Genomic DNA, 56,792 nt, shown 5'->3' with positions numbered 1-56,792 from the left:
GCAGCACCGCGAATCCCACGGGAAGGATCAGGCCGTTGAAGGCTCCGGCAAAGATCAGCAGGGTTGCTGGCGCCTGGCCCAGGAACATGTAGATGATGCCGCAGACCACGATGAAGGCCACGGTGATCAGGTTGCGGGTGCGCTCCGGGGTGGTGCGCTTTGTGATGAAGGAAACCGAGGTGTAGGCGGCACCGATCACGCTGGTCAGTGCTGCGGCCCAGAGGATGACGCCGAAGGCACGGATGCCGATCGGGCCAGCTGCGTGGCCGAAGGCCTCAGCCGCCTTGTTGTCACTGGTCAATGCGACGCCACCGGCCACAACGCCCAAGATCGCGAGGAAGAGCAGCACGCGCATGACGCCGGTGACGATAATCGCCAGGGTGGAGGTATTGGAGATCGCCTTGACGTGTTCCACGCCCGAGGTGCCCGAATCGATCATGCGGTGGGCGCCGGCGTAGGTGATGTAGCCGCCAACGGTGCCGCCGATCAGGGTGGTGATGATCAGGAAGTCGATCTTCTCGGGGAGCACCACGTTGCGGATAGCGTCGCCCACCGGAGGGGCCGCCACGATTGCCACGTACAGCATCAGCAGGATCATCACGGCGCCGAGCATCACCACAATGCGGTCCAGAGCCATGCCTGCCTTCTTGGACAGGAAGATCAAGATGGCAACGACCGCGGAGATGGCGCCACCGATCTTTGCATCAACGCCAAGCATGGCGTTCAGGCCCAGGCCGGTACCGGCGATGTTGCCGATGTTGAAGACCATGCCGCCGATGAAGACCAGCGCGGCCAGGAACCAGCCGATGCCCGGCAGGACCTTGTTGCCCAGTTCCTGGGCACGCATGCCGGAAACGCCGATGACGCGCCAAACATTCAGCTGGACGGCGATGTCCACCAGGATGGAGACGACAATGGCGAAGGCGAAGGCCGCGCCAATTTGGACCGTGAACTCTGTGGTCTGGGTGATGAAGCCCGGGCCGATGGCGCTGGTGGCCATCAGGAACATGGCACCGAGCAGCGCTGTGCGCCGTGCCTTGCTGGTTTGAGATGTTGACTCAGGAAGTGCCATGCTGACGTTCCAATGCGATAGTGGTGACAACCGTCACAAGGTCAATATGATGCAGATGACTTTACAGGTTGTTCAACAACTTTGGCAACAGGTTGTTGAACAATTTACCTGCCGGACACAATACGTGGTGCAACTTCGATGAGTGCAGATTCATCGGCGACGGTTGGTACCAGAATTAAAACCCTGCTTCACCAGCACAAAATAGCGCAATAGCTCGTAGCCGTCCCGAGCTTGCCGCGGTTAGACGCCAACGACAGATTCTTTTATTTCGTAGTGCTCCGTTTCGGAAAATACAGATTCGGCCGCGTTGCGCGGGCTTCCCAATCCCCTCGCATCAACGGCTGGCGCAACTTGCACGTGGATTAGTTTTCAACTGAAGCCGGACGTCTATCGGCACCATTGGAAACTCACGAAGGCGAGGATTGCGGCGAGGCCATGGTTCGACAACCATACTGATGACTCCGCCGCTATTCGGCTAGGCCAACGGCCTGAACCCAAGTCGTCGATAGAGTTCCAACGCAGCGCCAGAGGTTCCATCGCCAATCCTTAGACTCAACGTGTCATCACCTCGCTTCTTGCACGCGGCCATGGCAGCGACAATCAAGGCGTTGCCCAGTCCATGTCCCTGATGCTGTGGATCAACGAAGAGGTCGATGATGAATGGCCCCAACAGGTCTTCATCCCAAATCGATTCTTCGACAACAAAAATCGCCCCAATCGGCTTTCCTTGGTGCAGCGCGACGAAAGAAGCATCTTCGACGAGTTGGCCGAACTCGTGGGCAAAGGTTTCCTCCATCTCGGTTTGCGCTTCGGCAAGTGTTGCAGCCGCAATGCCCGGCGGGTATGCCGCGAAGTACGCAGCAGCTAGGGCTACCGAGGAAGATGATTTGGCATTGCAGATTTCCGCGTACGAAGACACTGCAGGAGTGAGATCTGATTGATGAAGGTCAACTTGTAGAACGTCCGAGGGCATGGCAAATCCATTCGTTAGGTTTTCTGAAATAGTTGAGAGAAAACTTTATGAACGGAACATGCCTCGAATCTACCAGTGCAAAATCCATAGGTCCACGCCCTGCAGCAATGCTTTGGCCGCTGGATCTGGTTGACTGTGAGGGTGTTATCCAGCAGCGAGCACGAGGAGCCACCACAGCCAATGTATATCCGGTACCAAGCGGGCGTTCCGAATCATCGAGGAATATTCCCCGGTGTCTTCGGACTTGCCAATATCCTCGCCCGCGAGGGCAAATTGAGCGATGCTGAATGGGCTGCTTGGAGGTCTGGAAATGACTGGTTCAATGCTGCATATCCGGATCCGGCGGCATCGAATCCGGATGTCTACAATCCTCAGGTGAATCCCAGCGCAGCAGCTTGGTTCAAGGACACCGCAACACACCTGTTGGAACGCGTCGAGCCGTACTTGGAACTTCTTGCACGGCATGGTGTGGAAGTTGTGCGACTTGCCAGTGTTGATCCGGGGAGAATCATCTACGAAGACACAGTGCAGATCGTCGTTGTTCCGCACGAATCCCCAAGCTGACAACTGCTCAACGTCGATAGCAATTCATCGGTGAGCTGTGAGCCGGTCCCGCCCGCCTTGCGTCCTTATCGGGCGTCCCGGAATTTCTACAGCGAGGCAAAACTCCAGCAGGGGAACTGTGGGAAACATCTTAGGTTGCTGGAATCGTTGCATTTGCAGGCCTGCGAAGCCAAACTGTCGTGAATCCCTCGGCCATGTCTTCTTCGAAATCGAACATGAAGCCACGCCGTCCGTAGAACTGCCGGGCAGCAGAGTTTCCTTTCACGAATTCAATCCTCACGTCTTGAGCCGGGCCGATGGCAGCTAGGGCGGCGTCCATAAGGGCACTGCCAATTCCGCGGCCGTGGGCTTCCGGCAGGACATAGATTTTCCAGATGACCGGTTCCCCCTCAAACAGCCCCAACGTCAGTGTGCCGACGGCTTTCCCATCCTGAGAAGCGATGAATGTCGTGTCATCCGTAATGGATGCGCTTACCGAGCCACGAGACCACCAAGTATTGAGGTTGTCCATGACGAAATCGGGACTGGTGAAGCTGAGGTACGTTGCAGGCCATGTCATTAGCCCAATTGACCGAATGTCATCTACATCATCAAGGTTCGCAGTTCGAATCGAAAGGTTTTCCATGCTCCCGAATCTACCGTAGTAACGCGAGAATGTTGGGTGGCTCAGTGATAATGAAACGATTAGCTGACCTGGTACGTGTTCGAAAGTCTGAATCTTCATGAGTTTTAGGTTCCCCGATGCCCGGCCTGCAAAAGACCTGCCACCCCCACGCAGTCTGGCAACGGATACTACAGGGCACTACCGTTTCTCATCCCCTACTCGGAGGAGCAATGCTTGCTAATGAGTGCGGCGAAGCGGCGCTTGTCCACGTTATCCGGGACCGCGAAGCCAGTACGCTTCTTAGAGATCGCGCCGCGGGCCACGTCGGTCAGGTTCTCTACGTCCTCGCGGTTGGGAACCCATCCCTCGTGCCAAGCTGAGGCTAGCGCCTGACGAATGGCACTACGCTGGTTGGCGTCGAGCTGCGTAAACAGTTCCGGCCAGCGTTCCTCGATATCAAACTTCTCGGCCAAGGTTGGCTCCTTCCATGAAAGTTGCCCTACTCAATTTTACCGAGTCGCCCGAGAACGATCCATCGATAGTCACCGTTGGTTTCGGTATCGGGGATAAAGTTCAGGCAGTCTCGCCCTGGCGCGCCACCTGCATTCCATGCCATCACCAAGGAGAGTCGGTTCGATACAACTGTTGTCCCATAATGCAGGACTAGAGTTGTTAGACAAGTAGTCAATATAGCTGTATAAGCAAGTTTCCTTGCAGACTGAAACGTAACAACGGGGACGCGGCTGTTCAGAACGACAGGGAAACACAACAAAAGCATGGTGCTGGGCATAGGCGAAGGCAGACCGATTCCGGCGGCTCCCGATGCGGCGGTCCGTGCCCCAGCCGTGCATATATCCGTCAAGCACCGCGGGCCGTGCAGCCAGCGCGGCAAGCGCTGGCTGCACGGCCCGAAACGGCGTGGCTAGTTCCTAGTGGAAGAAGTGGCGTGCACCGGTGAAGTACATGGTGATGCCAGCTTCATTCGCGGCCGCGATGACTTCCTCATCGCGCACCGAGCCGCCTGGCTGCACGACAGCCTTGACGCCGGCGTCGATCAGGATCTGCAGTCCATCGGCGAACGGGAAGAATGCATCCGAAGCGGCCACTGCTCCCTGCGCGCGCTGCTCGGAAGCACCGGTGGCGTTTTCGGCACCGCCGGCGGCATCTGCGCCGGACTCGACCTTCACGCCCAAGGTGTTGGCGCGCTCCACTGCCAGCTTGCAGGAGTCGATGCGGTTGACCTGGCCCATGCCGATGCCCACGGCGGCACCGTCCTTGGCCAGCAGGATCGCATTGGACTTCGCGGCGCGCACGGCGCTCCAGGCGAATTCCAGATCTGCCAAGGTCGCGGCGTCAGCTGCCTCGCCGGCGGCCAGGGTCCAGTTCGCCGGGTTGTCGCCCTCGGCGTCGATCTTGTCGCCGGCCTGGACCAGCATGCCGCCGGAGACCTGGCGGAATTCGTTCTTGTTGCGGCCATAGCCATCTGGCAGGGCCAGCAGGCGGATGTTCTTCTTGGCCGAGAGGATCTGCACTGCTTCCTCTTCGAAATCTGGGGCAATGACAACCTCGGTGAAGATGCCCTTGACGGTTTCAGCCATTTCCTTGGTGACCGTGCGGTTGGCGGCGATCACGCCGCCGAATGCGGATACCGGGTCGGTGGCGTGCGCCTTGCGGTGCGCGTCGGCAATCGGGTCTGCAGCGTCATCCGAGGCCACTGCCACACCGCAAGGGTTGGCGTGCTTGATGACGGCAACTGCTGGCTTCTCGAAGTCGTAGGCGGCGCGCAGTGCGGCATCCGCGTCCACGTAGTTGTTGTAGCTCATTGGCTTGCCGTGCAGCTGGTCGGCCTGGGCGATGCCGGCCGGGGCGGCCTCATCCACGTAGAGCGCTGCCTGCTGGTGCGGGTTCTCGCCGTAGCGCAGCACCTCGGCGCGCTGCAGGGCCACGCCTGCATAGGCTGGCCAATCGATGACGCCGTCGCCGTCCTCGTCGAGGAACTGGCTGGCGGTCCACGAAGCGACCGCGGTGTCGTAGGCTGCAGTGTGCGCGTAGGCCTTGGCGGCCAGGCGCTGGCGGGTCTTCAGATCGAAGCCGCCATCGGAGGCAGCGGAGATGACCTGCGGGTAGAACGCCGGGTCAACCACGATGGAGACGGCGGCGTGGTTCTTCGCTGCCGAGCGGACCATGGCTGGGCCGCCGATGTCGATCTGCTCGACCACTTCGTCCTGGGAGGCGCCGGAGGCGACGGTCTGCACGAATGGGTACAGGTTCACCACGACCAGGTCGATCTGCTCGATGTCCATCGAGGAAAGGGTGTCCATGTGCTCGGCGACGCGGCGGTCGGCGAGGATGCCGCCGTGGATGCGCGGGTGCAAGGTCTTGACGCGTCCGTCGAGCATTTCAGGGGAACCGGTCACTTGCTCGACCTCGGTCACGGGAATTCCAGCGGCGGCGATCTTCTTGGCCGTGGAACCGGTGGATACCAGTTGCACGCCTGCTGCATGCAAACCAGCGGCCAGCTCCTCCAAGCCGGTCTTGTCGTAGACGGAAATCAGCGCGCGACGGATAGCGACTTTGTCCAGCACGGTCTTACTCACGAAATTTTTCTCCCGGCGGTGAGAATGAATGGGGCGGGCAGCGCAGAGGCCACCGCCAACATTCTAACCAACGAAGGCACCGGAATTTCAGTTCGTGTCAAGCCCCTTCGGATAGTGCGGAAAGCTGCGGGAAATACGTGGAAAGCTGCTTGTCAGTCAGGCAAAGCTGCAGGAGCTTCTCAGCATGCTCCTCATCTGCGACATAGGCCACCAGATCAACCTTGGTCCGTTCGTTCAACTCTTCGCGCAAGGAACGGGCCACCGCAACCAGCGTGTGGTAGTAGCGCTTGATGGTCGGTTCCCAGCCTTCGCGTGCGGCCAGCCCTGTCATCGCATCGGACCACAGGGTAGCCGCCGGGTCTTCGCATAAATCAATGGATGACCAGTGCCAATCGCTGGGCTCCCACTTATCCGAGTAGAAGCTCTCCGCGTCGTCTTCTTCCAGATCCGCTTCCAGGGAGGCCAGGACGTCATCGAGGTCTTCCCCGTCGGAGTCCTCGTCATCTTCCGGCTCGTCGTCCTCGTCCTCGGAATCCGAGATCAGCAGCGAATCTTCTTCCAATGTGACGGTTTCGGGTTCAAGGCTTCCATCGCCTTCGGCATCGGGACGGTCTTCGTAGTCGGCAGGCTCATCGGTGTCCTCGCCGCGTTCCACCAGTTGCTCGCGGGACTCGGTGAGGCGGTCGCGTTCCAGGGCCTGCACCGAGTTCAGGGCCAGCAAGGGCATGGCGATGGTTTCGCTTTCCTCGGTGCTGACGCCATGCAGGGCAATGGCATAGAAGTCTTGGTCCGGGTGTCCAGCTATCACTTCCGCTGCGTGTCGAAGGGCAGTCACCCGTATAGCCTCTTCGAGAGCGGTCCAATCTACTCCCATGTCCGAAGATTACTCCCTTGCCGTCGCTTGCAACAGGCCTTGACGTGGCGCGAGAAGAAGCGTAGAGAGCTACACCTGCGCTCCGGTTTTCGGCTATGCTTCACGCGGTACACACCAATTCCGCTCGCACACCGAAAGGTGCACCACTGTGTCTTCCGCACCCCCGCCCTCTGGCACGACCATCGTGCAAGAGCTGCCATTCAAATGGAAGGTGCAGGGCACCATTTTCATTATCGGCGGCCTCGGCTTCATGTTCGATGCTTGGGACGTCACCCTCAACGGCGCGTTGATTCCACTGGTCGCCGAGGAGTGGGGGCTGGATCGTCCCACCGCGGCCCTGCTGGGCACCTCCAACCTGGTGGGCATGGCCGTAGGCGCGTTCCTCTGGGGCGGGATCGCCGACAGGTACGGTCGCAAGAACGCGTTCAGCCTGACGCTGCTGATGTTCTCGCTGTTCACCGTCCTCGGCGCGCTGTCGCCGAGCTTCGGCTTCTTCGTCGCCTTCCGCTTCCTGGCCGGTGTCGGCCTGGGCGGCTGCATCCCGGTGGATTATGCGCTGGTTGGCGAATTCACGCCGGCGAAGCTGCGCGGACGTGTGCTCACCGCCATGGATGGCTGGTGGCCGGTGGGCGCGGCGCTGTCCTTCTTCGTCTCCGGCTGGGTGATGGCTACCGCGGATAATTGGCGGCTGATCCTGGCAGTCATGATCCTGCCGGCGTTCATGGTGTATCTGGTGCGCCGCTCCATGCCCGAGTCCCCGCTGTTCCTGGCGGCCAAGGGCCGGGATGCGGAAGCCCGTGCGGTCATCGACCAGCTGGTGGAACGCACCGGGGCAACCAAGCGCGACTACGTGATCGAGCCGGTGGAGCTGGAGAAGGCTCCACGCTGGTGGGAGCAGGTGGCCTCGTTGTGGCGGTATTCATGGAAGATCACCGCCACCAGCTGGCTGCTGTTCATGACCATTCTGCTGGTCTACTACCTGGCATTGACCTGGTTGCCGTCGATCCTCACCGAAGCCGGAATGGCCCAGTCCGCGTCCTTCTTCGCCACCGCGGTGATGGCGCTGATGGGCCTGGCAGGCGTCGTGCTGGCCGCCTGGCTGGTGGAGCGGGTGGGCCGCAAATGGCTGCTGGCGATCTCTGCCCCGCTCTCCGGCCTCGTGCTGGTCATCGTCGCGCAGAACCTCGACGTCCCGGCGGCCGCGATTGGCTGGGTGCTGGTGTTCGGCGTCATTGTCCAGGTGGCCATTCCGGTGCTGTATGCCTACGTTTCGGAGCTGTACCCCACCGAGCTGCGGGCCAGCGGCTTCGGCTGGGCCTCGACCATGTCGCGCTTTGCCGCCGGTTTCGGCCCGCTGATTTTCGCGGCACTGTGGCCCGTGGTGGGGCTGGGCTGGCTGTTTTCCGGCGCGACCGCGCTGGTGCTGCTGGCCATCCTGTTCATGGCACGCTTCGCACCGGAAACCCGCGGACTGCAGCTGGACTGAATCTCTCCCCCAATAGCGAATGCCGGCACCATGGGTGCCGGCATTTTCTAGTTCTGCGCAGGTTGCGGGCGCAAGCCGTCACGCATGATCTGCACGATGCGCTCTTCCAGGCCGGGCTGGCTGTTGCTGAAGGCCCGCGGCAGCGGACGGGTCATGGACCCGACGGCGGCAATCAGTTCCAGCCCGGAGATGTCGGCGCGAACCAGCTGGGCGTTCTTGGCCAGTTCCAAGGCGGAGTTCAGGGTCTTGGATGCCTCGGTTTGGGCTTCGAGGATGCGTGGGCTGACCTTCTTGGGCAGCTGCAGCCCCAGTGCTTCGCTCAACGCCCCGAGATTCTGCTCGATCAGCGTGCCCAGCAGGACATCCCAGCCCTCTGCCTCATTCGCGTCAAGCCGCTCGATCGCCTGCTGCGAGGCGCTGCGGATATCCTCCAGCATGACGAGGGTGACTTCCTCAACCAATGCCAGCCGATCAGCGAAGTTCCGGTAGAGTGTGCCGATGCCGACACCGCTTGCCTCCGCAATGGTTTCCATTGCAATCTGGGCGCCGTGTTCGGCAAATAATTCACGAGCAACTCGAAGGATGTTCTCACGTCGCCGAAGAGCATCTGAACGCATGAGCGGATTCCGTTCTGGGGGAACTTCCAGGTCGCGGCTTGCCACCTGTCGAATTTACGATATCGGACGGGCAGTGCTGAGACGAAGCGGAAATCATCATTCCAGATAGAAATGTTTCTTCCGCACCGGAAGCCATTCCGCGTTTGCGCGAAACCGTGCTATCCCTAGGATCCAGGACCGCTAGGCCAAGGAAGCAGAGGATATGCGTTTTCAACTCATCAGGCATGGGCAAACCCCGTCGAATGTTGCCGGGAAGCTCGATACTGCTTTCCCCGGTGCCAGTCTCACCCCGCTGGGCCATCGCCAGGCTCGCGCCCTGCCCCGGGTATTGGGCAACGGGCAGCTGCAGTCGATCTACGCCTCGACGCTGAACCGCACGCAGCTCACAGCCCAGCCGCTGAGCGAGTCAATTGCAGAACCGGTGCACATCATGGACGGCCTTGAAGAAATCTCGGCGGGCGAGCTGGAAATGCTGGCAGATGAGGCATCGCGATCCGCCTATGCCACGTGCCTGCGTTCCTGGATGCACGGCGATTGGGAGCAGAACATGCCCGGCGGGCCGAACGGCTACGACTTCATCGAGCGCTATTCCAAAGCCTTGGAATCCATCGCGCAAGCGCAGGACTACTCTGGAACCGCAGCGGTTTTCAGCCATGGTGCGGCCATTCGCGTCTTCAGCGCCTGGGCCACCAAGATGTCCCCCGATGCGGCATCGCAGCTGGTCATCGAGAACACCGGCGGCTCCCTGCTGGAGCTGGGCGTCGGCGGGCAGTGGTCGCTGGCTCGCTGGGATACCGAACCGCTGGGCGGCGATTTCGTCCGCGATGCCCTCGACCAGGATGTCACCGGCGGCGAGGACGACGCGGCCTGAGCCCTGCCTTCTTCTGGCGAACGCGAGTTGGACCAGCTCAGCACCTGATATTTCGGTAGTCTGGCTAGGGAGCTCATTTTCTGCGGAGCGCACAAACGGAAGGCCCTGATGCACGACGACATTTCCCTGACTATCGGACGCGTCCGCCGCGTTCTGACCGAGCGTATCCTTCCAGCGATATATTCGGAAACCCTGCCGCTGGATCTGTCATGGCATGAGCTGCCCGGCGAGCCGGTCACCCCGGCCGAGGGCCTGGCACTGGACTACCAGCCGACCTCCGTCGGCACGCCCTGGGGCGCGGCGTGGGGCACCACGTGGTTCCACCTGCAGGGCCGGGTGCCGTCGCAGTGGGCGGGACGCCGCGTCGAAGCGGTGATTGATCTGGGCTTTGACGTCAACATGACCGGCTTCCAATGCGAGGGACTGGTGTACCGCCCGGATGGCATCACCATCAAGGCGGTCAACCCGCGCAACCAGTGGGTGCCAATCACTGCGTGCGCCGAAGGCGATGAGGCCATCGACCTGTATCTGGAAGCCGCCTCCAATCCGGTGCTGCTCGACTACCACCCGTTCCTGCCCACCGAGCAGGGCGATATCCTCACCTCCTCCTCGCGCCGCCTGTACACCACCCGCCGGATGGACCTGGCGGTCTTCGAGCCCGTGGTGCATGAGCTCTCCCTGGATCTGGAAGTGCTGCTGGATTTGCAGGAGCAGCTTGGGCAAACGCCGCGCAAGATGCAGATCCTGCAGGCCATGGACAACGCCCTGGACGTGCTGGATCTGCAGCGCATCGCGCAGACCGCGCAGGCCGCCCGCGATGAGCTGGCCGAGGTCCTGGCCGCCCCGGCGGAACACAGCGCCCACCAGATTTCGGCCATCGGCCACTCGCACATCGACTCGGCCTGGCTGTGGCCGCTGCGCGAAACCATCCGCAAGGTCTCGCGCACCTGCTCCTCGATGGTGGAGCTGCTGGGCGACGAGGAAGAATTCCTCTACGGCATGTCCAGCGCCCAGCAGTACAAGTGGCTCAAGACCCACCGCCCGGAAGTCTGGGAGCGGGTCAAGCAGGCGGTAGCCGACGGGCGTTTCCTGCCGCTGGGCGGCATGTGGGTGGAATCGGACACCGTGATGCCCTCGGGCGAATCGCTGGTCCGCCAGTTCCTCTACGGCCAGAATTTCTTCCGCAAGGAATTCGGCATTACCTCGAAGGGCGTCTGGCTGCCGGACTCCTTCGGCTACTCCCCCGCCCTGCCGCAGCTGATGCGCCGTGCCGGCTTCGAATGGTTCTTCACCCAGAAGATCTCCTGGAACCAGCAGAACAAGTTCCCGCACCACACCTTCGACTGGGAAGGCATCGACGGCTCGCGCATGTTCAGCCACTTCCCGTCGATGGACACCTACAATTCGCAGCTTTCCGGCGAGGAGGTCGCCAAGGCATCGCGCCAGTTCCGCGAAGCGCGGGTCACGAACAATTCCATCGCGCCGGTGGGCTGGGGCGATGGCGGCGGCGGCACCACCCGCGAAATGACCGGCAAGGCCAAGCGCCTGGCCAACCTGGAAGGCAGCGCGAAGGTGGCCTGGGAACACCCCAACGACTTCTTCGACCGGGCCAAGGCCGAACTGCCCAACCCTCCGGTCTGGGTGGGCGAGCTCTACCTGGAATTGCACCGCGCCACGCTGACCAGCCAGCACCAGACCAAGCAGGGCAACCGGCGCACCGAGCAGCTGCTGGTCGAAGCCGAGCTGTGGGCCGCCACCGCTGCGCTCTGCACCGGAGCCGACTATCCCTATGAACTGCTTGACGAACTGTGGGAGACGGTGCTGCTGCACCAGTTCCACGACATCTTGCCCGGCACCTCGATTGCGTGGGTGCACCGAGAGGTCGTGGCCCGCTATGCGCAGGTGATCGAGCAGGCCGAAGCACTGATCCGCACCGCCCAGCAGCAGCTGGCCGGCGAAGGTTCCACCCCGATTGCGTTCAACGGCGCCGCGTTCACCCGCAATTCCTTGGCCTTCGGACAGGCCAAGCCGGTGCAGCCTGCTGCCGCGTCCCAGGTCAGGGCAACCGCCGTGGACGGCGGCTATGCCCTGGAGAACTCGCTGGTTCGTGTGGCGATCAATGCCCAGGGCCTGCTGACCTCCGCCGTGGATCTGGCCACCGGCCGCGAAACGATCGCCGCAGGCCAGGAAGCGAACCTGCTGCAATTGCACCAGGACTTCCCGAACATGTGGGATGCCTGGGACGTGGACAAGTACTACCGCAACCAGGTCACCGACTTGCGCGAGCTCGACAGCCTTGAGCTGTCTTCGCGCGAGGACGGCAGCCAGGTCGTCACGATTGCCCGCGGCTTCTCGCAGTCCACGCTGGTGCAGGAACTGTCGCTGGCTCCCGGCTCGCGGACCCTGCAGATCTCGCAGAGCACCGATTGGCATGAGGCCGAGAAGTTCCTGAAGGTCTCCTTCCCGCTGGATATCCGTGCGGAGCACGCAATTGCCGAAACGCAGTTCGGCTACCACAAGCGCGTGACCCACGTGAATACCAGCTGGGAAGCGGCGAAGTTCGAAACTTCCATGCACCGCTTCGTGCTGGCCGAGGAGCCCGGCTTCGGCGCGGCGCTGGTCAATGATTCCATCTACGGTTTCGATGTCACCCGTGATGCCAAGGACGCGGAGGTCACCACGACCATGCGGCTTTCGCTGCTGCGTGCCCCGCGCTTCCCCGACCCGGAAACCGACCAGGGCGTGCAGACCCACCGCTACGGCTTGGTGATCGGCGCAGACGTGGCCACGGCAACTGCGGCCGGCGCGTTGCTGAACAGCGAAGAGCGTGTCATCGACGGCGCGCAAGGCGTGGACCCGCTGGTTACGATATCCGGCGAGGGATTGGTGGTCTCCAGCGTGAAGCTGGCGGCTGACCGCTCCGGCGATCTGGTGGTGCGCGTCTACGAATCCCTGGGACGCCGTGCCAGCGGCAGCTTGCGGGTCAATGCGCAGATCTCGCAGGCATCCACCGTGAGCCTGCTGGAAGACGAACTGGACAGGCAGTGCATCGAACTGGCCGATGGCGCAGTGCCACTGAAGCTGGGCGCGTTCGAAGTACGCACCCTGCGCTTCACTGTGGCCAAGTAGCCGCAGGAGCCACAGGCCGGGCCGGCACGCTGCGTCGCGTGCCGGCCCGGCTGGTTTCCCGACGATGATTGCCAGGGATTATTGGATCATTGCTTATTGGATCATCGTCCCGTCGGGAGCCACCGCGAACCAGACCCCGCCGACGCCTTGCCCGGCAGTATCCCCGGGCTTGGCATCCTGGGCAAAGGTGTACAGGGGCATGCCGTTGAGCGTCAGATGCTTTTCGCCGTCGGGGCTTTCTATGGTGCCGACTTCGCCGGTGACACCCTCCAGGACCGGCTCATCGCTCGTGGTCGTGGCGATCGGCCACTTGGCCAGGCAATCGCCGGTGCACGCGCTGCTCGTCGTGCCTTTCTCATCTTTGGTGAAGTAGTACAGGGTCATGCCCTGCGAATCCACCACAACATCTCCCAAACCGGTGGAGGCAACACCCAAGTCAGCGCCGGACCCGCTTTCGCTTGGCGCTTCGCTGGCGCTGTCTACCCCGCCGCCATAACCGCCACCATAACCGTCCCCGCCGCCATTGCCGGAACCGGTGCCGCCGCTGCATCCCGCCAGCAGCAACGCCGCGGAGCACAGGACTGCCATTGCAACCGCAAACGGCTTACTGTTCTTCTTGCCCATGGTCATTCCTCTCGTCATGCAGGCTCAGCCGCATTCTCGGGCAGCGTGCTTGCCACGCCTTCACCCACTAAGACGTAGTGAATCGTGATCTGGTTCACCCGCCAGGGAAGTTCTTATGCATACTTGGGGCATGGGTGAACTATTTGCCGCTGCGCTGCGTCTAGGGAAGTGAAGCCTTGGATCATAGGAAGCCGAACCAGAAGAAGGTGCCCTTGGATGCGCAGATAGTCTCCGATATCTACCGGGAGCATGGCGATGCCCTGCGGCGTTTCGCGCTGCGGGTGGCCCGCAGCCAGGAGGAAGCCGACGACGTGGTGCAGGAAACGGTGCTGCGGGTCTGGAGAGCCTCGCCGGAGGTGACCGGTTCGCTGCGCAGCTACCTCTTTGCCACGGCGCGCAATGTCATCATCGACAGGCATCGCCGAGCCGCCGCGAGGATCTCGGCAATCCCGCTGGGAGAAGTCGACCCCGAGTCCAGGGATTCGACCGCCGGCATCGCCGAGGCGCTGGACCGGATCTTGATGGAGGAAGCACTGATGCGCTTGAGCCTTGAGCATCGGCAGGTGGTCGTCCATCTGCATTACTTCGGTTCCACTGTGGCCCAAACGGCCGTGGAACTGCAGATCCCGGAGGGTACCGTGAAGTCCCGCGCCTACTATGCCCTGCGCTCGTTGCGCGGGATCCTGGCCGAAATGGGAGTGGAGAAGTGAACGAGCATATCGACCTCGGGGCCTACTTGCTCGGCGGGTTGGCACCGGCAGAACATGCGGCATTCGAAGCGCACCTGGCCGGGTGCCAGCAATGCCAGCAGGAGGCCAAGCAGTTCGGCGCCATCGGTCCGCGGCTGCGCGCCCTGGACGAGGCCACCGCCCATGCCCTGCTCATGGAGCGGCCCGCGCAGCAGACTGCGGAGCAAACCGCCGAGCACGGGCAGGCACCACCGGAGCGAACACTGGATGGCCTGCGGGCGCGGCGGCGGCGCCGGAGGATCGTGAAGGGCGCCGGCTTGGCAGCGGCCGTGGCAGCATCGGTGGCGCTGGGGCTCGGGCTCTCTCCGGTGCTGTTCCCCGCGCAGGCGCCGGCAACGGATGCCAGCTACGAGGTGCGCGGCGGCACCGGCGCGCAGGTGGATCTGGGACTGAAGGCCAAGGCCTGGGGCACCGAAGTCCATTTCGACGGCCGCGACCTGCCCACCGATGGCCAGCTTTCGCTGTGGGTGCTGGATGCGGCGGGAAGCGCCGAGCAGGCCGGAGCCTGGCTGGCCACAACAACCGGCACGACGCAGATGACCGGCGCCGTGCCGGTGATGCTGAACGACATTTCAGTGATCCAGCTGCGCGATGCCGGCTCGGCGGTGCTCGCCGAGGTGCCGCTGGGCCGACAGGGTGCGTCCTAGCCCCGGCGCAGCACGCGCGGCTTCCTACCACGGCGAGGGCTGGTAGTCCTTGAGGAAGCAGCCGTACAGGTCGATGCCGCGTTCGCCATCGACGATGGGCTGGTAGACGCGGGCGGCGCCGTCGATCAGATCCAGCGGGGCGTGCCAGCCTTCGGCGACCATGCGCACCTTGGCATCGTGCGGGCGCTCGTCGGTGATCCACCCGGTGTCCACCGCGGTCATCAGGATCCGGTCGGTGGCGAGCATTTCCTCGGCGCTGGTGCGGGTGAGCATATTCAGCGAGGCCTTGGCCATGTTGGTGTGCGGGTGCCCGGCGCCCTTGTAGCGGCGGGAGAACTGGCCTTCCATGGCCGAGACGTTCACGATGTACTTGCGCCGCGCCTCGGAGGCGGCCAGCGCGGGGCGCAGCCGGGAGGCCAGCAGGAAGGGCGCGGTGACATTGCACAGCTGCACTTCCAGCATTTCCAGGGCATCCACATCCCCGAGGATCTGGGTCCAGGAATTCTCCGTGACCACATCCGGCACCAGTCCCCCGGCATCGATGGCGGTGCCCGCGGCAATGCGCTCCAGGGAGGCGGAACCGGCGGTCATCGCCAGGTCCGCGAGCTGCTGCGCGTCGTACCCGCCCAGCGTGCTCGGGGCCAGCAGCGCGGAATCCTCCAGCCGGAAGGCGCTGGCCAGCGCCCGCGGGTGCTCGGCCGGCGGGTTCGCCTCGCCCCACAGCTGAGGTCCGCCCTGCCCGAAGGCCAGTTCACCGGCCAGCGGCTGCAGCTCTGATTCGATCAGGTGCTGGTAGGAGTTCGCGGTGCGGCGCACGGTCTGCGCGGCATTGTTGATCAGGATGTCCAGCGGGCCCTCGGCCGCAATGCGGTCAGCCAGCGAGATCACCTGGGCGGGGTCGCGCAGGTCGATGCCCACGATGCGCAGCCGGTGCATCCAGTCCGCGCTGTCCTCCAATGCGGCGAAGCGCCGGGCAGCGTCCTTGGGGAAGCGCGTGGTGATGGTGGTGTGGGCGCCGTCGCGCAGCAGGCGCAGGGCGATATGCATGCCGATCTTCGCCCGGCCGCCGGTGAGCAGCGCGCGCTTGCCGGACAGGTCGGCGCGGGCATCGCGGCGTTCGCGCCCGGCGGCGGCGCAGTCAGGGCAGAGATAGTGGTGGAAGGCATCCACCGTGGTGTAGCGCTGCTTGCAAATGTAGCAGCCGCGCGGCTTGCGGAATTGCCCGGCACTCTGCCCCTGGGTCGGGGTGCTCAGATCCAGGCCCAGGGTCTCGTCGTCCAGCCGCTGCGGCGAGCCGGTGGCGGTCCGCTCGATCAGCGCGCGGTCAGCGGCGCTGATCTCGGCGCGCTTCTGGGATTTGCGGTAGCGCTTGGCAGCCTTGAACATGTTGCTGGTCGCGCGGCGCACGGCGATATGCCGTTCATCCGCGGAGTCCAGCGTGTGCACCACCGAGAGCACCTTCAGCGCAGTCGCCAGTTCCTCGTCGGTGAACAGTTCGGTTTCGGTTGCCTGCCCGGGCGGCGGTGTCAGTTCATTCATCTCGCCACCAATTTTACGTGGTGGGTCGCCGGCTAGTTTTCTTGGGCCAGATCCGCCAGGGTGGCGATGAGCAGGCGGCGCTCGACTACCTTGATGCGCTCGTGCAGGGATTCTTCGGTGTCGGTATCCTCGATGGCCACGGCTTCCTGGCGCAGGATCGGACCGGTGTCCACCCCGGCATCCGCAATGTGCACGGTGCAGCCGGTGACCTTCACACCGTAGGCCAGGGCGTCGCGCACGCCGTGGGCGCCCGGGAAGGACGGCAGCAGGGCCGGGTGGGTGTTGATGTAGGTGCCGTCGAAGGCATTGATGAACTCTTCGCCGACGATGCGCATGAATCCGGAGGACACCACATAGTCCGGGGCGTAGGACAGGCACTTTTCGGTCAGCGCATGGTTCCAGTCGCCGCGGTCCGCATAGTCCTTGAAGTTCACCACGAAGGTCTCGATGCCGGCGGCAGCCGAGCGTTCCACCCCGTAGGTGCCGTGCTTGTCTGCGCCGACGGCAGCGATCTCGACGTTCTCCAGTTCGCCGCTGGCGACGGCATCGATGACTGCCTGGAGATTAGAACCGGTACCTGAAACCAAAACCACAATGCGCATGGGTTCAATTCTACGGTTCGCTTCTTGCCTCCCTTGAACCCGGACGCAATGTTGCACTGCGTTTCCTCTGCTGCCGCCATATTCGATGCCCGCGTGCTGTACCGGCCATAGACTGGCCTTAACAGCGCAGTTCGATGTGGAGGTCTTGATGAGCCAGATAGTTCCCGACGGCAAGGACTGGACAATTGTCTTGGATACGGTGTGCGAGCAGTGCGGCTATGACGTGCGCGGCATCTCGCCGGGCGATGCCATTGAGCAGCTGCCTGGACACGTGGAGCGCTACATCTCGGTACTCTCACGTCCCGATGCTGCCATCCGCACCAACCCTGCGCGCTGGAGCGCGCAGGAGTACGTGGCGCACGTCGCCGAAATGCTTGAGGTGATGACCGGGCGCTTCACCCTGATGCTGGAACGCGATGAACCGGAGTTCCCCAACTGGGACCAGGACCAGGCGGCCGAGGCGGGAAACTACAACGCGCTGGGAGCCGGTCAGGTCGCCGAGCTGCTGCGGAAGAATGCCGCGGGCTACGCCGCGATACTGAAGAGCCTGGATCCGGCGCAGTATTCCCGCCGCGGCCTGCGCTCGAACGGCGCCGCGTTTACCGTGGAAACGCTGAACCAGTATGCCTGGCATGATCTCGTGCATCACCTGTGGGATCTGGGTGTGGAAATCAGCTAACTGTGCCCGATACGGACCCAGCAGGTCAATGGAATGGGTTGTGGCCTTTGGCTAGACTTCTTGGCGTATGCGCGAAAACAGGTCTACGTAAGGAGCCAGGCGTCCATGCCAAAGGCATATTTCGGAAAAGTTTCTGCACTGGCAATCACCGGGCTGCTCACCCTGACGGCATGTTCGGCCGGGACTCCCCAGAGCGAACCAAGCGATGTTCCGGTCCCTTCGGCCGAGGAATACCTGCCGCTGCTGGCGCAAACGCAGGACGATGACGACAAGCTTCCCGAGGGCTTCGAGGATACCGAATCCTACGACCCGCAAACCCGCCACCTGCTGGCCACCTCGGACCTCGGCCGGCATTATGTCGCGGTCGGCAACGAAGGCCAACTGTGCATGGTGGCCATTCCCGAGCCGGTGGAAGAGGACGGCGACTACGAGATCGCCGGAACCACCTGCCCGACGATGGATTACGTGGTGGAGAACGGGGTTCCGCTCAAGGTCAACGGCGGCGAGAACAGCCTGGAAATCGTCACCTACCTGATGCCTGCCGGCATCAGCGGCGAGACGGTTCAGAACGCCGTCTCCGAAATGCGCGCCTCGCACCCTGAGCTTGCCGCCGAGGATATCCAGGTAGTCACCGAAAACGACTCCGTGCTGCTGGTGATGGAAGAATCAACCGCCGCGACGCTGGGACAGATCACCATCAACCGCCCCGAGGGCGACCCGCTGGTGCTGGCCAGCCTGACCTAGCCTTCGAGCACCGGGTCGGTTTCGAAGAGCGGGGCAATCAGGTAGCCGATGGCGGTGCCCAAGCCGATTTGCAGTGCCAGGGCGCCGGCGGTGGCCCACATGTTCGGGCCGATCTCGACCAGCCGGCCGATGGCCAGGGAACCGGAGGAGAGCCAGGAACCGGCAAGGCTCAGCAGCCCGGTCACGACCCCGGTGAAGACCGCCAAGCATGCGGTCGAGGCCCCCAGCGACAAGGCATTGAAGGGAATCCTGCGGGCAAACCAGTCTTCGAGGTGGTTCTCGCCCACGCGCAGGAAGTACCAGCCGGCCACGATGCCTGCGGCCACCGGGATCAGCAGGAACAGCCATTGGTGCGCCATGTCCCCGGAGGGCAGGGACGCGAGCATTGGAATCGACGGCAGCGGGCCCACCGTGGTTTCCAGGGTGGACAGGGTGCTGCCGGTGCCGATGCTGAACCCGCCGCCGCTGATCCACGACAAGACCCAGAACACCGCATTCGGGATGAAGGACAGCTGCACCAGGGTCAGCGCTGCCGAGCCGATCGGTCCCGGGCGCAGCTCCTGGGACACGTTGGCGACATCGGTCCAGTGCACACCGAGGTTGATGGTCAGCAGCAACCCGGAGATTCCCACGGCGGCCACATAGCCGAGGAATCCGGCGACGATCACATGCCAGACATAGGATCCGGCCCAGCGGCGATGCGGCGAGACCCGCTGGATATAGGCGGCCGTGTCAACACCGAACAGGCGGGCCCAGGAGCCGGCTTCTCGGCGCGCGCCGATAATCAGGCCCAGCAGGGCGATGATCAGCGGGATGAAGGCGGCGGCAAGGATATTGACCCGCGCATAGGAATTATTGGCAAGGAAACCGATGCCGGTGCCGATGGCCCCGTAGGCCAGGAAGGCTCCGGCCAACCCCTGCCAGAGCTGGTCGGTGTAGGATGCGCGGGCGATGCGCCGCCCGGCACGCAGGCAGAACAGGAAGGGCACCAGCGACAGCCCCAGGGGGATCAGCGTGAGCCATCCGATCACAGAGCTGGGGTCCGCTTCGGGACCGAGATTCAGGATCTCCACCGGCACGCCGTGGACGAGCAGCCAGATGAGGCCGCCGAACTGCAGGATCGTCTCGAAGGAGTCTTCCAGAAAGCCCCCGCTGAAATAGACGGCGACCAGCGGCAACGTGATCAGGGCAAGGCAAAAGACCACGGATTGCAGTATCTCGAAGACCCCCTGCAACGCCAGGGGCATTGGCCAGCCGTTGCGCAGGCGCAACATCACTGCCTTCATGGGTTTCTTTTCGCGGCTCATCATCTTCAATGTTGCCACCATTGGCGCCGACCGGCCTCGATCGACGCGCAATGATGAGCTGAAGGGTTGCCTAGAACGCCCGGGCTAGTAGCTGTCCGGTGTGGCGCCCTGCGCTTCGGAGGAGAAGCTTGCAGCCAGCGCTTCGGTGGAGCGGGCCAGCAACGCCACATCGGCGCCCACGCCGACAAAGTCCGCGCCGGCAGCCATGTATTCGCGGGCGCTCTTCTGGTCGAAGGCGTTCACCCCGGCATACTTGCCCGCCGCCTTGGCCGCGTTGATCGACTTGAGCACCGCGGCGACCACGTCCGGGTGGCTCTGCTGGCCGATCACTCCCATGGAGGCGGCCAGGTCCGATGGGCCGATGAAGATGCCGTCGACACCTTCGGTGGCGACGATGTCCTCGACGTTGCGCACCGCTTCATCCGCTTCGATCTGCACCATGATGGTGATGGTCTCGTCGGCACGGGCCAGGTAGTCGGGGATGCGGTTCCAGCGGGCCGAGCGGGCCAGCGCGGAACCGACGCCGCGCACGCCCTTGGGCGGGTACTGGCAGGCGGCCACGGCAGCCGCGGCCTGCTCGGCGTCGTTGACCATCGGGATGATCAGCGACTGCACGCCCAGGTCCAGGAACTGCTTGATTGTCACCGGGTCGTTGACCGCAGGGCGGACCACCGGCACTACCGGGTAGCTGCGCACCGCTTGCAGCTGGGCGAGGATGTTCTGCAGGTCGTTGGGCGAATGCTCGCCGTCGATGAACAGCCAATCGAAGCCTGCGCCTGCGCAGATCTCGGCGACCAGCGGGGAGGCCGAGCACACCCAGATGCCGGCCAGCGAGTGGTCGGCGTCCTTGAGCGCGTCCTTCAGCGACGGATCCGGCTCTACTCGAAATGGCATGTCACAGTTCCCAACGGTCCGTAGTCGGCAAAGACGGTGTCCCCGGCGTTGACCCACATGGGGCGGGTGAAGGAACCGGCAAGGATGATTTCCCCGGCCTTGAGCTTGTCGCCGTGCGGGGCGATCTTGTTGGCCAGCCAGTACACGCCAGCGGCGGGGTGGTTCAGCACACCGGCTGCGACGCCGGTTTCCTCGACGGTCTGGTTCTTGAACAAGATGCCGGAGACCCAGCGCAGATCGATGCTCTCGGGCTTGACCGGGTTGCCGCCGATCACCATGGCGCCCATGGCCGCGTTGTCGCTGATGGTGTCCACAATCGTGCGGCCTTCCATCTCCACGCGGGCATCGAGGATTTCCAGGGCCGGGATGACGTATTCGGTAGCGTCGAGCACATCGAAGATGTTCGCCCGCGGGCCTTCGATATCCTTCTTGAGCTTGAAGGCCAGTTCCATTTCCACGCGGGCGCCGGTGAAGTCTTCCCACTTCAGCTTTGCGCCGGAATCGTAGACCATATCGTCGAAAATGATCCCGTAGTCAGGCTCGGTAATGCCGGTAGCCATCTGCATGGCACGGGAAGTCAGGCCGATCTTGCGGCCTACCAGCACACGGCCGGCCGCTTCGGACCGCTGGCGCCACAGGTTCTGGACGCGGTAGGAATCCTCTACCGTCATTTCTGGGTAACGCGCGGTCAGGCGCGGCACGGGAGTCCGCGTCTCGCCGGCCTGGACCAGCTCATCGGCAATGGCCGTGATTGTTTCCTCGGATAGCATCGACGGCTACACCTTTCACTACTCTTCAAACCTCGTTCAGCTGCCATCATCTCGAAGAAATGACTTAGCTCACGGTTCTTGATCGTACCGAGGTTCGGTATTGATGGCACATCGTACTAACATATTGCTTCGCTTTCACGGCAATTCGAATGGATGCAGGACAACGGGGCCAGAATGATGGAAGCAGGCCGGCTCAGGAACCGGATTTGAGGTTCGCCAGCAGCGCTTCGAACGGCAATGAGGTGAGCTCGTCATCGGGATCGGCGAATTCGCTGACCGATGGGGCGATGGAACGGGTGTCGCCCAAATCCGCGTCCGCGGATAGTTCGCCTTCGCTCAGCGACAGTGCCAGGACGACTTCCCGCGCAACCCGGCGAGCGCGATCGGCCAGCGTGCCGGACAGTCCCTGCCCGCCGAAATCCTCGGAGGCCGCGAAGACTGTGGTCGGCATGATCTGCGCCCGCAGGTAGGAGAAGATCGGGCGCATGGCGTAGTCAATCGCGAGCTGGTGGCGCTGGGTTCCCGCGGTGGCGGCGAGCACGACCGGCTTTCCGCTCAGCGATTTGGGGTCCAGGATATCGAGGAAGGACTTGAACAGGCCGGAGACCGAGGCGGTGAAGACCGGGGTCGCTGCCACGAGCACGTCGGCACCCACTACCGCATCGATGGCCTTCTGCAGGCCCGGGGCGGCGAAACCGGTGAGCATGTTGTTCGTGATCTCACCAGCATGCTCACGCAGTTCGATATTGGCCACGTCGGCCTGCACCCCAGCAGCAGCCAGCTGGGTGGCGATATTCTGTCCGATTTGCCCACCGAGCAGCGAGGAGCTTGATGGGGTTCCCAGTCCACCGCTGATGACGACTACTGACTTGCTCACGGTTCCTGCCTTTCACGATTTATATGCGTATGCATGTATCAACGGCGGGGGCGCCCGAGGTATTCCCATTTGCCGAGAAACATTTTGGCTCGTAGCGGGAGTCGTCTTTTTCAGTATTGTGACGATCGCAATGTTATTGATAACATCAGCGTATGAGCACCCCGCAGCCCCAGACCGAGAACCAGCGCGAAATCGAAGAAGGCGTCCGCACCGACTTCAAGAACACGATGTCCTACGGCAGCTACCTCGACCTTGACCGCATCCTGTCCGCGCAGCATCCGGTGAGCGTTCCCGAGCACCACGATGAAATGCTCTTCATCATCCAGCACCAGACCAGCGAACTGTGGCTCAAGCTCATGCTCCACGAGCTCATCGAGGCTCGCCGCCTGCTGGGCGTCGACGACTTCGGCAAGGCGCTGAAATGCCTGGCCCGGGTCAAGCACATCCAGAAGACCCTGACCGAGCAGTGGTCGGTGCTGGCAACCCTCACGCCGCGCGAGTACGCGCAGTTCCGCGATTTCCTCGGCTCGTCTTCCGGCTTCCAGTCCTTCCAGTACCGTGCCGTCGAATTCATCCTGGGCAATAAGCATGAAGGCATGCTCAAGGTCCACGAGGCAGATCCCAAGGCGCACGAGCTGCTGTCCAAGTTGCTGCATGAGCCAAGCCTCTACGACGTCTTCCTGGCCGCCTTGGCCCGCCATGGCTACAGCATCCCCGAAGAAGTGCTGTCCCGCGATGTCACCAAGCCGTGGGCGTTCCAGGAGGCACTGGTTCCGGTATTCAAGGACATCTACGAGTCCGAGGACACCCGCTGGGGCTTCTACCAGGCCTGCGAGGACCTGGTGGATGTCGAGGACAACTTCCAGGCATGGCGCTTCCGGCACATGCGCGTCGTCCAGCGCACCATTGGCTTCAAGCGCGGCACCGGCGGTTCTTCGGGAGTCGACTTCCTCAAGCGCGCCCTGGATCTGACCTTCTTCCCGGAACTGTTCGCGGTGCGTACCGAAATTGGCAAGTAGCACCTCGCTTACCGCGCTGAGCCTCGATGATTTCGAGGCGCGAAGCGGAAGCGCGACATCGATAATCCGGACGATCACCGGCCTGTATATCAGGCACGAGAAAATACCAGTGGCGCGAACCCGCATCGTGGAGCTGGCACAGGCCGCCGGGATTTCGGCTCCTGCGGCGCAGACCGCCATCTCCCGGCTGATCGACCGCGGAGTGCTGGAAGCCGGGCAGCTATCCACCTTGGGCGTGCCGAGCGCGGCGCAGCAGATGTTCGAGCGCGGCACCCGGAGAATCTTCACGCCACGGCAGATGTCGGACGCTGATCTCTGGTGCCTGGTCGCCTACTCGCTGCCGGAGAGCCTGCGCTCCGTGCGCCATCAGTTACGCAAGCATTTCCTGCAGCTTGGCGGAGGCATGCTGGGATCCGGGTTATGGATTTTCCCCGAGTACCTGCGCGAGGAAGCCACGGCAGTGCTCATGGCTTTGGGCGCCAGGCAGCACGCAACGCTGTTCACTGCGCAGCAGCCGCACTTCCCCGGCACGCCGCGGCAGGCCGCCAGTGCGTGGTGGGATCTTGAGCGCCTGGCCGCGCTGCATCAGGCATTCCTGGAGAACACCAATTCCCTCGATGCCAGCGACAACACTCCATCCAGCGCCTATCGGGGATATGTGGCAATGGTCGATTCATGGCGCACGCTCCCCTACCTCGACCCCGGTTTGCCCGGATCCATGCTGCCCGCGCACTGGCCTGGCGATGACAGCCGGAAACGCTTCTTGACGCTGTCCTCGGCTTTCAAGGAACCGGCCCTGCACTTCGCCCGCTCGCTGCTGGCTTCCTAGCTCCAGGCTGGTTTGCTTTCTCCGTACGGCGCCGGCGGATGGGGATAATCCATTGCATGGCCTGCAAAGCTGAAGGGCGGTGGAACATATTCAAGCATCCCGTAAGAACTGTCCATCTGCCGCAGCTGCACGCCACTGCCGAAATCAGCAGGGCATTCGCGCCCTTCATCTAAGGCGAACAGGGCATGAGCCGTCCGAGCCAAGGAGAATCGCACCGCCCCGGTTCGCCCTTGGGCGCTGCGGGCGCCAGCCAGGGCAATGATTGCAGCAGCCAGCCCGTAGCCGGTGGCATGATCCAAGGCTTGCACCGGCAAAGCGCCGGGAGTCCTGCCGTCGCCGCTATAGGCTTGCGCAATGCCGGTGGCGGCTTGCACGACGCTGTCGAACCCGCGCCGCTGGGCCCAGGACCCGGAATAGCCCCACGCACCCAGTTCAGCGATCATCAGCCGCGGATAGCGCTGGGCTAATTCATCCCGGCCAAGCCCCGCCGCGGCCAAGGCTCCGGGGCGATAGCCCAGGATGACGGCATCGGCATCCTGCAGCAGTTCATGGATCTTTGCCCGCCCCGCTGCGCTCTTCGCATCGAGCACCGTGCTGCGCTTGCCGAACCCGGTATCGACATGTTGCCAAGGCAGTTCCGGAAGCCGCGGACCGTCCACGCGCAAGACCTGGGCACCGAAGGCCGCGAGGGTTCTGGTGGCGGTGGGTCCGGCGATCACCCGTGTGAGATCCAGGACTTTCAACCCTTGAAGGGGCAATCCCGCACGCGGATCATATTTCCAGAACAGTGCCGAAGCGAGCGGACGCATGCTGAACTGTGCCCAGTGCCCGTTGCCTGCCACCTTGCCCTCGGCGGAGCTGAGCCACTGCTGCCGGGATCGCACCCGCGCGGCAACGCCGCCGGCCGCCACGATGCGCTCCTGGGCGTCATGTGCCGGCAGGCCTGCCAGCGCATCGGCTATGCCGCTACCCGAGGACATCCCTAATGCAGATTTGAGCGCACTCTCATGATGAGGGTAATTCGCGTGCGTCCTGATCCAGCCATCGGCTGTTCGGTAGAAGCCCGAGTGCGGGGCAAAACCCTGCGTACTCTCCCCCGCGATCCGCAGGTGGGCAGAGGACGCAAAAGCAGCTGCGATGTCCGCCGTCGCTGATGCCACCCGCAGTGGCGGAGTAGAAAGCGCATTGAGTGCAGAGCAGACCAACCCGACGGATCGTGCCGCGAGCTGCTCCACATCCAGAGGACCACCCCACCAGGCTATGGGCCCGGAAACGGGCCAGTTGCCTGCTGTCTCAAGCAACTGATGCTCGTGGAACCCAGAGCCCAGGACGTGCTCCATGGACGCGCGTTCTTCTTCGGAATGCAGCATGCTGCTCAGCCTATACCTGCAAGACCACCGTTCCGCTGCCGGCCGCTTCAATACAGAAAACCCGCAGCGCGTAGAAGTACGCGCTGCGGGTTTTCGTGAGCTCAGCGAAATTAGTTCGCTGGAACGTTCAGGGTCTGTCCAACCATGATGTAGTCGGGGTTGGACAGCTGGTCGTCATTCAAGACGAACAGGCCACGCCAGTCCTTGACGCCAAGCTTGTCGGCAATCTTGGACAGGGTGTCGCCCGACTTGACGGTGTAGTCCTTGCCCGAGTCGGTCACGTCAATGTTGAACACTGGTGCCTTCGGAGCTGGAGCAGCGTGCTTTGGAGCTGCCTGCTGCTTAGGAGCCTGCTTCTGGGTCGGAGCCGCCTGCTGCTTAGGAGCTGCCTGCTGCTTAGGAGCTGCCTGCTGCTTAGGAGCGGCCTGCTGCTTAGGAGCCTGCTTCTGCGGAGTCGAGGAACCCGAAGGGGAACCGCTGATGCCCAGCTTTGCAGTACATGCTGGCCATGCGCCCCAACCCTGCGATGCCTGGACCTTGGTTGCAATGCGGATCTGCTCGGCCTTCGAAGCCTGGTGCGGCATGCCCGAGCCGCCGAACGCCTTCCAGGTGGACAGCGAGAACTGCAGGCCACCGTAGTAGCCGTTGCCGGTGTTGATCGACCAGTTGCCACCGGACTCGCACTGGGCCAGCTTGTCCCAGGTGCTTGCGGCGTTTGCTGGTGCGGTTGCGGCAACGATTGCGGTGCCGGCAACTGCTACGGCGGCCAGCGAGGCTCCACCGCGACGGATCAAGTTCTTAGTCTTCTGCTGGATCATGATTCTCCAGTTGCTCTTCCCGCGCTCAGGTCTTCCTAGACCATCCTCGTGCACCGCTCAGCGTCGCATTTCGACTTTGATTAAATACTGCCCTGGCGAGCGGTTTGGAAGTCCCGGCAGTACCTGTTTCCCCATAACACTGCGAGTGTTATCGAAACGTTATGAAAGACCATAACGCACCAACCCACCACCCGCGCAACTCAGGAAACGGCCAGAAACCCCGTAAATACAGGTCAATTGGTCAGAAAAAAATTTAAAATCTGGCCGCGAAATCGCTCCGAACCCCTGATCAAGCGACGAAAATGTTACTCGGATGAAGTGGATATTTATCAGGACACTGTGATATAGCTTGCAATCCACTCACGGGTGGTTTCCAGCACCCTTCAAGGCTGCTTTTCCGCATCGACGAAGCTGCACAATCTGGATCCGCTACGCAGCATGCACGGCATTCGGAACGAGGCAATTTCTCCCCGGCAGATCCCCTCGGCTCTCAACGCCCTCAAGATCTCAGCGTGCAATAAACACACCACGCAGTTCCAGCAACGTGTCAACTAAATTGCCCTTAGGTAATGTGATTCAAGAAGCCGGAACTGTAGGTTTGATTTCATCAGTCAGACAGGGGAACTCGATGCCACTGGGAAACAGCATGACGAAAGAACGGTTCAAGGAGTCCTTGAGCTGCTATCCCCGTGCCCTGCGGGAATTCTTCCGCAATGACGGGCTGGATATAGCGGCGTCTCTGTCCTACTTCATGGTCCTTGCCATGTTCCCCGGCCTCTTGGCCTTGATCTCGCTGCTGTCCTTGGCCGGTGCCAGCGAAAGCGGCACCAAATGGATCATGGAGCTGCTGGAACAAAGTCTCGCGCCGAACGGTGAATCGGCAAGCGGCGACTCGCAGCAGCTGCTCGACACCGCCGAACAGCTGCTCGCAGGCTTGGCATCCCAGGCCAGCGGAACATTCTGGGCAATCCTCGTCGGTTCACTCGGCGCCTTGTGGAGTACCTCTGGCTATGTCACGGCATTCAGCCGCGCATTGAACCGGCTTTACGATGCACCGGAAGGCCGCCCGCAGTGGAAGCGCCGCCCGCAAATGTTCCTGATCACCGTGCTGATCATGCTCGTTGCCGTCGTAACCTTGGTGCTCCTGCTGACTTCGGGCTCCGTCGCCCGGGCAATCGGCAACATCATCGGCATGGGCGACAGCTTCGTGCTCATGCTAAATATCGCAAAGCCGCCATTGATGCTCATCATGCTGCTGCTGGTTCTGGCCTTGCTCTACTACTTCACCCCCAACGTCAAGCCGACGAAATTCCGCTGGTTCTCGCCCGGCACCCTGACCGCTCTGGTAATCCTGGGGCTCTCGGTCTTCGGCTTCGGCATCTACGTTTCGCAGTTCGCCAGCTACTCCGCCACCTATGGAACCATTGGCGGCGTGATCATCCTGGTCCTTGCTTGCTGGATCAGCAATATCGCTTTGCTCCTCGGGGCCTTGGTGGATATCGAATTCATCCGCCTCCGCCAGCTGCGTACCGGCATGCCGGCCGTTGATGATGTGCTGCTTCCGCTGCGCGATGACACTTTGATAGCGAAGCAGGAACTGGCCTCGTACAAGGACCTGGTCCAGGCCCAGGAGATCCGGATCAAGCACGGTGGCGACCCGCTGGAGGATATGGAAGCGGATCCGTCAACCAGTCCGAAACGCAAGATGAAGCTGCTGCCCATGGGGCTGGTTGCCGCGGCCGCCTGGACCGCTGGCCGAATGAAAGCCAAACGCGATTTGCGCCGGGACTCATAGCAGTCCCGTTAAGCTTAACAGCGCCCACCAGAGGCCACCGGATCCCAGAATCGCGATCGCCAATAACCACAAGGAAGGAAAGGTTCGCGTCGCCGCAGCGATCAAGTACGCATCGGACTGGGCAATATCCTTGCGCCTCCACAGGTGCACCGCAAGAAGCTTCACGAAGTCCTTCAAGCCCGCCAGCAGCAGGAACCCGGCAATCAGCAATGCCAGATACAGGTAGGCATCGACCGGCGCAAAGAAGACCACTCCCAATGCCACTGCTGCGCTAATCGTGCACACGACAAAGGCCGGCCAATTGCGGACGAAGACCAGCGCCAGCAGGAACAGCAACGCATAGATTCCCAGGGCCCGCCCGGCATAGCCCGCAGATATCCCCCACAGCATCAACGCTGAAACCCAAATGGGTGCGGGGTACCCGAAGATCCCGGCAATGATGACGGAGAACTTGCCCCGGCCGATGCTGCGCACTTCCCCGGAATGGTCCCAGCCCAACCGCAAGCCAGCCACGTACCTGCCGGTGAACAAGGCCGCTACGATATGGCCGAGCTCATGGATCAGCGTGGAGTACAGCCCGGTGATACGCCATACCGGACGCGGTACTACCAAGACCAGGATCAGGAACGCCAGGATCAGCCACTGCCACTGGTTCAAGGCCACGTCCACCGGCTGCGCGAGCCGGTCCCAAGCCTGGGCAATATCTAGATTCATTCCTGCTCCTTCGTGGCATCCAACATGACTCATTCTTGCAAGCCCGGCCTGCTACCGGCTGTCCGGCGAGCGCATTTCCCGGCTTTCTGGGAAACATCACAGGTGGCAGGCATAGTCTGCATAGCGAAACACTTTGCTATATCCCTTGGAGGAGTCTCATGTCCCGCATCGCTTCAACTGCCTTGGCCACCACCGGTTTGCTGGGCGGCTACGCTACCGGCCGCGCCACGAAGAAGCGTCCGCTGGCCGCGGTAGTGCTCGGTGCCGCCGGCGTTGGCGCGTTCCTGCTGTGGAAGAAGGACGCCGGAACCGGCAAGGCGGTGGCCCTGGCCAGCGCGTACCTCGGCGGCTTCGGTGCGTCCCATCCGCTGGCCAAGAAAATCGGCGCGTGGCCAGCAGTGAACACGGTGACTGCCGGCGTGGCCCTGCTCTCGCTGGTGCTCGGCGGTTCCAAGAAGAAGGCAGAGGAGCTCTCCTAAACGGGAACAGTGAATCTGTCGGGGTCTGGTGCTACGTTGACTAGGTAAGAATCGAGTCAGCGAAAGGGCCAGGCCCCGTGTTCTTCCTGGATGATCAGTTCATCTTCTCAGCGAGCGACCTGTCGGTCTCAGTTGACTGCAATTACCAGTCCCTGTACCTGCTGGATGTGAAGCTCGGCCTGCGTCCCAAGCCGGATATGGCACGGGATGAGATGCTCGAACGCACGGCGGTGCTTGGCGACGCCCATGAGCAGAACGTCCTCAAGGAGCTGATCGCGACCTACGGCGACTACGACCCGCAGACGGGGACCGGCGTCAAGCAGTTCGCCGACCGTCCGCAGATGACCCCGGCAGGCCTGCGGGCCGCCCACGAAGCGACCATGGATGTGCTTCGCAACGGTGCCGATGTCATTTTCCAGGCCACCTTCTTCGACGGGGCTTTCCTTGGTTTTGCCGACTTCCTGGTCCGCCAGCCGGATGGCACCTGGGCCGTCTGGGATACCAAGCTCGCCCGCCATGCCAGGGTCAGCGCGCTGCTGCAGATCGCGGCCTACGCCGACCAGATGCTGGCAGAGGACATCCCTGTATCCACCTCGGCAACACTGGTCCTCGGCGACGGGACCCACTCGGTGCACCGCGTTGACGAGGTGCTGCCGGTCTTCCGGGCCCAACGCGAACGCTTCCTGGCCATGGTGCACAAGCACCGTGCGAAGAACCAGCCGGTCGAGTGGAATTCCGACGAACTGCGCCTGTGCGGCCGGTGCGACTACTGCGAAGAGCAGGCCCAGGCATCGCGCGACCTGCTGCTGGTTGCCGGGATGTCCATGGTGCAGCGTGAAAAGCTGCGCGCCCGCGGCATTACGACCATTGACCAGCTCGCCGGGCTCGACGCCGAGCCGCGCACCGCGCTGCAGCGCGTCACCGACCAGGCCAAGATGCAGCTGGGCCTGGCCACCGCGGATGGCAGCGCCCACGGCGTGTCCTACCGGGTGAAGAACGCCGGCCCGATCTCTTCCCTGCCGCGCCCCGACCAGGGCGATATCTTCTTCGATTTCGAGGGCGACCCGCTCTACCAGGACCCGTCCGATGGTTCCTGGGGGTTGGAATACCTCTTCGGCGTTGTCGAATACGACACCGGCGCGCCGGTATTCAAGCCGTTCTGGGCGCATAGCCGCGCCGAGGAACGCCAAGCGTTCCTGGACTTCATCGCCTATGTCGAGGAGCGCCGCCAGCGCTACCCGCAGATGAAGGTCTACCACTACGCGCCCTACGAGAAGACTGCGCTGCGCAAGCTCTCCCAGGTGCACATCGCCGGCGAGGACGAAGTCGACCAGTGGCTGCGCGAGAATCTGCTCGTCGATCTCTATGAGACCGTGCGCAATGCCCTGGTGGTGTCCACCCGCTCCTACTCCATCAAGAAGCTTGAACCGCTCTACATGGGCGAGCACCTGCGCTCCGGCGATGTCACCGATGCCGGCGCGTCGGTGGTCGCCTACGCCCAGTACATGCTGGCGCGGGACACGGAGAACGAGGATGCAGCTGCGTCCATCCTGGCCTCCATTGCCGACTACAACGAGTACGACTGCCTGTCCACGCTGCGCCTGCGGGATTGGCTGCTCACGCTCATCGACCAGGCGCCCGGCACGCTTCAGGACACGCCCGAGCCTCCCGCGGCTGGCGAGGAGTACGAGCCCACCCCCGAGGAGCTGAGGCTGCAGGACTACCTGGCGCAGCTGCCCCACGGCCAGGCGCTGAGCGATGATGACCGGGCGATCGCCATGGTCGCCGCCGCGACCGGGTACAACCGCCGCGAGAAGAAGCAATTCTGGTGGGAGCACTTCGATCGGCTGTCCGCGCCGATGGATGACTGGAGCGATGTCCGCGGGGTCTTCATTGTGAACTCGGCGGAAGTGCTCGAGGACTGGCATAAGGCCACAGAGCGGGCGCGCACCTACACGCGGGTGACGAAATTGCAGGGAACGCTGGCCGAAGGCTCGCTGCTCTCCCCCGGCTCTTCGGTGTTCGCCATGTTCGATGCCCCGTTGCCTGAGGGCATGGCAGTGGACGACTCCGTGCGCGGCGGCGCATTCAATGCCACGGTGGTCGAGCTCGGAGAAGGCTGGATCACCATTGCGGAGAAATCCAGCGGCAAGATTCCTGCCTACGGTGCACTTCCCTGCGCCCTGGCACCCGACAAGCCGTTGGCGACCGTGAGCATCGATGCGGCGCTCACCGAGATCGCCCAGCAGGTTGGCGCCACCGTGCCGGTGCTCCCGCAACGGCCGGGCATCGACATCCTGCGGCGGATTCCGCCACGCCTGAAGACCCTGTCGGCGCCGGTTGAACCGGAACTGGTCGACGGCCAGGCCCAGGTCTATCCTGCCGTGGTCCAAACGCTGAAGGACCTGGACAATTCCTATCTAGCGGTGCAGGGTCCCCCGGGCACCGGCAAGACCTTCGTCGCTTCGCATGTGATCCGTGAACTCATCGACTACGGATGGAAGATCGGGGTGGTGGCCCAATCCCATGCGGTGGTCGAGAATGTGCTGCGCAAGGCCGTGGAAGCCGGGGTGGATCCCGAGGTGGTGGCCAAGGAAGTCAAGCACAAGGATCCGGTGCCTTGGACCGGCACGTCCAAGGAATCCGTGGCCGAGGTGCTGGATGCACCCGGCGGCGCGCTCATTGGAGGCACCGCATGGACGCTGACCGGTTCGAAGGTTCCTGCCGGGAGCCTGGACTTGCTGGTGATCGATGAGGCCGGGCAGTTCTCCTTGGCCAATACGCTGGCCGTCTCCCGCGCGGCCCGCAATTTGCTGCTGCTCGGCGATCCGCAGCAGCTGCCGCAGGTCACCCAGGGCACCCATCCGCAGCCGGTGGATGAATCGGCGCTGGGCTGGCTCTCCGGTGGCGAACCGGTGCTGCCCGCCGAGTTGGGCTACTTCCTGGCGGCCTCATGGCGGATGCACCCGGCATTGTGCGCCAAGGTGTCGGCGTTGAGCTATGACCACCAGCTGTTCTCGGCGGATGCCGCCGGGCTGCGGGTGCTGGAAGGCACCGAAGCCGGGGTTGAGACGGTGTTCGTTGAGCACCGGGGCAATACCGTCAGCAGCGTGGAAGAAGCGGAGGCCATTGTCCGCTTGGTGCGCGAGCATCTGGGCATGCTGTGGAGCCCGGGCTCCGGCAAGCCGGCCCGCCCGCTGGCCGCCGACGACATCCTGGTGGTGGCCGCCTACAACGCGCAGGTGAATCTGGTGCGCGAGGTTCTGGAAGCCGAGGGGCTGCCGGATGTCAGGGTGGGAACGGTCGACAAGTTCCAAGGCCAGGAAGCCCCGGTGGTGCTGGTGACCATGGCGTGTTCCAGCGCCGCCGATGCATCGCGTGGCATCGAGTTCCTGCTCAACCGCAATCGCATCAATGTGGCGATTTCCCGCGGCCAGTGGAAGGCTGTCATCGTGCGCAGCGAACGGCTCACCGATTACCTGCCGTCCAACCCGTCGACGCTCTCCCAGCTCGGTGCGTTCATGGCCTTGTAGCCTGGGTGCGGATTGGTCCGGTCACTTGCGGGCCGGATCGATCACGTCCTGAACATCGAAGAAGCTGTCCAGAACTGGACGGTCGCCGCGTTCTTCCTTGGCGAACTGCAACCCGTCCACGTTGATGCGCATCTGCCGCTGGTATTCATCTCCTTGCTGCATCCATGCGCGGATGGTTCCGTCAACGCCGTAGAAGTAGTCGAAGCCCTGCTCCTTGAAGAACTCGTAGCGGGCACCTGAGTAGCGTTGGGTCCGGGCAATATCCGATCCGAATGGATAGATGAAGTGGCCGGTCTTTCCCACGATCGGTTCCACCTCGTTCTTCCACAGCTTCATGTCGCGCTTGAGCCGGCCCATGCTGTCGGTCCCGGTGGCAATGTGCCCCCACGAATGCGATGCGAACACCCAACCGCTGTCCTTCATCGCCTCGGCGATCTTCGTGGCCATCTTCTGGTCGGCTTCCAGCGTCGTGCTTTCCGGGTACTGGCTGGCCGAGGTGCGGTAGCCGAAGGCTCCGTTGTATCCGGTCATCGCGATGAGGCCGCGGGCATTGCGGTAGCTGAAGTCGGGATGCTCGGCGATGAAGTCATCGACCATGGTGGTGACGTCGTATGCGCCAACGTGTGTTTCGCCTTCCGCATCCACGTATTCGTTGCGTACCTTGCCGTCCTTGTCCAGCACCAGCTTGCTGGCGAAGCCATCGCCATCCATGTATTCGTAATAGCTCAGGTCGTCAACGGACAGCACCAGTGGCTTCTTATCCTTGGGAAGCATGATGTCCCGGTACTTCATCTGCCCCTGCTTATCGGGCGAAGCGAAGTCTTCAGGGTTGACCAGCACATAGTCGCGCTCATGCAGTTCTTCGAGAATGGCCGCGAATTCCTTCTGGGTCACCATGTAGTTGGCGTAGCCCTGTGAGCTGTTTCCGCCGTCAAAGGCCCGGTCCGGATCGACTATCAGCGAGTGGAAAAACAGGTGGGGTATCTGGTCCGGCTCGTCCCACGCCGAAACTTGGCTCTTCTCATCTTCCAGTCCGCCAACCATCTGGTTCAGCTCTTCGGCGCTGTCCTCCTTGGCGAGCTTGATCGCCGCGTCATAGTCGTATCCGTCAGCCAGCCGGTTGATCTCGGCCTTGACGCCGTCCACGCGTGCTTTTTCCTGCTCGGCCTTTTCGATGGCAGCGGGATCCGTGGACGGTGCTGAGGGCGGTTGCGCCGTGCTGCACGCGGCAAGGCCCAGCACCAGCCCGAGCGAAATCACAATGCGTAGGTTCTTCATTGGCTGCGACCTCCATGACCTCCACCGCGCCTGCAGGGCCGGAAGAAAACTAGTTGTCATCTGCTAATTTCGACCCTACACAGGTAGTGCTGGGGGTAAAACCCTTTCGCGATGAAATGTCGAAGCAGAACGTTGCCTATCATCCAGCTTTTAGGGAGCTCACATTTTGGAAGGAGTCCAATGATTTAGAATTGATTGGTTAGGCATTTCAAAGATCAAGGAAGTACATGCAGCCCTCGCACCGCGCGAATAGTTTGTGGCTTCAGTCCCAGCAGTTCAAAAGCTCGGCAGCGTATCGGCTTCTGACCGCCCAGCCGTGGGCTGTGGCATTCATCCGTGCAGAGTTCACCGCAGATCGTTCCCGTATCGCATTGGAGCTTTTCCATGCCTCGCTGGATTCCTTCCTGAAGCAGGCACGCAAAAGCGATGACCAGATCCCTGCGTCCTATTCGGCCCAGGATTTCGCCGAGACCTGGGTCAAGCAGGGGATCCTGGCTCGTCCGCTGATTGACGGGCGCTTCGTCTATGAACCCAGCGCGCAGACCTTGCGCACCTTGCGCTTCTTGGCGGATTTCTCCACCGACGATTCGCATTTGAACTCCTCGCGCCTGAACACTTTGCTCTCGTCCCTGGAGTCGCTGGCCCACGAGACGGATCCGGATCCCGAAGCGCGTATCCGTGCCCTCGAATCCCAGATCGCGCTGCGCCAAGCCCAAATCGACCAGCTGCGCAGCGGGGACGATCCGGCGGTGCTCTCCCGCACGACCGCGTTGTCGGCCACCCGTTCAGTGCTCGATCTGGCCTCCAGCCTGCCTGCGGATTTCCGGCGCATGCGCGATGGCGTCCAGGACATGCTCCACTCGCTGCGCGAAGGCATTCTGGACGCGTCCACTGCCAAGGGCGTCGCCGTGGGCCAGGTGCTGGAAGCCGATCGCCAATTGCGCTCCACCGCCGAAGGCGAAACCTTCAGCGGATTCACCGAGTTTTTGAATTCCCCCGAAGCGCAGCAGCGGTTCCGCGCGGCACTGGCCGAGGTCCTGGAACGCGACTTCGTCGATGATCTGGAAACCCCCGAACGCCAGATCCTCACCAACCTGTTGCGTGAACTGCGCCGCCAGGCGGCTGAAGTCCATGCCTCCTACGGCAAGCTCTCCGAGTCCCTGCACGCCTTCGTCCAGTCCGAGGACTACAGGCAGGCCGAGCTGCTGCGCCAGGCAGTGCGCGAAGCCGAACTGGCGATCAGCAAGTCCACGAGCCTGAAGCCGCGCAGCGGCCTGGCCCCCATGGAGCTGTTCGCCCCGCAGTTCGTCACCCTTGCCGGGCTTGGAATCTATGACCCCTCCGAGCATGTGGCTCCGCCGCCGCTGGCCCAGGCGCCGGAATTCAGCGAAGCCGACATTGTGCGCAACCCGTCGACACCCCAGGCCGACATGCAGTTGCTGCGTGAATCCATCACCCGGCAGCTGGGCCAGTCCGGTTCCGGTTCGGTTCGACTCAATGACGTCTTTGAATCATTGGATGCCGAGCAGCGGCACCTGAATACGATTCGCGCCCTGGTGGAGATCGGGCGCACCAATGGCGAGCCGCTGAACGAGAGCGACCTGCTCAGCATTGAATTCCAGCAACTCGATGGTTCTCAGCGAACCGCTATCCTGCCCGCGTTGAGCTTTACGAAGGAGCCGCTATGACCACGAGCGATTCATACGCCGCACCGATCACCGACCCGCTGTTCGACGGCGATACCGGAAAGTTCACGCTGCCGCTGCGCCAGCTGCTGGTCCGGCTGCTGCGAGGCCCCTACCTGGACGGATCCACCGATCCTTCGGCGTGGCAGCTGCTACTGGACCAGCAGCAGGGCATCAGCGATTACTTCTCCGAGATTTTCCTGGCCTTGCGGCTGGACATGGATCGCAAGATCGCCATGCTGGCCCCGGTCCAGATCGAACAGGTCCACACCTCCCCGATCGCTCCGCGCCGTCCGCTGAAGCGCGATGAAACCCTGCTGGCCCTGCGCCTGCGGCTGCTGCTGGAGCAGCATTCGGGCAGCGGCAGCGATGCGGTGATTTCGCGGGCAGGCATGCACGAGATCCTGGCCGAGCACCGCCAGGCATCGGACCGTGACGACAAGCGCTTTGCCGAATCCTGCGATGCCGCTATCACCCGCCTGCAGTCCTTGCGCCTGCTCACCGGCACCGAGCTGGAGAACGAGTTCCGCATTTCCCCGGCACTGGCGATGGCCTTGCCGATCGCTAATATCCAGGACATCCCGCGCTACATTGCGGCCATCGACGCCAATGACCCGGCGTTCAGCCTGGGCGCCGATGACACTGATGACCTCGCAGAGCAGACCCCCGAGTTGGTGCAGGAGTAACCGATGAGCATTGAAATGACTCTCCCGCTAGGCGGGGCGCTCAACCCAGGCCAGCATCGCCTGAGCCGAGTACAGATCGTCAACTGGGGCACCTTCCACGGCTTGCATGATCTGGCGGTGGACCGTGCCGGCACGCTGGTCACCGGCCATCCGGGCGTAGGCAAATCCACCCTGTTCGATGCGATGGGCCACGTCTTCTTCGCCACTCCCCGGCTGAACGAATCGGCCAATGATGCGGCCACCCGCGAGGACCGCCGCACCACGTTCTCCTATATGCGCGGGCGCAAGTTCAAGACCAGTGCCGGCACCGTCTACCAGCGTCCGGGCGCGACGTGGAGCGCCATTGTGCTCAGCTACGACGACGGCATGGGCAACACCGTGACCGCCGGCGCCGTCTTCGACCTGCCCGACGCCGGTCTGGAAGGCCAGGTCTCCAAGCACTACCTGTTGTGCGAGGGCAAGGTCGATATCGCGGAGCTGGAAAACCACGGACCGCGCCGCTTCACTGTGTCCTCGCTGTCCAAGGCTCTGGCACCCAGCGAAGCCTTCGATACGCACAAGGCGTTCATCGAGCGCCTGCGCCGCCGGCTCGGAGTGGAAAGCGACAAGGCTTTCGCTCTGCTGCGCACCTTGCAGAACGGCAAGGGCCTGGCCAAGGGCGTCAACCAGTTCTTCCGCCATGAGGTGCTGGAAGAACCAGCCACGCTGAAGGCCGCCGCCGCGGCGGTGGAGGACTTCGCCCACCTGCGCGGCATCTACCGCCAGCTGGATACCGCCCGCGCCCAGCGCGACGTGCTGGCGCAGGTGCCCGAGCAGGACCAGGCCTACCGCGACTTGGCCGGGCAGATTGCCAGCACCCGGCAATTGCTCGAAAGCGACGTGAACACCCTGGAAGCCCAGGTCCGCCAACTGGTGCTGCGCAATGACCTGGCCTCCCATAAATCCGAGCTGTCCAAGCTCAAGGCCGACGAGGCCGAGCTTCGCCAGCGCAAGGATCAGCTCGATGACCAGCTGGCGTCGCTGGAAGCCGCCCACGATTCCGCCGGCTCCGCTTCCCTGATGCTGCTGGAGCGCGAAGCCGATGTGGCCCGCAAGGCGCTGAGCGAGAAGGAAGGCCTCATCCGCACCCTGCAGCAGCAGGCGGCGGATGCCGGATTGTCCTTTGAATTCTCCGCCACCGGCCTGGATGAGCTGCGTGCCAATGCCGCGCGCACCCTGCAGCAGCTCAGCTCGATTACCCATGATGCCCAGACCGTCGAGTACGAGGCCATGGCCACCCTGGTCAACCTGCGCAAGCGCGCAGAAACCCTGGCCGAGCAGATCCGCTCCTACCAGCGCCGGGCCAGCAATATCGACGACCGGTCGATCGCCGCCCGCCGCGCCATCGCCTCGGCCTGCTCGCTCAAGGAAGAACAGCTTCCCTTCGCCGGCGAGCTCATGGATGTCTCGGCCGATGCCGGCAGCTGGCGCTTGGCCGCTGAAAAGTCCCTGCATTCGCTGGCCCGCACCCTGCTGGTTCCGGGCGAGCTGCTCGCCCAGGTCACCCACGCCATCGACCGGCTCGACGGCTTGGGCCGCGTACGCTGGAGCGATATCTCGCAGCAGCCGCGCACCGCGCAGGCCGGCCCGGCGGATCTGGTCACCAAGCTGGACTTCGCGCCGGGCGACGCCGGGGCCTGGCTGAAAGCCAAGATCACCGCCGACTATCCATTGGCCTGCGTCGAGAACGATGCTGCCATGCATGTGCACCCCAAGGCGATCACCCCGGCCGGCACGATCAAGTCCGGCACCGGAACCTTTGAGCGCGACACCCGCACCCTGCCGGCGTCCGAGTACCTGCTGGGCTTCACCAACGAGTCGAAGATCGCCGAGCTGCAGTCCAAGGCGGCGCGGCTGGACGAGAAGATCATCAAGGCCCAGCAGGCTGCCGACGAGCGCAGCGCGGCGAAGAACAAGGTCGTGGCCAAGGCCCAGCTGCTGCAGGCGCTGATTGCCGACGAGCGGACTTTCGGCCAGCTCGATGCCTCCGAAGCGCTGGAGGCATTGCGCCGCAGCGAGCAGAAGCTCGGCGACGCACTGGCGCTGTCCGGGGACTCCTCCCGGGTCCGCCAGCAGATTGAAACGGCGAAGGCCGAAGCCGAAACGCTGGTCGGCGACCTCGCGCTGGTCCGCTCGCGCATTGCAGATCTTGAGCTGCAGGTGCAGCGCGCGCAGCAGATCCTCTCTGCCAGCGAAGAGCTGGATTCCGGATGGGAAGACAGCATTCCCCCGGCCCTGCGCCAGCATCAGCTGCTGGGCCCGGTACTGCAGCAGGTTGCCGCCGGCGACTGCCCTGCCAGCGAGGACATCAGCGAAGCCTTTGCCGAGGTCAAGCTCCAGTTGGGCAGCCAGGTCAATTCCCTGCAGTCGCGGCGCCAGGAAATCGGTGGCGCATTGAGCGAAACCTTCCGTCGTTTCGCCCGCGAGTTCGGCACCTCCCACGCGCAAACCCACGGCACCACCGCTGAAGCCGCAGAGCACTACGCGCAGCTGCACGACCAGATTGTGGCCGATGGCCTGCCTCACCATGAGGCGCAGTTCCGCGAATACTTCGCGAACCGTTCCTACGAACGCTTCAGCGACCTGTTGCAGCTGCTGGATGAAGAGCGCCGGATGATCTCCGAGCGCATCAAGCCGCTGAACCAGATCCTCTCCGAGGTGGCCTTCGAGCATGGCTCGGCGCTCCGCCTGGAAGTGGCCAATGCGATTCCGGTGGAGGCCGGAACCTTCCGCAAGGAATTGAAGGACGCGTTGCAGGAGGCCTACACCACCAAGGACGAAAGCACCCTGGCCAGCTCGTACCAGGCGCTGGAGGCACTGGTCACCGCGCTCAGCGACCCAGCCATGACCGCCTGGCGCTCCACCGTGCTCGATGTCCGCCAGCATGTGATGATCAGCTGCAACGAGCACAAGCCCAACGGAGAAATCGAAACCGGCCTGGAACCGGGCACGCTCTCCGGCGGCGAAGGCCAGCGCTTCACTTCCTTCATCATGGGTGCCGCATTGGCCTACCAGCTGGGCTTCGCCTCGGCCGGGTTCACTTCCTATGGCACGGTGATGATTGACGAGGCCTTCATCCAGGCCAACTCCGAATATGCGGCGGCAGGCATACGCGCGTTGCAGGAGTTCGGCTTCCATCTGGTGCTCGCGGCCCCTGAAGACAAGATCGATTTGAGCCGCCATCTGGGATCCATCACGGACATCATCAAGCATCCGGGATCCAACATTTCGGGCTTCGTGACTACCGGCCGTTCCCCGGCCATGGCCACCACGATTACCCTGCGCAGCTAGCCATCACGGCAAAAAGCACTCGGTCCAGAACTCGCCGTGCGGGTTCTGGACCGAGTGCTTTATTGCGTTGGACGCTAGTGCATGCTGCGCTGCACGCGTTCAGGAATCATGAGCACCCGTGGGGTCAGCTCTTGGGGTGCGAAGCCAGGATCGATGCATTCCTTCCAGTACTCCAGATGCACCTTGTCGACTTCATGGGCAGAATCCTGCACCTCGATGCCGCCCTCGCCTTGGATGCTGTACCAGTACAGGTAGTCGACGCCATCCAGGGTCTCGCTGAAGATCGTTTCCACGTACATCTTCTCGCCCTCAAGGGTGTCCAGCACCGCGGGCATATGGCTGTTCAGGAATTCCAGCCATTCATTGACCTGCGCAGTTTTGCCTGGCAGGACGCGGAATCTGGTGAGTTCGACGTTCATGCTGACAGCCTACCGGACTCAGCCGAAGCCCAAAATAGACGGTGGCACTGGATGCTAGTGCTTCCAGTGCCACCGCAGCTTGGCTGGTTGCCGGCTACTCGGTAGCCAGGCCTTCAACCGGCGACAGCTTTGCTGCCCGGCGGCCCGGAGTCACCGAGGCCAACAGGGCTGCCACAATGCTGATCAGCAGGACCACCGCCAGCTGCCACCATGGGATCTCGTAGGTCATCGCACCCATGGAGGAGAGCGCCGAGCGGGCTCCGAGCAGGCCGTAGGCAACGCCCAGCACCAGGCCGAGCAAGGCCGCGACACCGCCGATGAGCACCGCTTCGGTGGCCAGCATGCTGCGCAGCTGCTTCTTCTTCAGGCCCAGGGCCCGCAGCAGGGAATTCTCCCTGGTGCGCTCCAGCACCGAGAGGCTGAGCGTATTGGCGACGCCAATCAGCGCGATCAGCACCGCTACCGCCAGCAGCGCCGAGACGATTGCCAGCAGGACGTCGATGACTTGGGAGAACATGGACTTCATGACCACGCCGCCAGAGATCATCGATGAGTCCACACCGGTGATATCCGCGATTTCGCTGACCAGGTCATTGATCTTCGAGCTGGCCAACTGCTCATCGGTCTTCACCAGGATCCCGGAGAAGGCTTGCGATTCATCGATTCCGAGCTTGCTGAAGGTCTGCTTGCTCACGATGTTCCCATCCACCGTGGCAGTTGAGGACTTGATTTGAAGCGTCTGGCCGCCGATGCTCAGCGAGGCGTCCTCGGTGGGCCACTGCGTGAATACGATCTGCCCATCTTTTGGAACGATGCCCTCGGCCAGCGCCACGTCGGCAAATGACTGCGGGTCAACGGCCATCAGCTGCACCTCGTAGGGTTCCTCCGTGCTGAATTCCGCTGTAGCAGAGCCGAAGTCGTACGTGGCGGTGGCGTCGACGCCTTCCAGTTCCCCGATCTGCTCGGCGAAGTCCTGGGCCTCGGCTTCCTGCAGGCCGGTGCCCGGCAACGCGACCATCACATCCACCGGGAATTCCCCGGCGATGGAGTTGTTCAAGCTGGCCTTGGCGGTCTGCCCGCCAACCATGATCATCGACACCAGGGTGACGCCGATCAGCAGCGCCGTAGCAGTGGCCGTGGTGCGCCCGGGGTTGCGCACGGCGTTCAGCGCGGCCAGCTTGCCGGCCGTCGAGTTGCCTGCGACGGCCTTGCCGATCCCCGCCACGCTGGAGGGGACGAAGAGCGAGGCGAGCATCAGGATGCCCGGGAAGGACACCAGTCCGCCGAGGAAGGCGATGATCAGGTCCCCTTCAAGCGCGCCGTAGGCCAGTCCCGCGGCTCCGGCCAGTGCCAGCAGGGCGCCGATGACGATGCGCACCTTGCCGGCCCGGTTCTTCACGCTGGCCGCATCGAAGGGGCGCAGCGCTGCCAGCGGCGCCAGCCGCATGGCACGGCGTGCCGGCAGGCTGGCGGAGATCACCGTCATCAGGATGCCGACGATGATCGGGATGATGATCCCGGCGGGGTTCAGCGCCAAGGTGGCATAGGACATCGACGGCACCAGTGCATGCAGCACCTCGATCAGCCCGGCCATCAGGGTGATGGCCAGCAGGACGCCGATCATCGAGGCGGCGATGCCGATGAGCAGGGCCTCGACGAGGACCGAGCTGCGGATCTGCTTGCGCTTGGCGCCCAGGATGCGCAGCAACGCCAGTTCGCGGGTGCGCTGGGCGATCACCACGGAGAAGGTGTTGACCACGACGAGCCCGGTGACCACCAGGGCGATCAGCGCGAAGACCACGAGCACGACGGTGAGCTGGTCGGTGCCTCCGGTCATCTGCGCGACATCGTGGATGACCTTCTCGTCCGCGGTGAGGACGGCGATGTCCTTCATCTGCTGGCTGGCGAAGTGCTCCTGCAGCTGGGTTTCCAGCGCGGGCAACGGACCCTGGGCGTTGATCACAATTTCCCCGAAGTCCTCCTGCCCATCGGCGAACTGGATCCAAGACTTCTCGCTGAGCCCGCCCAGGGCGGTGGCCGCCACCTGCGGGTTGGTGCTGGAGCGCTGGATGCCGACAATCTTCATGTTCTCGGTCTTGCCCTGCTCATTGCCCAGCGCCACGACATCGCCGATGGAGATGCCCATGTCCTCGGCGTGGGCCTCATCGACGATCATCTCGTTGCCGCTCAGCGGCGGGCGCCCTTCGAGCAGTTCCAGGCCGCCAAGCCGCTGGTTGGGATCCACCGGCTGCAGGGCCACGGTGTAGCCGTTGTCCGAGGTGTGCATCTGCCCGTAGGCGTAGCCCACGCCGTAGGCGGTGGAGACCCCGGGCAGGTCGCGGATCGCTGCGATGTCCTTCATGTCCAGCCGGGTCGGTTCATCGGCATCGCCCAGCAAATCCCAGTCCGGGTAGGCGACCAGGTCTGCATTCTTGTACGCATCGCCCAGGGAGTTGCGCAAGGTGGCCTGGGTGGAGGAATTCACCGCAAGGGTTGCGGCGAGGAAGGCGGTGCCGATGGCCACCGCCAGGATGACGGCGATATACCGCCGTGCATAGGTCTTGATATTCGAAAGCGCTACGTGCAGCATTGCCTACTCCGCCAGGGAGGCCAGGGCCTCGGTTACGGCAGCCACGGTGGGCTCCTGGATGGATCCGACAATCGTGCCGTCCTTCATCAGCAGCACATTGTCCGCGTAGGAAGCGGCTACCGGGTCGTGGGTGACCATGATGATGGTCTGGCCCATCTCGCGGGTGGAGGTGCGCATCAAGGAGAGCACTTCGGCGCCGGTGCGCGAATCGAGGTTGCCGGTTGGCTCATCGCCGAAGACGACTTCCGGCCGGGTGAGCAGCGCCCGGGCTACCGCCACGCGCTGCTGCTGGCCGCCGGAGAGCTCATGCGGCTTGTGGTTCAGCCGGTCGCGCAGGCCCAGGGACTGGATGACGGTGTTGAACCAGTCGCGGTCGTGCTTCTTGCCGGCCAGCGACAGCGGCAGCAGGATGTTGTCCTTGGCGCTGATGGTGGGCACCAGGTTGAAGGACTGGAAGACGAAGCCGATCTGCTCGCGGCGCATCTCGGTCAGCTGGTCATCGCTCAGTTCCAGCAGGTTCTTCCCGCCAATGACGATTTCGCCGGAATCGGCGGTATCCAGGCCAGCCAGGCAGTGCATCAGCGTGGATTTGCCGGAGCCCGAAGGGCCCATGATGGCGGTGAAGCGGGATCGTTCGAAGGAAACGGTGACGTCGCGCAGGGCTTCGACCCTGGTGCTGTCGTGCCCGTAGGTCTTGGTCAGGCCGCGGGCAGCGACCGCGTTCTCGGTTTTCGGCATAGTCTCGGAAGTCATATTAGAAAGACTACAAATCACCTAGCCATACCGGCATCAACCGCCAGGATCCAGTTCAGCGGGGCCACGTCATACCAGGGGATGAGCGAAGCCGCGGATCGCCTCCACCCGGTGCTGTCCGCCTAGCAACCGTGCTCGCGTTCGCTGAGCTGGTGCGAGGCCGGCTCGATCTGGAAGGTCGAGTGCTCAATGCTCACGGTGAAGTGGTCGGCCACGCATTGCTGCAGCTCGCGCAGCAACCCGCCGGCCGCGCCGGCGCTGAACACCGAGTCCTCGACCACCACATGGGCGGTGAGCACCGGGAGGTTGGAGGCAATCTGGCTGGCGTGCAAATCGTGCACCGCGATGACTCCGGGCAATGCTTCCAAATGCTCCCTGACCGCGATCAAATCCAAGCCCTTCGGCGTGGATTCGAGCAGGATGTGGGTGGTCTCCCCCAGCAGCTTCATGGCCCGTGGAACAATCAGGGCGCTGATCACCAGGGCCGCCACGGAGTCCGCCCGCATCCACCCGGTGAAGGTGATCACCAGTGCGGCAATGATGACGGCGACCGAGCCCAATGCGTCGTTGACCACTTCCAGGAAGGCCGCGCGCATGTTGAGGTTGTTGTTGCGACCCGCGGAAATGATCCACATGGAGATGACGTTGCCGGCCAGGCCGATGATGCCGAAGGCCAGCAGCCCGGCCGGCTGCACTTCTGCCGGGGCGAAGAGCCGGCGGACCGCGTCGACCGCGGCATAGATGCCCACCGCCAGCAGCAAGGCCGATTGGAAGGTAGCCGAGAGCACTTCGGCGCGGCGGAATCCCCAGGTGCGCTTCGTCGTGGGCTTGCGCATGATCAGGTTGGCGGCGGTCAGCGCGAGCAGGAGCCCCAGGGTATCGGTGAGCATATGCGCCGCGTCAACCAGCAAGGCCAGGGAATTGGTGAGGATCGCGCCAACCACTTCGGCGACGAGGATCGTCGCGGTGATGGCGAAGGCCCACGCCAGACGGGTCCGGTTGGCTCCTGAATGGTCATGCGAGTGGCCGTGGGAGTGGTCGTGTCCCATGCTCAGTCCTCCCTCCGGTCCGTGCCGTGGGCTTCGTGCCACTGGTGGTGGGCCGCGTCCTGCGGCAGCAGTGCCGACGCGGCGGCGGCCAGGGCATCAAGCGCTTCTTGCTGGCCCAGCGAGTAGATGCTGGCCCGCCCCTGGCTTCTGACGCGGACCAGGCCGGTGTCCTTCAGGCAGGACAGGTGCGCGCTGACCGTGCTTTGGGCCAGGCCCAGATGCTCGGTCAGTTCCCTGACCTTGTGCTCCCCGGTCCGCAGGTGGTCAAGGATCAGCAGCCTCGTCGGGTCGGCGAGCGCATGGAAGAGCGCCGCGAACTGGAGCTTGCCGTTGCGGACTTCCACTGCATCGATATCTGACTCTATTATCGCCATATAACGATGATAGGCCAGGTGGCCGCGAAACGAAACGTTGCATGGCACTGCGAGAATCCGGATGGATGGGAAGATGAAAATATGACTGAAGATCTCATCGTTGGCGAGGACGGGTTGGCGCGCCCTCGCTGGGCCGCTTCGAATGGCATGCTCCGCGCGTACTACGATGCCGAATGGGGCATGCCGATCACTACCGAAGCCGGCCTTTTCGAGCGGCTCAGCCTTGAATGCTTCCAGTCGGGCCTGTCCTGGGCCATTATCCTTTCCAAGCGCGAGGCATTCCGCCAGGCCTTCGAGTACTTCGATCCCGAGAAAGTCGCCCTGTTCACCGAGGATGACTTCAATCGGCTGATGGAGGATGCAGGGATCGTGCGCAATCGGCTCAAGATCCGCGCAACAATCGCCAACGCCGAAGCGACCCTGATGCTTCGAGAAGAGGGCGGCCTGTCCGATTTCATCTGGTCATTCAAGCCGGAGCAGACGCCGGCTCCGCGCACCTTCACCGAGATCCCCACGCAAAGCCCGGAGTCCAAGGAGCTGGCCAAGGCGCTGAAGAAGCGGGGCTTCAAGTTCGTCGGCCCGACCACCATGTACGCCCTGATGGAAGCCATCGGCATGGTGGACACCCACCTGATCGGCTCGCACCGCCGCGGCACCTCCGGCATCTGGGCCTGAACAAATGGAACTGCGCCTGCCTGCAACGGGAACTCTGGATGCCAGCCACGCGCTGGCGGTGCTGGCATTGCATTCGCTGCCAGCCCAGGAGCGGCTGGACCCCGCCGCGGCCCAGGTCCAGCGCATCCTGCAGGTGCAGGGACACCTGGTAGAAATTTCCCTGAGGCTGGATGCCTTCGGCGTATCGCTCACCCATGACGCCCCGCCGGAATCCGTTGCCCGGCTGACCGGGATCATCAACCATTGGCTGGGGCTGCAGCAGGACACCAGTGCGGCCTATGCGGCGCTTGGTGCCCTGCCGGGCTACCAGCCGCTGGCCATGGCCTTCCCCCACCTGCGGCTGATCAGCTACCCGGATCCTTTCGAGGCCCTGGCGACCACTGTCATCGGGCAGCAGGTGTCCCTGGCGGCGGCACGGACCTTGGGTGGACGCTACGTCGATGCGTTGGGCCAGCCGCACAACTCAGGCCTTCAGGCCTTCCCCTCGGCTGCCGCAACGGCCGCCTGCACGCCTGCAGAATTGCAGCAGATCATACGCTGCCCGCTTTCGCGGGCGGTGACACTGCAATCGGTGGCCGAATGGTTCGAGCTCAGCGGGCAATTCCTGCTTGGCGACGCACCGGCATTCCTGGATCAGCTCCAAGCGCTGCGCGGGGTGGGCCCATGGACGCGCAATTACATGGCGCTGCGCGGATTGCGGGATCCGGAGATTTTCCTCGATTCGGATCTGGTCGTCCGCCGAGCCCTGGGGAAGCTTCGCGATGGCGGTGCGGTCGTCGCACCCCCGCCGCGGGGCGCTGGCTATCTGGCGACCCTACTGCTGTGGTCTTTTGATGCAGCAAATCCCTAGGGACGAGAAAGGGAGCTTATCAAGGTGTGCAATCTTGATAAGCTCCCTTTTCGACGAATCGGCTGACTGAGCAAGTCCTCCGATTCTCCGTTCCCCTAATTCAAGCCGGCTACGCCCCTCACTGCTCCGAGGTGAGCAGCCCCGGCATGCAGTGAGCTAGCCGATAAATATCGGTCAAGCTTGACGCTTCTCCCGACCACACACGGGAGAAGCTCTGGAATAAGCATAACCTAAGAACCGGCAATAACGTCAATACCTATTTGCGTAATTTTTCAAATAGTTTCTTAGGTCGATCTAACTTCGGCGAATCAGGTGACAGACTCAGGCTAATCGGCGAAAATCTTGCCGATGTCCGTGCGCTTCTCGGCCTGGAACGCGTCTTCGGCGCGGCCGTAGGCCCAGTAGGCGGATAGCGACATGTCGCGGCGGTCCACTCCATGCTCGTCATAGAAGAAGTGGCGCAGCTTCTTCATCACTTCGCGCTCACCGTGGGCGAAGACCTGCACGCGGCCCTCGGGCCACGGGATCTCGCGGATCACCGACTCGAGAATGGTGCTTTCAGGGGTGAACTGCCCATTGCGGTGGATCCAGCGGATCTCCATGCCGGCCGGAGCCTGCAGCTGCATTTCATCGGCCTCATCGGCGACCTCGATGACCACCAGGCCCTTCATCTGCGGGGACATGGATTCCAGGGATGCGGCGATGGCGGGGATGGCGGTTTCGTCTCCGGCGAAGAAGTGGAAATCGAATTCTTCCTTGGGGACGAACATGCCGCCCGGGCCCGAGAAGCAGATGGACGAGCCGATCTGCGCATCTCGCGCCCACGGGCCTGCCAGGCCCTCATCGCCGTGGACCACGAAGTCGACCTCGATGGTGCCCGCCTCCATGTCACTGCGGCGCACGGTGTAGGTGCGGCGAACCGGCATGTCCTCGGGAGCCAGCTGCTCGCGCAGCGCCTCCATGTCGTAGGGCAGCTCGAGTCCCAGCTCGGGCTTGGCGAACAGGAATTTCACGTAGCGATCAGTGACCGGCTTGTCGACGAAATTTGAGATGCCTGGGCCACCAAGGGTGAGCCGCACCAGATGCGGTGCGATGCTCTCACGCTTGAGGACCTGCAGGAGGACCTGAGGGCGCGCGGGGCGACCTCCAGTTTGCGGGCGACCACCAGCGGGCTGGGACACAACATCACTTCCTGTCTTAATAAGGGTAGATAGATCAATCCTAATTGACAGGAGCCCAAGTGCTCACTTCGGGAAGGTCGAGGGCCCTTCATATGCGCTGAGCCCTGCCCGTTCCTCGGGGCTCAGGCGCTGCACGCGCGAGGTCGCCGGGTCGAAATAGGCCAGGGTCGTGGCCGCTTTGACGCACAGGTGGTCTTCCACCGGGTCGCGGAATTCGTAGCAGATGTCGAAGCTCGCAGGCTTGATATTGGCAACCCAGAGGTCCACGTTGACCGGCACGTTGCGGTATTCCAGCGGACGGGAGTAGCGCACCCGATGCTCGACAACGAGGATCTGGGTTCCGACCGGCACCGCCGAGAAGATGTCGGCCTGCGGCTGGGCGCCTGGCGCCCCGGTGCCGCCGGGCACGCCGAAGCCGGCGATGCGCGCTTCTTCCATCAGCCGGATCAGGTTGACGTTATTGACATGGCCGTAGGCATCCATGTCGCCCCAGCGCATCGGCACCTGCACCCGCAGGGTGGTTCCATCCATGGCTAATCTTCCTTCAACAGGTTCGTGCTGTCGTTGCCCGCGATTCCCAGCTTGGCCAGTTCCCGCAGGATGCGTGCTCCGTCCGGCTCGTAGACCCAGCGCACCCCGGGAGTGGTCCGGCGCAGTTCATGCGAGCGCCCGCCGGCCAGCACCGCTTCGGAAGGGGTCAGTTGGCGGATCACGATCGCCCGGACCAGTTCCGGGTAGCGGCGCGCGAACTCCGCATAGATGGCCGGATCATGCTGGCCGTCATCGCCAACGAGCACCCACGAAATATGCGGGAATTCCTCGGCCAGCCGACGCAGCTGGTCGACCTTGTGCTGCATTCCGCTGCGGAACCAGGAACGGTCGGTCGGTCCCCAATCGGTCAGCAGCAGCGGCCCCTTGGGGAACAGGTTGCGCGACATGAAGCGCTGCAGGGTCTGCGCGACATTCCATGCGCCGGTGGACAGGTAGATGGTCGGAGATCCCGGATGCTCATGCAACACCGTCTGGAGCATTACCGCCATCCCTGGGGTCGCCACGCGGGCGTGCTCGGAGAGCACGAAGGAGTTCCAGGCCGCCAGCAGCGGTCGTGGCAGCGCGGTGACCACGACCGTGTCATCCACGTCGCTGATCACGCCAAACTTCTGCGCCTGGTCGATCACGAGAATCTTTGCCTGCGCGTCATCGCCGTCATGGGCCTGGAGGCGGATCTCGTTCCAGCCGGCAGGCAGGTCGACCATCAGCTTCACATCGATGACACCGCCGCGATCGGCCTGCACCTCGAAGCGATGGTCGCCCACGTCGATGCTGACCTTGCCGCCGGGGAGGATCGGGGAGATGAAGTTGCGGAAGCCGCGAATGCCATCGGCAATCACCTGGGCCTTGTGCTGCCCGTCCTCGAAGGCGCCCGGTTTGGCCAGCACCACGCGGGCGAAGACGCGGATCCAGCCACCGCTCGGTCCGGTGGAGCCATATCCCACATAGGGCAGGATGACCGCTTGATGGCCATTGGCCAGGGCGCGCCGCGCACGCCACCGATGCACTCCGTCTTCAATTCGCGACGCTACATGCCGTGCATCGCCATCAGCCGAAATATGACTCATGGCTCCAGTCTTTCATGCCGACGCCCACGCAAAGGAAAACGAGAACTTGTGTCTCAGGCCCTTGCGCTTTTCTACAAAGAGTAGAAAACTGGTGCTATGAAATTCGAACACGAAATGAACAGTCCGGTCCTGGTCTTGGATGAGGACCAATCGTGGCAGCTGCTCTCGCACACCTCCCACGGACGCGTGGCGACCTCGGTTGCAGGGTTGATCGATATCGTCCCGGTGAACTACGGGGTGCACAACGGCAAATTGTTCCTGCGCACTGCGCCCGGAAACAAGCTGGCGGCCATGTCGATCAATGAAAAGATTGCCTTCGAAGCCGACGGCATCCTTTCCGATGAGGCGTGGTCGGTGGTCGTGCACGGCAGCGCCGAGGTGCTGGAGCATGAAGCGGATATCAAGGAGGCGCGCGAAAGCGGCGTCTCTCCATGGATCCCGACCCAGAAGGATTTCTGGATCCGGGTCAATGTCGATTCCATCTCCGGACGGCATTTCCAGCTCGGTGAGCAGCCAGAGGTCGCTGAATAGCTCCCCTGGAGAACCGCACGGAAAACGCCGCTGCCCACCCGATGCTGATCGGGCAGGCAGCGGCGTTTCCAGCCTGGGCCGTGCTCAGGAGTAAGGGTAGAACCCTTCCCCGCTCTTGCGCCCGAGCTTGCCGGCTGCAACTTTTTCGGTGATCAGCGGGTGCGGCTGATCGGCCGCATCGCCGGTTTCGGCGTAGGTCGCTTGGGCAATGAAATCGATGACGTCCAGGCCCACCATGTCCATCAGCTCGAACGGACCCATGGGGTGGCCCAGCGCGGTTTTCGCGGTGGTGTCGATGTCCTCGATGCTGGCGATTCCAGCGTGCGCCAAGTTCAGCGCCTCGGCGTTGATCGCGCCCATCATGCGGTTGGCGATGAACCCGGGGATCTCCTTGTTCACCAGCACCGGGTTCTTTCCGAGCCGGTTGGCCACCTCGGTGACGGCCTCGATGGTGGCGTCGCTGGTCTGCGCATTGCGAACCACCTCGACGCATTTCATCACCAATGCCGGATTGAAGAAGTGCATATTGCACACCTGCTCCGGACGGCCGCTGGCCTCGGCCACCTTCGAGGACGGCAGCGTCGAGGAGTTCGTTGCAAGGATGGCGTGGGCCGGTGCATGCTCGCCGAGCTTCGCGAAGATCTGCTCCTTGATATCCAAGCGCTCTACCGCGGCCTCGATGACCAGGTCCGCCGTGGTCGCGCCCTGGACCAGATCGGTGTCCTGGCTCAGGCGTCCCAGCGCCGCATCGGCTGTGGCCTGATCCAGCTTGCCCTTGGCCACGCGCCCGGCAGCCCAGGATTCCAGTTCGGCACGGGCGGCGTCCAGCGCGTCGGCAGAGATGTCCTGCAGCACTGTGCTGTATCCGCCCAACGCGCAGCTCATCGCAATCTGCCGGCCCATGGTGCCGGCGCCAATCACCAAAATACGTTCAATCGTCATTGATCATTACTCTCTTTGCAGTCCCGCCCGGCACCCTTCAGCCGCGCAGGTAGGTCGTCGTGGTGTGCGTGTAGAACTCGCGAGCTGCCGCTCCCTGCTCTTTCGGTCCGTAGCCAGAAGCCTTCGCACCGCCGAAAGGCACATGCGGGTCGGCACCTGCTGACTCCGAATTTACATGCAAAATTCCCACGTCGAGAGTTTGTTGCGCTTCCAGAGCCAGCGCGAGATTCGAGGTGAACAGCGCCAAGCTCAAGCCGAATTCCGAGTCTTCAGCGGCTTCGAAGGCTTCCTGCCACCCGTTGACCCGGCGCACCGCCAGGATCGGTGCGAAGAATTCTTCCTGCCATGCGCAGTTGGCCCGCCCCGCTTCCCCGTCCGGGAGCTCCAGGATGGTCGGGGCCAGGAAGCTGCCAGTGTCCGGGGCCTGCCCGCGATAATTCAGTGTCGCGCCCTGTTCCAGCGATCGTTCGATCCCCTGGGCTGCCGAGGTGGCCGACTTGGCATCCACCAGCGGACCCATGTGCACCGACGGATCCAGCGGATCCCCGGTCACCCACTGCGCGAGCCGCCCGGTGAGCTTGGCCAGGAACTCATCGGCAATGGCCTGATCGAGGATCAGCCGGCTGGTGGCAGTGCACTTCTGCCCGGTGGAGCGGAACGCCCCGAAGAGCACCTGCTCGCTGGCCAGGTCCAGGTCGGCGTCGGCCAGCACCACCGATGCGTTCTTGCCGCCCATTTCCGCCTGCACCGGAATCCCGCGCGCTGCCCCCGCGGCGCAGAGCTTGCGGCCCACCCCGGTGGATCCGGTGAAGGTCAGCCCGTCCAGCTGCTCATTGGCGATGAAGGCATCGCCCAGCGCTCCGGGTCCGATGACCAGATTGAGCACGCCGGCGGGCAGCCCTCCATGCTCCAGGGCCTGCACCAGGCGGATGGCCAGCAGCGGCACCAGGCTGGCCGGCTTGAACACCACGGTGTTGCCGAAGACCAGCGCAGGGGCGATCTTCCACGCAGGAATCCCGATGGGGAAGTTGAAGGGCGTGATCACCCCGATCACCCCCAGCGGCTTATGCGTCACCAGGATCTGCTCCCCGGCGCGCGGGGATTGGAAGACGGTGCCGGCAGCGCGTTCGGATTCGCTGGAATAGTAGGTGAGGATCTGCGCTGCGCGCAGCACTTCGCCAGTGCCTTCGGCCCGGGTCTTGCCCTCCTCGGCGGCCAGTTCCGCGCCGAAGTCCTCGGCATGCTCCGTCAGGTAGCCGGCGGCCTTGGCCAAGATCGCCCCGCGGGCTGCCATCGGGGTGGCGGCCCAGGACTTCTGCGCCGTGCGGGCGGCATCAAAGGCGGCCGCCACCTGGCCCGTGCTGGCTGCGGTGCCCTCGGCGAGGATGCTGGATTGGTCTGCTGCGGCCGTCGAGCCGATGCGCCCGCCGTCTCCGGGAACCCAGGCACCGTTGATGTAGTGCTCCAGGGTGGCAACTGTTGTCGAAAGTTCCATTGGATTCTTTCCCGTCTTCTGTGGCTTCGCGGCTTAGCGGAAGGCCGGCACGCCGGTGAGCTTGTTGCCCAGGATCAGGGTGTGCACCTCGTCGGTGCCCTCGTAGGTGCGCACCGACTCCAGGTTGTTGGCGTGGCGCAGCGGCGAGTAGTCCAGGGTGATGCCGTTGCCGCCCAGGATGGTGCGGGCTTCACGGCAGATCGCGATGGCTTCGCGGCAGTTGTTCAGCTTGCCGACCGAGATCATGTGCAAATCCAGGTTCCCGGCGTCCTTCAACCGGCCGATGTGCAGGGCGAGCAGGAAGCCCTTGTTGATTTCCAAGGCCATGTCCACCAGCTTCTGCTGGGTCATCTGGTATCCGGCCAGCGGCTTGTCGAACTGCAGGCGCTCCTGCGAGTAGGCCAAGGCCGCCTCGAAAGCGTCGCGGGCGGCGCCCATGGAACCCCACAGGATGCCGTAGCGGGCTTCGTTCAGGCAGGAGAAAGGCCCCTTCAGTCCCTTGACCTCGGGCAATACCGCAGTTCCTGGCAGGCGCACATCAACCATGTCGATGTCGCACTGGATCGAGGCGCGCATGGACAGCTTCTGCTCGATTGGCGTGGCGGTGAAGCCAGGGGTGCTGGTGGGAACGACGAATCCGCGGATACCCTCATCGGTCTGCGCCCAGATCACTGCCACCTGCGCGACGTTGGCCAGGCCGATCCAGCGCTTGGAGCCGTTGATCACCCAGTCATCGCCGTCGCGGCGGGCGAAGGTCTTCATGCTCGATGGGTCCGAGCCTGCGGTGGGTTCGGTCAGCCCGAAGCAGCCGATCGCTTCGCCGGCGGCCATCTTCGGCAGCCATTCTTGCTTCTGCTCCTCGGAGCCGTGCTTGTAGATGGCGCTCATGGCCAGCGAGCCCTGGACCGAAACGAAGGTGCGCAGCCCCGAATCACCGGCTTCCAGCTCGGCCCCGGCGATGCCGTATTCCACGGCCGAGCGGCCGGCGCAGCCGTAGCCTTGAAGGTGCATGCCCAGCAGGCCCAGCTTGGCCATCTCCGGAACGATTTCCAGCGGGAAGACCGCGTCGTTGTACCACTTGGCGATATTCGGCTTGATGTTCTCGTTGACGAAACCGCGCACGGTGTCTCGCAGCGCCAATTCCTCGGACGAGAGCAGGGAGTCGAAGTTGATCAGGTCCGCTGGGTCCAGCAGGCGTTCGATGGTGGTCATGGTGTATCTCCTTGAAAGTTCTTGCGATTAGCTGTTGGCGAAGGTGCCAAGAAGTTCCTGGTGCTCCCCGTGGGCCGGCGGGATGCTGCGGTATTGGGCTCCGGTGCGCGAGAGCCCGATGGGGCTGGCGATCTGCTCGCTCACCTCTCCGGTGGCCGGATCGGTGATCAGCACGACCGGATCCAGGCCGAGCTCCTTGGCGAAGTCGATGGCCTCGGCGATGGAGTTGACCTTGCCGGCGGGGACTCCCGCGGCCATCAGCGCTGCCGCCCAGTGCGCGGCCGTGGCCGATGCGGTGGCCGCTTCGATGATGGCCTTCAGTTCGGTCCGGTGGGCCACGCGTGCGCTGTTGCTGCCAAAGCGCGGATCGTGGATCAGTTCCGGCTGGCCCAGGTGCTGGGCCAGGGCGGCGAACTGGCGGTCGTTGCCTACCGCGATCGCCACGACGCCATCGCTGGCTGCGAAGGTTTCATAGGGGGCGATGCTCGGGTGCGCGTTGCCCATGCGTGCCGGGGATTTTCCGGTGGCCAGCGTGCTGCTGGACTGGTTGGTCAGCCCGGCCAGCAGCGAGCCGAGCAGGTTGATGCTCACCCGCTGGCCGATGCCGCTGGAATCGCGTTCGCGCAAGGCCAGCAGGATCCCGGCCACCGCATTCTGCGCGGCCAGGACATCCACCAGGGCCACACCCACCTTGCTCGGCGGCCCCGACGGTTCGCCGGTGATGCTCATCAGCCCGCCCACTGCCTGCACCAGCAGGTCGAAGCCGGGCAGTGCCGCACCCTGCTTTTCGCCGAATCCCGAGATGGAGCAATAGACCAGTGCCGGATTCAGTTCGCGCAGGCTCTCGTAGTCCAAGCCGAATTTGGCCAGGACACCGGGACGGAAATTCTCCACCAGCACGTCTGCCTCGCGGATCAATTCGCGCAGGGCGTGCAGCTGTGCCGTGTCCGCAAAGTCGGCGACTACTGCCTGCTTATTGCGGTTCACCGACCAGTAGTAGGTGCTGATGCCCTGGGCGTTGACCGGCGGCTTCCAGCTGCGGGTCTCATCCCCGGCAGCGCTTTCCACCTTGAGGACGTCGGCTCCGAAGTCCGCCAACGTCATGGAGCATAGCGGTCCGGCCAGGATGCGCGAGAGGTCGATGACCTTGATCCCTTCGAGCGGTTGGCTCATTCGCTTCCACACCTTCAATCCACAAAAATTATAAGTTACATGTTGCATGCAACTCTATGTCGCGCAGATCACCTTGGCAAGGTTTTCAGATAATTCATTGCCCTCTAGAGGCCTATGGGGCTCCAGCTGGTGCCGAACGCTCAGGCTTGATGCTAGGAAATCAAAGCGTCCAACCGCTCCAAGAACGGTTGCGCGTCCAGTCCCTCGGTCCGCGAGCAGACGGACTTAATCAGCATCTGCGCGGTGCGCATGACGTGATCGCGAACCGCCGTTGCGGCGGCATCCGGATCCTTGGCAAGAATCGCTGCCATGATTTCCTCGCGGTCCCCGGCCAGATCCTGGCTGGACCGGGCGAAAGGCACCGTGGTCTGCCCGTGGGCCAGGACCAGGTTGCGCAACTCCCCCACCACGTTGTCGAGCTTCGCGTTGCCGGCCAGCCCCAGCAGGTAGAGGTGGAATTCCTTGTCCGCTTCCAGCGTTGCCCGGCCATCACCGGTTTCACCGATCTCGAGCATGCGTTGGTGCAGCGACTTCAGCTGCTTGATATCATCCTCCGTCGCATTCCGCACGCCACGTGAGGCAGCAGCAGGCTCAATGGCCAGCCGCAGCTGGAAGACTTCAACAATCTCGTCCAGGGAAATCTGGTTGACGCGCACCCCGCGGTTTTTCGCCACGGTCACGATGCCCTCTTTTTCCAGCAGCTGCAGGGCCTCGCGCACCGGAGTCCGCGAGACGCCCAGCTTTTCCGAGATGCCGATGGCTGAGTAGTGCTCCCCCGGAGCCATCTCGCCGGCAACGATGGCAGCGCGGATCATCGTGGACACCTGCTCGGTCAGGGACGCCTTCTGCTGGATCGGTTGCATGCTACTCATGGTTTGAAGCTTATCCTGATTCGCCTCCGCGACAACGCCACGCCCGCTAGACCGTCTTGCGCAGCGGCACTTCCTTGATGAGCACGATGCATACGAAGGCGATAACTGCCACGGCTGCCGAAACGGTGAAGACGATACCTGTCGCCTCGCCATAGGCGGCTTCGACCACCAGCCGCAACGCATCGGGCATCCCCGAAAGATTCAGCGAATCCTCGGTGGCCGGTGCCGCGGAAAGCTGCCCCTTGGCCGCCAAGGATTCGCTGATGAGGTCAGCCACATTGCGGGACAGCAGCGCGCCGAGCACCGCGACGCCTGCCGAGCCGCCAACTGAACGGAAGAACGCCACCGAAGAGCTCGCCGCACCGATGTCGGTGACTTTCACCGTGTTCTGCACCGAGAGCACCAGGTTCTGCAGCATGAACCCCATGCCCACGCCGTTCAGGAACATGCCGCAGGCCAAGATCCAGTATTCGGTATCGTGGTGCATCGTTCCCAACAGGCCAAGGCCGGCGATATTGAGGATTGAACCGATCAGCAGGTAGATTTTCCACCGGCCGAAGCGGGTGATCATCTGTCCCGAGAAGACCGATCCGAAGTAGTTGCCGGCGATCATCGGCAGGGTCATCAGCCCGGCCATGGTGGGCGTGGCTTCGCGGGCGATCTGGAAGTACTGGCCGATGAAGGCGCCGGTGCCGAACATTCCCACGCCGATCGAGATCGAGGCGAGGATCGCCAGCGACGTAGTCCGGGTGCAAATGATCTTCAATGGAATGATCGGTTCGGGAACCCGCGATTCCACGAGCAGCAGTGCGAGGGCCAGCAAGATGACCGTCGAGACCATGGTGTAGGTCTGCCACGAATTCCAGCCGAAGTAATCATCCTTGCCCACATAGGACACCCAGATCAGCAGGATGGAGACGGAGGTGGTCAGCAGGATGGCGCCCACCCAGTCGATGTGCACCGGGCGCTTCACGTGCTTCAGGTGCAGGGTCCGGTGGATCAGGATCATCGAGAGCAAACTGATCGGAATGCCGAAGAAGAAGCACCAGCGCCAGCCAAGTGGCGAGTCCACGATGAATCCACCCAGCAGCGGGCCTGCCGCGGTGGAGACAGCCATGACCGCGCCGAAATATCCCGAATAGCGTCCGCGCTCGCGTGGCGGAATGACCGTGCCGATGACCGCCATGCCCATGGCCGTCAGCCCGCCCATGCCGATGCCCTGGATGACCCTGGCGAACAGCAGCACTGGGATCGACCAGGCAAGCCCGGCCAGCAGCGAGCCGAGCACGAACACCAGGATGC

General features: G+C 63.2%; 51 protein-coding genes (2 of these 51 running past the window's edge). 19 read left to right on the top strand and 32 right to left on the bottom strand.

What is annotated here, in order from left to right:
• On the bottom strand, positions 1–1,072 hold the 5' portion of the coding sequence (locus tag ANI01nite_RS12200) for an NRAMP family divalent metal transporter (protein WP_141358285.1). It extends 146 nt beyond the left edge of the window; the window shows 1,072 of its 1,218 coding nt (coding positions 1–1,072); the start codon lies at positions 1,070–1,072; the stop codon falls past the left edge of the window.
• Positions 1,073–1,547: 475 nt separating this feature from the next.
• Entirely contained in the window at positions 1,548–2,045 is a 498-nt protein-coding gene (locus ANI01nite_RS12195; protein WP_141358283.1) for a GNAT family N-acetyltransferase, read from the bottom strand.
• A 180-nt stretch (positions 2,046–2,225) separates the two neighbouring features.
• Here ANI01nite_RS12195 and ANI01nite_RS12190 point away from each other — a divergent pair, with 180 nt between their 5' ends.
• A complete protein-coding gene (locus ANI01nite_RS12190) occupies positions 2,226–2,609 on the top strand; it encodes a hypothetical protein (RefSeq protein ID WP_141358282.1) in 384 nt (127 codons plus the stop codon).
• Positions 2,610–2,739: 130 nt separating this feature from the next.
• Here ANI01nite_RS12190 and ANI01nite_RS12185 read toward each other — a convergent pair whose 3' ends face one another.
• The 4 genes from ANI01nite_RS12185 to ANI01nite_RS16855 all read right to left on the bottom strand — a co-directional run bounded on the left by ANI01nite_RS12185 (position 2,740) and on the right by ANI01nite_RS16855 (position 6,645).
• Positions 2,740–3,234 (bottom strand): GNAT family N-acetyltransferase, encoded by a 495-nt coding sequence (locus ANI01nite_RS12185; RefSeq protein ID WP_170214642.1) that lies wholly within the window; start codon positions 3,232–3,234, stop codon positions 2,740–2,742.
• Between the two features lie 194 nt (positions 3,235–3,428).
• On the bottom strand, positions 3,429–3,686 hold the full coding sequence (locus ANI01nite_RS12180; RefSeq protein WP_141358278.1) for an antitoxin VbhA family protein: 258 nt from the start codon (positions 3,684–3,686) through the stop codon (positions 3,429–3,431).
• 456 nt (positions 3,687–4,142) lie between these two features.
• Positions 4,143–5,810: a bifunctional phosphoribosylaminoimidazolecarboxamide formyltransferase/IMP cyclohydrolase gene (purH, locus tag ANI01nite_RS12175; RefSeq protein ID WP_141358276.1), complete on the bottom strand. Its 1,668-nt coding sequence runs from the start codon at positions 5,808–5,810 to the stop codon at positions 4,143–4,145.
• Between the two features lie 97 nt (positions 5,811–5,907).
• Entirely contained in the window at positions 5,908–6,645 is a 738-nt protein-coding gene (locus ANI01nite_RS16855; RefSeq protein WP_174787686.1) for a hypothetical protein, read from the bottom strand.
• A 187-nt stretch (positions 6,646–6,832) separates the two neighbouring features.
• Between ANI01nite_RS16855 and ANI01nite_RS12165 the strand changes: the two genes are divergently transcribed.
• Positions 6,833–8,170, top strand: a complete 1,338-nt coding sequence (locus ANI01nite_RS12165) for an MFS transporter (RefSeq protein WP_141358274.1) — start codon at positions 6,833–6,835, stop codon at positions 8,168–8,170.
• Between the two features lie 47 nt (positions 8,171–8,217).
• On the opposite strand, the gene ANI01nite_RS12160 is transcribed toward ANI01nite_RS12165, so the two are convergent.
• Positions 8,218–8,787: a TetR/AcrR family transcriptional regulator gene (locus tag ANI01nite_RS12160; RefSeq protein ID WP_141358272.1), complete on the bottom strand. Its 570-nt coding sequence runs from the start codon at positions 8,785–8,787 to the stop codon at positions 8,218–8,220.
• 202 nt (positions 8,788–8,989) lie between these two features.
• Between ANI01nite_RS12160 and ANI01nite_RS12155 the strand changes: the two genes are divergently transcribed.
• Together ANI01nite_RS12155 and ANI01nite_RS12150 are read left to right on the top strand one after the other, a co-directional pair.
• The gene (locus ANI01nite_RS12155) at positions 8,990–9,658 is read left to right on the top strand and encodes a histidine phosphatase family protein (protein WP_141358270.1); all 669 of its coding nucleotides are present in this window, start codon (positions 8,990–8,992) and stop codon (positions 9,656–9,658) included.
• Between the two features lie 108 nt (positions 9,659–9,766).
• Positions 9,767–12,787 (top strand): alpha-mannosidase, encoded by a 3,021-nt coding sequence (locus ANI01nite_RS12150; protein ID WP_141358268.1) that lies wholly within the window; start codon positions 9,767–9,769, stop codon positions 12,785–12,787.
• A 93-nt stretch (positions 12,788–12,880) separates the two neighbouring features.
• On the opposite strand, the gene ANI01nite_RS12145 is transcribed toward ANI01nite_RS12150, so the two are convergent.
• The gene (locus ANI01nite_RS12145; RefSeq protein ID WP_255314529.1) at positions 12,881–13,411 is read right to left on the bottom strand and encodes a COG4315 family predicted lipoprotein; all 531 of its coding nucleotides are present in this window, start codon (positions 13,409–13,411) and stop codon (positions 12,881–12,883) included.
• A 206-nt stretch (positions 13,412–13,617) separates the two neighbouring features.
• Here ANI01nite_RS12145 and ANI01nite_RS12140 point away from each other — a divergent pair, with 206 nt between their 5' ends.
• Both ANI01nite_RS12140 and ANI01nite_RS12135 read left to right on the top strand, forming a co-directional pair.
• Positions 13,618–14,121 carry a sigma-70 family RNA polymerase sigma factor gene (locus ANI01nite_RS12140; RefSeq protein WP_141358305.1) on the top strand — a complete coding sequence of 168 codons (504 nt, stop codon included), beginning with the start codon at positions 13,618–13,620 and terminating at the stop codon, positions 14,119–14,121.
• On the top strand, positions 14,118–14,807 hold the full coding sequence (locus ANI01nite_RS12135) for an anti-sigma factor family protein (RefSeq protein WP_066140083.1): 690 nt from the start codon (positions 14,118–14,120) through the stop codon (positions 14,805–14,807). Before ANI01nite_RS12140 ends, ANI01nite_RS12135 begins: the two co-directional genes overlap by 4 nt.
• Before the next feature lie 24 nt (positions 14,808–14,831).
• On the opposite strand, the gene ANI01nite_RS12130 is transcribed toward ANI01nite_RS12135, so the two are convergent.
• Positions 14,832–16,346 carry an SDR family NAD(P)-dependent oxidoreductase gene (locus ANI01nite_RS12130; protein WP_141358266.1) on the bottom strand — a complete coding sequence of 505 codons (1,515 nt, stop codon included), beginning with the start codon at positions 16,344–16,346 and terminating at the stop codon, positions 14,832–14,834.
• Positions 16,347–16,378: 32 nt separating this feature from the next.
• Entirely contained in the window at positions 16,379–16,948 is a 570-nt protein-coding gene (purN, locus tag ANI01nite_RS12125) for a phosphoribosylglycinamide formyltransferase (RefSeq protein WP_141358264.1), read from the bottom strand.
• A 148-nt stretch (positions 16,949–17,096) separates the two neighbouring features.
• Here purN and ANI01nite_RS12120 point away from each other — a divergent pair, with 148 nt between their 5' ends.
• Both ANI01nite_RS12120 and ANI01nite_RS12115 read left to right on the top strand, forming a co-directional pair.
• Positions 17,097–17,627: a DinB family protein gene (locus tag ANI01nite_RS12120; RefSeq protein ID WP_170214641.1), complete on the top strand. Its 531-nt coding sequence runs from the start codon at positions 17,097–17,099 to the stop codon at positions 17,625–17,627.
• A gap of 105 nt (positions 17,628–17,732) precedes the next feature.
• Positions 17,733–18,371 carry a hypothetical protein gene (locus ANI01nite_RS12115; protein ID WP_073706529.1) on the top strand — a complete coding sequence of 213 codons (639 nt, stop codon included), beginning with the start codon at positions 17,733–17,735 and terminating at the stop codon, positions 18,369–18,371.
• Here ANI01nite_RS12115 and ANI01nite_RS12110 read toward each other — a convergent pair.
• The 4 genes from ANI01nite_RS12110 to ANI01nite_RS12095 all read right to left on the bottom strand — a co-directional run bounded on the left by ANI01nite_RS12110 (position 18,368) and on the right by ANI01nite_RS12095 (position 22,219).
• Complete coding sequence (locus ANI01nite_RS12110) at positions 18,368–19,657, bottom strand: cell division protein PerM (RefSeq protein ID WP_141358260.1); 1,290 nt, start codon at positions 19,655–19,657, stop codon at positions 18,368–18,370. The two genes, ANI01nite_RS12115 and ANI01nite_RS12110, sit on opposite strands and share 4 nt — an antisense overlap.
• 105 nt (positions 19,658–19,762) lie before the next feature.
• The gene (locus ANI01nite_RS12105) at positions 19,763–20,572 is read right to left on the bottom strand and encodes an aldolase/citrate lyase family protein (protein WP_174787685.1); all 810 of its coding nucleotides are present in this window, start codon (positions 20,570–20,572) and stop codon (positions 19,763–19,765) included.
• Positions 20,557–21,342, bottom strand: a complete 786-nt coding sequence (gene hpaH / locus ANI01nite_RS12100) for a 2-oxo-hept-4-ene-1,7-dioate hydratase (RefSeq protein WP_038989991.1) — start codon at positions 21,340–21,342, stop codon at positions 20,557–20,559. Before hpaH ends, ANI01nite_RS12105 begins: the two co-directional genes overlap by 16 nt.
• Before the next feature lie 193 nt (positions 21,343–21,535).
• On the bottom strand, positions 21,536–22,219 hold the full coding sequence (locus tag ANI01nite_RS12095) for a CE1759 family FMN reductase (protein WP_141358258.1): 684 nt from the start codon (positions 22,217–22,219) through the stop codon (positions 21,536–21,538).
• Positions 22,220–22,371: 152 nt separating this feature from the next.
• On the opposite strand from ANI01nite_RS12095, the gene kynA reads away from it, so the two are divergent.
• Together kynA and ANI01nite_RS12085 are read left to right on the top strand one after the other, a co-directional pair.
• Positions 22,372–23,238, top strand: coding sequence for a tryptophan 2,3-dioxygenase (gene kynA, locus ANI01nite_RS12090; RefSeq protein WP_038989993.1), 867 nt, complete (start codon positions 22,372–22,374; stop codon positions 23,236–23,238).
• A complete protein-coding gene (locus tag ANI01nite_RS12085) occupies positions 23,228–24,067 on the top strand; it encodes a PaaX family transcriptional regulator (protein WP_141358256.1) in 840 nt (279 codons plus the stop codon). Before kynA ends, ANI01nite_RS12085 begins: the two co-directional genes overlap by 11 nt.
• Here the strand turns inward: ANI01nite_RS12085 and ANI01nite_RS12080 are convergent.
• Both ANI01nite_RS12080 and ANI01nite_RS12075 read right to left on the bottom strand, forming a co-directional pair.
• On the bottom strand, positions 24,064–25,047 hold the full coding sequence (locus ANI01nite_RS12080; RefSeq protein ID WP_255314528.1) for a CoA transferase: 984 nt from the start codon (positions 25,045–25,047) through the stop codon (positions 24,064–24,066). The genes ANI01nite_RS12085 and ANI01nite_RS12080 overlap by 4 nt on opposite strands.
• Positions 25,048–25,547: 500 nt before the next feature.
• Positions 25,548–26,255 (bottom strand): LysM peptidoglycan-binding domain-containing protein, encoded by a 708-nt coding sequence (locus ANI01nite_RS12075; protein WP_141358254.1) that lies wholly within the window; start codon positions 26,253–26,255, stop codon positions 25,548–25,550.
• Positions 26,256–26,901: 646 nt separating this feature from the next.
• Between ANI01nite_RS12075 and ANI01nite_RS12070 the strand changes: the two genes are divergently transcribed.
• Positions 26,902–28,050: a YihY/virulence factor BrkB family protein gene (locus tag ANI01nite_RS12070; protein WP_162989195.1), complete on the top strand. Its 1,149-nt coding sequence runs from the start codon at positions 26,902–26,904 to the stop codon at positions 28,048–28,050.
• Here the strand turns inward: ANI01nite_RS12070 and ANI01nite_RS12065 are convergent.
• The gene (locus tag ANI01nite_RS12065; protein WP_170214640.1) at positions 28,045–28,764 is read right to left on the bottom strand and encodes a M50 family metallopeptidase; all 720 of its coding nucleotides are present in this window, start codon (positions 28,762–28,764) and stop codon (positions 28,045–28,047) included. The genes ANI01nite_RS12070 and ANI01nite_RS12065 overlap by 6 nt on opposite strands.
• A 158-nt stretch (positions 28,765–28,922) precedes the next feature.
• Here ANI01nite_RS12065 and ANI01nite_RS12060 point away from each other — a divergent pair, with 158 nt between their 5' ends.
• Positions 28,923–29,243: a hypothetical protein gene (locus ANI01nite_RS12060; RefSeq protein WP_128471445.1), complete on the top strand. Its 321-nt coding sequence runs from the start codon at positions 28,923–28,925 to the stop codon at positions 29,241–29,243.
• A 77-nt stretch (positions 29,244–29,320) separates the two neighbouring features.
• Complete coding sequence (locus ANI01nite_RS12055) at positions 29,321–32,776, top strand: TM0106 family RecB-like putative nuclease (protein ID WP_141358250.1); 3,456 nt, start codon at positions 29,321–29,323, stop codon at positions 32,774–32,776.
• A gap of 21 nt (positions 32,777–32,797) precedes the next feature.
• Here the strand turns inward: ANI01nite_RS12055 and ANI01nite_RS12050 are convergent, their stop codons facing one another.
• A complete protein-coding gene (locus ANI01nite_RS12050) occupies positions 32,798–34,054 on the bottom strand; it encodes a polysaccharide deacetylase family protein (RefSeq protein WP_141358248.1) in 1,257 nt (418 codons plus the stop codon).
• A gap of 227 nt (positions 34,055–34,281) precedes the next feature.
• Between ANI01nite_RS12050 and ANI01nite_RS12045 the strand changes: the two genes are divergently transcribed.
• Genes ANI01nite_RS12045 through ANI01nite_RS12035 form a run of 3 tightly spaced genes read left to right on the top strand, consistent with a single transcriptional unit; the run spans position 34,282 to position 39,755 of the window.
• A complete protein-coding gene (locus ANI01nite_RS12045; protein WP_141358246.1) occupies positions 34,282–35,742 on the top strand; it encodes a DUF3375 domain-containing protein in 1,461 nt (486 codons plus the stop codon).
• A complete protein-coding gene (locus tag ANI01nite_RS12040) occupies positions 35,739–36,425 on the top strand; it encodes a DUF4194 domain-containing protein (RefSeq protein WP_141358244.1) in 687 nt (228 codons plus the stop codon). Before ANI01nite_RS12045 ends, ANI01nite_RS12040 begins: the two co-directional genes overlap by 4 nt.
• Before the next feature lie 3 nt (positions 36,426–36,428).
• A complete protein-coding gene (locus ANI01nite_RS12035) occupies positions 36,429–39,755 on the top strand; it encodes an ATP-binding protein (protein ID WP_141358242.1) in 3,327 nt (1,108 codons plus the stop codon).
• A 74-nt stretch (positions 39,756–39,829) separates the two neighbouring features.
• Here ANI01nite_RS12035 and ANI01nite_RS12030 read toward each other — a convergent pair whose 3' ends face one another.
• The 5 genes from ANI01nite_RS12030 to ANI01nite_RS12010 form a co-directional block, all read right to left on the bottom strand.
• Positions 39,830–40,174 (bottom strand): DUF6176 family protein, encoded by a 345-nt coding sequence (locus tag ANI01nite_RS12030; RefSeq protein WP_128471439.1) that lies wholly within the window; start codon positions 40,172–40,174, stop codon positions 39,830–39,832.
• 94 nt (positions 40,175–40,268) lie between these two features.
• Positions 40,269–42,764, bottom strand: coding sequence for an ABC transporter permease (locus ANI01nite_RS12025; RefSeq protein WP_141358240.1), 2,496 nt, complete (start codon positions 42,762–42,764; stop codon positions 40,269–40,271).
• Positions 42,765–42,767: 3 nt separating this feature from the next.
• Complete coding sequence (locus tag ANI01nite_RS12020; RefSeq protein WP_141358238.1) at positions 42,768–43,517, bottom strand: ABC transporter ATP-binding protein; 750 nt, start codon at positions 43,515–43,517, stop codon at positions 42,768–42,770.
• A gap of 122 nt (positions 43,518–43,639) precedes the next feature.
• Positions 43,640–44,566, bottom strand: a complete 927-nt coding sequence (locus ANI01nite_RS12015; RefSeq protein WP_141358236.1) for a cation diffusion facilitator family transporter — start codon at positions 44,564–44,566, stop codon at positions 43,640–43,642.
• A gap of 2 nt (positions 44,567–44,568) precedes the next feature.
• Entirely contained in the window at positions 44,569–44,940 is a 372-nt protein-coding gene (locus ANI01nite_RS12010) for an ArsR/SmtB family transcription factor (protein ID WP_038990007.1), read from the bottom strand.
• A gap of 81 nt (positions 44,941–45,021) precedes the next feature.
• On the opposite strand from ANI01nite_RS12010, the gene ANI01nite_RS12005 reads away from it, so the two are divergent.
• Together ANI01nite_RS12005 and ANI01nite_RS12000 are read left to right on the top strand one after the other, a co-directional pair.
• The gene (locus ANI01nite_RS12005; protein WP_038990008.1) at positions 45,022–45,615 is read left to right on the top strand and encodes a DNA-3-methyladenine glycosylase I; all 594 of its coding nucleotides are present in this window, start codon (positions 45,022–45,024) and stop codon (positions 45,613–45,615) included.
• Between the two features lie 4 nt (positions 45,616–45,619).
• Entirely contained in the window at positions 45,620–46,465 is an 846-nt protein-coding gene (locus ANI01nite_RS12000; RefSeq protein WP_141358234.1) for a DNA-3-methyladenine glycosylase family protein, read from the top strand.
• A 326-nt stretch (positions 46,466–46,791) separates the two neighbouring features.
• On the opposite strand, the gene ANI01nite_RS11995 is transcribed toward ANI01nite_RS12000, so the two are convergent.
• The 3 genes from ANI01nite_RS11995 to ANI01nite_RS11985 all read right to left on the bottom strand — a co-directional run bounded on the left by ANI01nite_RS11995 (position 46,792) and on the right by ANI01nite_RS11985 (position 49,265).
• Positions 46,792–47,646 carry a siderophore-interacting protein gene (locus tag ANI01nite_RS11995; protein ID WP_052253557.1) on the bottom strand — a complete coding sequence of 285 codons (855 nt, stop codon included), beginning with the start codon at positions 47,644–47,646 and terminating at the stop codon, positions 46,792–46,794.
• Positions 47,647–47,709: 63 nt separating this feature from the next.
• Positions 47,710–48,177 (bottom strand): acyl-CoA thioesterase, encoded by a 468-nt coding sequence (locus tag ANI01nite_RS11990; protein ID WP_038990009.1) that lies wholly within the window; start codon positions 48,175–48,177, stop codon positions 47,710–47,712.
• 2 nt (positions 48,178–48,179) lie between these two features.
• Positions 48,180–49,265, bottom strand: coding sequence for an App1 family protein phosphatidate phosphatase (locus ANI01nite_RS11985; RefSeq protein ID WP_141358232.1), 1,086 nt, complete (start codon positions 49,263–49,265; stop codon positions 48,180–48,182).
• Between the two features lie 96 nt (positions 49,266–49,361).
• Here ANI01nite_RS11985 and ANI01nite_RS11980 point away from each other — a divergent pair, with 96 nt between their 5' ends.
• Complete coding sequence (locus ANI01nite_RS11980) at positions 49,362–49,796, top strand: pyridoxamine 5'-phosphate oxidase family protein (RefSeq protein WP_038990011.1); 435 nt, start codon at positions 49,362–49,364, stop codon at positions 49,794–49,796.
• An 84-nt stretch (positions 49,797–49,880) separates the two neighbouring features.
• On the opposite strand, the gene ANI01nite_RS11975 is transcribed toward ANI01nite_RS11980, so the two are convergent.
• From ANI01nite_RS11975 to ANI01nite_RS11950, 6 genes are all read right to left on the bottom strand, one after another.
• On the bottom strand, positions 49,881–50,738 hold the full coding sequence (locus ANI01nite_RS11975) for a 3-hydroxyacyl-CoA dehydrogenase family protein (protein ID WP_141358230.1): 858 nt from the start codon (positions 50,736–50,738) through the stop codon (positions 49,881–49,883).
• A 37-nt stretch (positions 50,739–50,775) separates the two neighbouring features.
• The gene (locus ANI01nite_RS11970) at positions 50,776–52,233 is read right to left on the bottom strand and encodes an aldehyde dehydrogenase family protein (RefSeq protein ID WP_141358228.1); all 1,458 of its coding nucleotides are present in this window, start codon (positions 52,231–52,233) and stop codon (positions 50,776–50,778) included.
• 33 nt (positions 52,234–52,266) lie between these two features.
• On the bottom strand, positions 52,267–53,445 hold the full coding sequence (locus ANI01nite_RS11965; protein ID WP_121866217.1) for an acyl-CoA dehydrogenase family protein: 1,179 nt from the start codon (positions 53,443–53,445) through the stop codon (positions 52,267–52,269).
• Between the two features lie 27 nt (positions 53,446–53,472).
• Positions 53,473–54,618, bottom strand: coding sequence for a CaiB/BaiF CoA transferase family protein (locus tag ANI01nite_RS11960; protein WP_141358226.1), 1,146 nt, complete (start codon positions 54,616–54,618; stop codon positions 53,473–53,475).
• 152 nt (positions 54,619–54,770) lie between these two features.
• A complete protein-coding gene (locus tag ANI01nite_RS11955) occupies positions 54,771–55,490 on the bottom strand; it encodes a GntR family transcriptional regulator (RefSeq protein ID WP_158024664.1) in 720 nt (239 codons plus the stop codon).
• A 46-nt stretch (positions 55,491–55,536) separates the two neighbouring features.
• Positions 55,537–56,792, bottom strand: partial view of an MFS transporter gene (locus ANI01nite_RS11950; protein ID WP_255314527.1) — the 3' portion only. Its footprint extends 292 nt past the window's final position; the window shows 1,256 of its 1,548 coding nt (coding positions 293–1,548); its start codon lies off the right edge, out of view — the gene reads right to left on this strand; the stop codon is at positions 55,537–55,539.

It is taken from the genome of Glutamicibacter nicotianae, from assembly GCF_006539525.1.
GTDB lineage: Bacteria > Actinomycetota > Actinomycetes > Actinomycetales > Micrococcaceae > Glutamicibacter > Glutamicibacter nicotianae.
The sequence above is the reverse complement of the archived record's forward strand: the minus strand, read 5'-3'. Positions and strand labels throughout refer to the sequence as shown.

Coding starts and splice junctions, on each gene's coding strand:
- ANI01nite_RS12195 (WP_141358283.1), bottom strand. CDS start 2,045: ATGCCCTCGGACGTTCTACAAGTTGACCTTCATCAATCAGATCTCACT.
- ANI01nite_RS12190 (WP_141358282.1), top strand. CDS start 2,226: ATGTATATCCGGTACCAAGCGGGCGTTCCGAATCATCGAGGAATATTC.
- ANI01nite_RS12185 (WP_170214642.1), bottom strand. CDS start 3,234: ATGGAAAACCTTTCGATTCGAACTGCGAACCTTGATGATGTAGATGAC.
- ANI01nite_RS12160 (WP_141358272.1), bottom strand. CDS start 8,787: ATGCGTTCAGATGCTCTTCGGCGACGTGAGAACATCCTTCGAGTTGCT.
- ANI01nite_RS12155 (WP_141358270.1), top strand. CDS start 8,990: ATGCGTTTTCAACTCATCAGGCATGGGCAAACCCCGTCGAATGTTGCC.
- ANI01nite_RS12150 (WP_141358268.1), top strand. CDS start 9,767: ATGCACGACGACATTTCCCTGACTATCGGACGCGTCCGCCGCGTTCTG.
- ANI01nite_RS12145 (WP_255314529.1), bottom strand. CDS start 13,411: ATGGGCAAGAAGAACAGTAAGCCGTTTGCGGTTGCAATGGCAGTCCTG.
- ANI01nite_RS12130 (WP_141358266.1), bottom strand. CDS start 16,346: ATGAATGAACTGACACCGCCGCCCGGGCAGGCAACCGAAACCGAACTG.
- purN (WP_141358264.1), bottom strand. CDS start 16,948: ATGCGCATTGTGGTTTTGGTTTCAGGTACCGGTTCTAATCTCCAGGCA.
- ANI01nite_RS12120 (WP_170214641.1), top strand. CDS start 17,097: ATGAGCCAGATAGTTCCCGACGGCAAGGACTGGACAATTGTCTTGGAT.
- ANI01nite_RS12115 (WP_073706529.1), top strand. CDS start 17,733: ATGCCAAAGGCATATTTCGGAAAAGTTTCTGCACTGGCAATCACCGGG.
- ANI01nite_RS12110 (WP_141358260.1), bottom strand. CDS start 19,657: ATGAAGGCAGTGATGTTGCGCCTGCGCAACGGCTGGCCAATGCCCCTG.
- ANI01nite_RS12105 (WP_174787685.1), bottom strand. CDS start 20,572: ATGCCATTTCGAGTAGAGCCGGATCCGTCGCTGAAGGACGCGCTCAAG.
- hpaH (WP_038989991.1), bottom strand. CDS start 21,342: ATGCTATCCGAGGAAACAATCACGGCCATTGCCGATGAGCTGGTCCAG.
- kynA (WP_038989993.1), top strand. CDS start 22,372: ATGAGCACCCCGCAGCCCCAGACCGAGAACCAGCGCGAAATCGAAGAA.
- ANI01nite_RS12080 (WP_255314528.1), bottom strand. CDS start 25,047: ATGTCCTCGGGTAGCGGCATAGCCGATGCGCTGGCAGGCCTGCCGGCA.
- ANI01nite_RS12075 (WP_141358254.1), bottom strand. CDS start 26,255: ATGATCCAGCAGAAGACTAAGAACTTGATCCGTCGCGGTGGAGCCTCG.
- ANI01nite_RS12070 (WP_162989195.1), top strand. CDS start 26,902: ATGACGAAAGAACGGTTCAAGGAGTCCTTGAGCTGCTATCCCCGTGCC.
- ANI01nite_RS12065 (WP_170214640.1), bottom strand. CDS start 28,764: ATGAATCTAGATATTGCCCAGGCTTGGGACCGGCTCGCGCAGCCGGTG.
- ANI01nite_RS12060 (WP_128471445.1), top strand. CDS start 28,923: ATGTCCCGCATCGCTTCAACTGCCTTGGCCACCACCGGTTTGCTGGGC.
- ANI01nite_RS12050 (WP_141358248.1), bottom strand. CDS start 34,054: ATGAAGAACCTACGCATTGTGATTTCGCTCGGGCTGGTGCTGGGCCTT.
- ANI01nite_RS12045 (WP_141358246.1), top strand. CDS start 34,282: ATGCAGCCCTCGCACCGCGCGAATAGTTTGTGGCTTCAGTCCCAGCAG.
- ANI01nite_RS12040 (WP_141358244.1), top strand. CDS start 35,739: ATGACCACGAGCGATTCATACGCCGCACCGATCACCGACCCGCTGTTC.
- ANI01nite_RS12035 (WP_141358242.1), top strand. CDS start 36,429: ATGAGCATTGAAATGACTCTCCCGCTAGGCGGGGCGCTCAACCCAGGC.
- ANI01nite_RS12030 (WP_128471439.1), bottom strand. CDS start 40,174: ATGAACGTCGAACTCACCAGATTCCGCGTCCTGCCAGGCAAAACTGCG.
- ANI01nite_RS12025 (WP_141358240.1), bottom strand. CDS start 42,764: ATGCTGCACGTAGCGCTTTCGAATATCAAGACCTATGCACGGCGGTAT.
- ANI01nite_RS12020 (WP_141358238.1), bottom strand. CDS start 43,517: ATGACTTCCGAGACTATGCCGAAAACCGAGAACGCGGTCGCTGCCCGC.
- ANI01nite_RS12015 (WP_141358236.1), bottom strand. CDS start 44,566: ATGGGACACGACCACTCCCACGGCCACTCGCATGACCATTCAGGAGCC.
- ANI01nite_RS12010 (WP_038990007.1), bottom strand. CDS start 44,940: ATGGCGATAATAGAGTCAGATATCGATGCAGTGGAAGTCCGCAACGGC.
- ANI01nite_RS12005 (WP_038990008.1), top strand. CDS start 45,022: ATGACTGAAGATCTCATCGTTGGCGAGGACGGGTTGGCGCGCCCTCGC.
- ANI01nite_RS12000 (WP_141358234.1), top strand. CDS start 45,620: ATGGAACTGCGCCTGCCTGCAACGGGAACTCTGGATGCCAGCCACGCG.
- ANI01nite_RS11990 (WP_038990009.1), bottom strand. CDS start 48,177: ATGGATGGAACCACCCTGCGGGTGCAGGTGCCGATGCGCTGGGGCGAC.
- ANI01nite_RS11985 (WP_141358232.1), bottom strand. CDS start 49,265: ATGAGTCATATTTCGGCTGATGGCGATGCACGGCATGTAGCGTCGCGA.
- ANI01nite_RS11980 (WP_038990011.1), top strand. CDS start 49,362: ATGAAATTCGAACACGAAATGAACAGTCCGGTCCTGGTCTTGGATGAG.
- ANI01nite_RS11975 (WP_141358230.1), bottom strand. CDS start 50,738: ATGACGATTGAACGTATTTTGGTGATTGGCGCCGGCACCATGGGCCGG.
- ANI01nite_RS11970 (WP_141358228.1), bottom strand. CDS start 52,233: ATGGAACTTTCGACAACAGTTGCCACCCTGGAGCACTACATCAACGGT.
- ANI01nite_RS11965 (WP_121866217.1), bottom strand. CDS start 53,445: ATGACCACCATCGAACGCCTGCTGGACCCAGCGGACCTGATCAACTTC.
- ANI01nite_RS11960 (WP_141358226.1), bottom strand. CDS start 54,618: ATGAGCCAACCGCTCGAAGGGATCAAGGTCATCGACCTCTCGCGCATC.
- ANI01nite_RS11955 (WP_158024664.1), bottom strand. CDS start 55,490: ATGAGTAGCATGCAACCGATCCAGCAGAAGGCGTCCCTGACCGAGCAG.